At 54.9% G+C, this 55,186-nt stretch carries 69 protein-coding genes and 5 tRNA genes (1 of these 74 running past the window's edge); 8 read left to right on the top strand and 66 right to left on the bottom strand.

The window, feature by feature from the left end; all coding sequences use genetic code 11:
• Window positions 1–99 precede the first annotated feature (99 nt).
• Genes ED236_RS05660 through mgtE form a run of 3 tightly spaced genes read right to left on the bottom strand, consistent with a single transcriptional unit; the run spans window position 100 to window position 4,089 of the window.
• Window positions 100–1,284, bottom strand: a complete 1,185-nt coding sequence (locus ED236_RS05660; RefSeq protein ID WP_123236963.1) for a DesA family fatty acid desaturase — start codon at window positions 1,282–1,284, stop codon at window positions 100–102.
• 9 nt (window positions 1,285–1,293) lie between these two features.
• Window positions 1,294–2,610 carry a mechanosensitive ion channel family protein gene (locus ED236_RS05655; RefSeq protein WP_123236962.1) on the bottom strand — a complete coding sequence of 439 codons (1,317 nt, stop codon included), beginning with the start codon at window positions 2,608–2,610 and terminating at the stop codon, window positions 1,294–1,296.
• Between the two features lie 42 nt (window positions 2,611–2,652).
• Window positions 2,653–4,089 carry a magnesium transporter gene (mgtE, locus tag ED236_RS05650; RefSeq protein ID WP_123236961.1) on the bottom strand — a complete coding sequence of 479 codons (1,437 nt, stop codon included), beginning with the start codon at window positions 4,087–4,089 and terminating at the stop codon, window positions 2,653–2,655.
• A 129-nt stretch (window positions 4,090–4,218) separates the two neighbouring features.
• On the opposite strand from mgtE, the gene ED236_RS05645 reads away from it, so the two are divergent.
• On the top strand, window positions 4,219–4,467 hold the full coding sequence (locus ED236_RS05645; RefSeq protein ID WP_123236960.1) for a glutaredoxin family protein: 249 nt from the start codon (window positions 4,219–4,221) through the stop codon (window positions 4,465–4,467).
• Window positions 4,468–4,520: 53 nt separating this feature from the next.
• Here the strand turns inward: ED236_RS05645 and rplQ are convergent, their stop codons facing one another.
• The 53 genes from rplQ to ED236_RS05380 form a co-directional block, all read right to left on the bottom strand.
• Window positions 4,521–4,910, bottom strand: coding sequence for a 50S ribosomal protein L17 (gene rplQ / locus ED236_RS05640; RefSeq protein ID WP_123236959.1), 390 nt, complete (start codon window positions 4,908–4,910; stop codon window positions 4,521–4,523).
• Window positions 4,911–4,946: 36 nt separating this feature from the next.
• Entirely contained in the window at window positions 4,947–5,936 is a 990-nt protein-coding gene (locus tag ED236_RS05635) for a DNA-directed RNA polymerase subunit alpha (protein WP_123236958.1), read from the bottom strand.
• 34 nt (window positions 5,937–5,970) lie between these two features.
• Window positions 5,971–6,600, bottom strand: a complete 630-nt coding sequence (gene rpsD, locus ED236_RS05630) for a 30S ribosomal protein S4 (protein WP_123236957.1) — start codon at window positions 6,598–6,600, stop codon at window positions 5,971–5,973.
• Window positions 6,601–6,630: 30 nt separating this feature from the next.
• Entirely contained in the window at window positions 6,631–7,020 is a 390-nt protein-coding gene (rpsK, locus tag ED236_RS05625) for a 30S ribosomal protein S11 (protein WP_123236956.1), read from the bottom strand.
• 25 nt (window positions 7,021–7,045) lie between these two features.
• Entirely contained in the window at window positions 7,046–7,408 is a 363-nt protein-coding gene (rpsM, locus tag ED236_RS05620; RefSeq protein WP_123236955.1) for a 30S ribosomal protein S13, read from the bottom strand.
• A 116-nt stretch (window positions 7,409–7,524) separates the two neighbouring features.
• Window positions 7,525–7,638 carry a 50S ribosomal protein L36 gene (gene rpmJ, locus ED236_RS05615; RefSeq protein ID WP_013147060.1) on the bottom strand — a complete coding sequence of 38 codons (114 nt, stop codon included), beginning with the start codon at window positions 7,636–7,638 and terminating at the stop codon, window positions 7,525–7,527.
• 19 nt (window positions 7,639–7,657) lie between these two features.
• Window positions 7,658–7,876 carry a translation initiation factor IF-1 gene (gene infA / locus ED236_RS05610; protein WP_123236954.1) on the bottom strand — a complete coding sequence of 73 codons (219 nt, stop codon included), beginning with the start codon at window positions 7,874–7,876 and terminating at the stop codon, window positions 7,658–7,660.
• Window positions 7,877–7,892: 16 nt separating this feature from the next.
• On the bottom strand, window positions 7,893–9,179 hold the full coding sequence (secY, locus tag ED236_RS05605; RefSeq protein WP_123236953.1) for a preprotein translocase subunit SecY: 1,287 nt from the start codon (window positions 9,177–9,179) through the stop codon (window positions 7,893–7,895).
• 43 nt (window positions 9,180–9,222) lie between these two features.
• A complete protein-coding gene (gene rplO, locus ED236_RS05600) occupies window positions 9,223–9,657 on the bottom strand; it encodes a 50S ribosomal protein L15 (protein ID WP_123236952.1) in 435 nt (144 codons plus the stop codon).
• Window positions 9,657–9,854 (bottom strand): 50S ribosomal protein L30, encoded by a 198-nt coding sequence (gene rpmD / locus ED236_RS05595; protein WP_123236951.1) that lies wholly within the window; start codon window positions 9,852–9,854, stop codon window positions 9,657–9,659. The genes rplO and rpmD overlap by 1 nt, the downstream gene beginning before the upstream one ends.
• A gap of 2 nt (window positions 9,855–9,856) precedes the next feature.
• Window positions 9,857–10,369, bottom strand: coding sequence for a 30S ribosomal protein S5 (rpsE, locus tag ED236_RS05590; RefSeq protein WP_123237137.1), 513 nt, complete (start codon window positions 10,367–10,369; stop codon window positions 9,857–9,859).
• 15 nt (window positions 10,370–10,384) lie between these two features.
• Window positions 10,385–10,738: a 50S ribosomal protein L18 gene (rplR, locus tag ED236_RS05585; RefSeq protein ID WP_123236950.1), complete on the bottom strand. Its 354-nt coding sequence runs from the start codon at window positions 10,736–10,738 to the stop codon at window positions 10,385–10,387.
• A gap of 21 nt (window positions 10,739–10,759) precedes the next feature.
• Entirely contained in the window at window positions 10,760–11,293 is a 534-nt protein-coding gene (rplF, locus tag ED236_RS05580) for a 50S ribosomal protein L6 (RefSeq protein ID WP_123236949.1), read from the bottom strand.
• 10 nt (window positions 11,294–11,303) lie between these two features.
• Window positions 11,304–11,699 carry a 30S ribosomal protein S8 gene (gene rpsH / locus ED236_RS05575; RefSeq protein WP_123236948.1) on the bottom strand — a complete coding sequence of 132 codons (396 nt, stop codon included), beginning with the start codon at window positions 11,697–11,699 and terminating at the stop codon, window positions 11,304–11,306.
• Between the two features lie 14 nt (window positions 11,700–11,713).
• Window positions 11,714–12,019: a 30S ribosomal protein S14 gene (gene rpsN / locus ED236_RS05570; RefSeq protein ID WP_123236947.1), complete on the bottom strand. Its 306-nt coding sequence runs from the start codon at window positions 12,017–12,019 to the stop codon at window positions 11,714–11,716.
• 5 nt (window positions 12,020–12,024) lie between these two features.
• Window positions 12,025–12,564: a 50S ribosomal protein L5 gene (gene rplE, locus ED236_RS05565; protein WP_123236946.1), complete on the bottom strand. Its 540-nt coding sequence runs from the start codon at window positions 12,562–12,564 to the stop codon at window positions 12,025–12,027.
• 9 nt (window positions 12,565–12,573) lie between these two features.
• The gene (gene rplX / locus ED236_RS05560; protein ID WP_123236945.1) at window positions 12,574–12,891 is read right to left on the bottom strand and encodes a 50S ribosomal protein L24; all 318 of its coding nucleotides are present in this window, start codon (window positions 12,889–12,891) and stop codon (window positions 12,574–12,576) included.
• A gap of 11 nt (window positions 12,892–12,902) precedes the next feature.
• Window positions 12,903–13,271, bottom strand: a complete 369-nt coding sequence (gene rplN, locus ED236_RS05555) for a 50S ribosomal protein L14 (protein ID WP_123236944.1) — start codon at window positions 13,269–13,271, stop codon at window positions 12,903–12,905.
• Between the two features lie 150 nt (window positions 13,272–13,421).
• Window positions 13,422–13,685 carry a 30S ribosomal protein S17 gene (rpsQ, locus tag ED236_RS05550; protein ID WP_123236943.1) on the bottom strand — a complete coding sequence of 88 codons (264 nt, stop codon included), beginning with the start codon at window positions 13,683–13,685 and terminating at the stop codon, window positions 13,422–13,424.
• On the bottom strand, window positions 13,685–13,879 hold the full coding sequence (gene rpmC, locus ED236_RS05545) for a 50S ribosomal protein L29 (RefSeq protein WP_123236942.1): 195 nt from the start codon (window positions 13,877–13,879) through the stop codon (window positions 13,685–13,687). Before rpmC ends, rpsQ begins: the two co-directional genes overlap by 1 nt.
• Window positions 13,880–13,881: 2 nt before the next feature.
• Complete coding sequence (rplP, locus tag ED236_RS05540) at window positions 13,882–14,298, bottom strand: 50S ribosomal protein L16 (protein ID WP_123236941.1); 417 nt, start codon at window positions 14,296–14,298, stop codon at window positions 13,882–13,884.
• The gene (rpsC, locus tag ED236_RS05535) at window positions 14,282–15,028 is read right to left on the bottom strand and encodes a 30S ribosomal protein S3 (RefSeq protein ID WP_123236940.1); all 747 of its coding nucleotides are present in this window, start codon (window positions 15,026–15,028) and stop codon (window positions 14,282–14,284) included. The genes rplP and rpsC overlap by 17 nt, the downstream gene beginning before the upstream one ends.
• A gap of 10 nt (window positions 15,029–15,038) precedes the next feature.
• On the bottom strand, window positions 15,039–15,368 hold the full coding sequence (gene rplV, locus ED236_RS05530; protein ID WP_123237136.1) for a 50S ribosomal protein L22: 330 nt from the start codon (window positions 15,366–15,368) through the stop codon (window positions 15,039–15,041).
• Between the two features lie 9 nt (window positions 15,369–15,377).
• On the bottom strand, window positions 15,378–15,653 hold the full coding sequence (rpsS, locus tag ED236_RS05525) for a 30S ribosomal protein S19 (RefSeq protein WP_123236939.1): 276 nt from the start codon (window positions 15,651–15,653) through the stop codon (window positions 15,378–15,380).
• Window positions 15,654–15,658: 5 nt separating this feature from the next.
• Complete coding sequence (rplB, locus tag ED236_RS05520) at window positions 15,659–16,492, bottom strand: 50S ribosomal protein L2 (RefSeq protein ID WP_123236938.1); 834 nt, start codon at window positions 16,490–16,492, stop codon at window positions 15,659–15,661.
• 9 nt (window positions 16,493–16,501) lie between these two features.
• A complete protein-coding gene (rplW, locus tag ED236_RS05515) occupies window positions 16,502–16,813 on the bottom strand; it encodes a 50S ribosomal protein L23 (protein WP_123236937.1) in 312 nt (103 codons plus the stop codon).
• A complete protein-coding gene (gene rplD, locus ED236_RS05510; RefSeq protein ID WP_123236936.1) occupies window positions 16,810–17,436 on the bottom strand; it encodes a 50S ribosomal protein L4 in 627 nt (208 codons plus the stop codon). Before rplD ends, rplW begins: the two co-directional genes overlap by 4 nt.
• Window positions 17,436–18,086, bottom strand: a complete 651-nt coding sequence (gene rplC, locus ED236_RS05505; protein ID WP_123236935.1) for a 50S ribosomal protein L3 — start codon at window positions 18,084–18,086, stop codon at window positions 17,436–17,438. Before rplC ends, rplD begins: the two co-directional genes overlap by 1 nt.
• 107 nt (window positions 18,087–18,193) lie before the next feature.
• Window positions 18,194–18,502: a 30S ribosomal protein S10 gene (gene rpsJ, locus ED236_RS05500; RefSeq protein ID WP_123236934.1), complete on the bottom strand. Its 309-nt coding sequence runs from the start codon at window positions 18,500–18,502 to the stop codon at window positions 18,194–18,196.
• 78 nt (window positions 18,503–18,580) lie between these two features.
• On the bottom strand, window positions 18,581–19,771 hold the full coding sequence (tuf, locus tag ED236_RS05495) for an elongation factor Tu (RefSeq protein WP_123236922.1): 1,191 nt from the start codon (window positions 19,769–19,771) through the stop codon (window positions 18,581–18,583).
• Between the two features lie 37 nt (window positions 19,772–19,808).
• A complete protein-coding gene (gene fusA, locus ED236_RS05490; RefSeq protein ID WP_123236933.1) occupies window positions 19,809–21,902 on the bottom strand; it encodes an elongation factor G in 2,094 nt (697 codons plus the stop codon).
• 33 nt (window positions 21,903–21,935) lie between these two features.
• On the bottom strand, window positions 21,936–22,406 hold the full coding sequence (rpsG, locus tag ED236_RS05485) for a 30S ribosomal protein S7 (protein ID WP_123236932.1): 471 nt from the start codon (window positions 22,404–22,406) through the stop codon (window positions 21,936–21,938).
• 31 nt (window positions 22,407–22,437) lie between these two features.
• Window positions 22,438–22,818: a 30S ribosomal protein S12 gene (rpsL, locus tag ED236_RS05480; protein ID WP_123236931.1), complete on the bottom strand. Its 381-nt coding sequence runs from the start codon at window positions 22,816–22,818 to the stop codon at window positions 22,438–22,440.
• 97 nt (window positions 22,819–22,915) lie between these two features.
• The gene (gene rpoC, locus ED236_RS05475) at window positions 22,916–27,139 is read right to left on the bottom strand and encodes a DNA-directed RNA polymerase subunit beta' (RefSeq protein ID WP_123236930.1); all 4,224 of its coding nucleotides are present in this window, start codon (window positions 27,137–27,139) and stop codon (window positions 22,916–22,918) included.
• 11 nt (window positions 27,140–27,150) lie between these two features.
• The gene (gene rpoB / locus ED236_RS05470) at window positions 27,151–31,323 is read right to left on the bottom strand and encodes a DNA-directed RNA polymerase subunit beta (RefSeq protein ID WP_123236929.1); all 4,173 of its coding nucleotides are present in this window, start codon (window positions 31,321–31,323) and stop codon (window positions 27,151–27,153) included.
• Between the two features lie 123 nt (window positions 31,324–31,446).
• Window positions 31,447–31,824 (bottom strand): 50S ribosomal protein L7/L12, encoded by a 378-nt coding sequence (rplL, locus tag ED236_RS05465; protein ID WP_123236928.1) that lies wholly within the window; start codon window positions 31,822–31,824, stop codon window positions 31,447–31,449.
• A 44-nt stretch (window positions 31,825–31,868) separates the two neighbouring features.
• Entirely contained in the window at window positions 31,869–32,393 is a 525-nt protein-coding gene (gene rplJ / locus ED236_RS05460) for a 50S ribosomal protein L10 (protein ID WP_123236927.1), read from the bottom strand.
• A gap of 328 nt (window positions 32,394–32,721) precedes the next feature.
• The gene (gene rplA / locus ED236_RS05455; RefSeq protein ID WP_123236926.1) at window positions 32,722–33,411 is read right to left on the bottom strand and encodes a 50S ribosomal protein L1; all 690 of its coding nucleotides are present in this window, start codon (window positions 33,409–33,411) and stop codon (window positions 32,722–32,724) included.
• 1 nt (window position 33,412) lies between these two features.
• Window positions 33,413–33,844 (bottom strand): 50S ribosomal protein L11, encoded by a 432-nt coding sequence (gene rplK / locus ED236_RS05450; protein ID WP_123236925.1) that lies wholly within the window; start codon window positions 33,842–33,844, stop codon window positions 33,413–33,415.
• Between the two features lie 172 nt (window positions 33,845–34,016).
• A complete protein-coding gene (nusG, locus tag ED236_RS05445; protein WP_123236924.1) occupies window positions 34,017–34,553 on the bottom strand; it encodes a transcription termination/antitermination protein NusG in 537 nt (178 codons plus the stop codon).
• 3 nt (window positions 34,554–34,556) lie between these two features.
• Window positions 34,557–34,901, bottom strand: coding sequence for a preprotein translocase subunit SecE (gene secE, locus ED236_RS05440; protein ID WP_123236923.1), 345 nt, complete (start codon window positions 34,899–34,901; stop codon window positions 34,557–34,559).
• Between the two features lie 16 nt (window positions 34,902–34,917).
• Window positions 34,918–34,993 (bottom strand) — tRNA-Trp (locus tag ED236_RS05435).
• Between the two features lie 60 nt (window positions 34,994–35,053).
• Window positions 35,054–36,244 (bottom strand): elongation factor Tu, encoded by a 1,191-nt coding sequence (tuf, locus tag ED236_RS05430; protein ID WP_123236922.1) that lies wholly within the window; start codon window positions 36,242–36,244, stop codon window positions 35,054–35,056.
• A gap of 85 nt (window positions 36,245–36,329) precedes the next feature.
• Window positions 36,330–36,404: transfer RNA gene (locus ED236_RS05425), tRNA-Thr, on the bottom strand.
• Between the two features lie 19 nt (window positions 36,405–36,423).
• Window positions 36,424–36,499, bottom strand: a tRNA-Gly gene (locus tag ED236_RS05420).
• Between the two features lie 41 nt (window positions 36,500–36,540).
• Window positions 36,541–36,625: transfer RNA gene (locus ED236_RS05415), tRNA-Tyr, on the bottom strand.
• Between the two features lie 108 nt (window positions 36,626–36,733).
• Window positions 36,734–36,809 (bottom strand) — tRNA-Thr (locus ED236_RS05410).
• A 38-nt stretch (window positions 36,810–36,847) separates the two neighbouring features.
• Window positions 36,848–37,240: a ClpXP protease specificity-enhancing factor gene (locus ED236_RS05405; protein WP_123236921.1), complete on the bottom strand. Its 393-nt coding sequence runs from the start codon at window positions 37,238–37,240 to the stop codon at window positions 36,848–36,850.
• 31 nt (window positions 37,241–37,271) lie between these two features.
• Entirely contained in the window at window positions 37,272–37,871 is a 600-nt protein-coding gene (locus ED236_RS05400; protein ID WP_123236920.1) for a glutathione S-transferase N-terminal domain-containing protein, read from the bottom strand.
• A 119-nt stretch (window positions 37,872–37,990) separates the two neighbouring features.
• On the bottom strand, window positions 37,991–38,734 hold the full coding sequence (locus ED236_RS05395; protein WP_123236919.1) for a cytochrome c1: 744 nt from the start codon (window positions 38,732–38,734) through the stop codon (window positions 37,991–37,993).
• 11 nt (window positions 38,735–38,745) lie between these two features.
• Window positions 38,746–40,029, bottom strand: a complete 1,284-nt coding sequence (locus ED236_RS05390) for a cytochrome b (RefSeq protein WP_123236918.1) — start codon at window positions 40,027–40,029, stop codon at window positions 38,746–38,748.
• 2 nt (window positions 40,030–40,031) lie between these two features.
• Window positions 40,032–40,625: a ubiquinol-cytochrome c reductase iron-sulfur subunit gene (gene petA / locus ED236_RS05385; protein WP_123236917.1), complete on the bottom strand. Its 594-nt coding sequence runs from the start codon at window positions 40,623–40,625 to the stop codon at window positions 40,032–40,034.
• A 190-nt stretch (window positions 40,626–40,815) separates the two neighbouring features.
• On the bottom strand, window positions 40,816–41,556 hold the full coding sequence (locus ED236_RS05380) for a Nif3-like dinuclear metal center hexameric protein (RefSeq protein WP_193726067.1): 741 nt from the start codon (window positions 41,554–41,556) through the stop codon (window positions 40,816–40,818).
• A 47-nt stretch (window positions 41,557–41,603) separates the two neighbouring features.
• Here ED236_RS05380 and ED236_RS05375 point away from each other — a divergent pair, with 47 nt between their 5' ends.
• The gene (locus tag ED236_RS05375; RefSeq protein ID WP_123236915.1) at window positions 41,604–42,773 is read left to right on the top strand and encodes a Do family serine endopeptidase; all 1,170 of its coding nucleotides are present in this window, start codon (window positions 41,604–41,606) and stop codon (window positions 42,771–42,773) included.
• A gap of 82 nt (window positions 42,774–42,855) precedes the next feature.
• On the opposite strand, the gene tatC is transcribed toward ED236_RS05375, so the two are convergent.
• From tatC to hisB, 10 genes are all read right to left on the bottom strand, one after another.
• On the bottom strand, window positions 42,856–43,605 hold the full coding sequence (tatC, locus tag ED236_RS05370) for a twin-arginine translocase subunit TatC (protein WP_123236914.1): 750 nt from the start codon (window positions 43,603–43,605) through the stop codon (window positions 42,856–42,858).
• Window positions 43,602–43,967 carry a Sec-independent protein translocase protein TatB gene (gene tatB, locus ED236_RS05365; protein ID WP_123236913.1) on the bottom strand — a complete coding sequence of 122 codons (366 nt, stop codon included), beginning with the start codon at window positions 43,965–43,967 and terminating at the stop codon, window positions 43,602–43,604. Before tatB ends, tatC begins: the two co-directional genes overlap by 4 nt.
• Before the next feature lie 45 nt (window positions 43,968–44,012).
• A complete protein-coding gene (gene tatA / locus ED236_RS05360) occupies window positions 44,013–44,228 on the bottom strand; it encodes a Sec-independent protein translocase subunit TatA (protein ID WP_123236912.1) in 216 nt (71 codons plus the stop codon).
• Between the two features lie 17 nt (window positions 44,229–44,245).
• Window positions 44,246–44,584, bottom strand: coding sequence for an HIT domain-containing protein (locus ED236_RS05355; RefSeq protein WP_123236911.1), 339 nt, complete (start codon window positions 44,582–44,584; stop codon window positions 44,246–44,248).
• Between the two features lie 74 nt (window positions 44,585–44,658).
• A complete protein-coding gene (locus ED236_RS05350) occupies window positions 44,659–44,979 on the bottom strand; it encodes a phosphoribosyl-ATP diphosphatase (protein WP_123236910.1) in 321 nt (106 codons plus the stop codon).
• Window positions 44,972–45,373, bottom strand: a complete 402-nt coding sequence (hisI, locus tag ED236_RS05345; protein WP_123236909.1) for a phosphoribosyl-AMP cyclohydrolase — start codon at window positions 45,371–45,373, stop codon at window positions 44,972–44,974. Before hisI ends, ED236_RS05350 begins: the two co-directional genes overlap by 8 nt.
• The gene (gene hisF, locus ED236_RS05340; RefSeq protein ID WP_123236908.1) at window positions 45,370–46,125 is read right to left on the bottom strand and encodes an imidazole glycerol phosphate synthase subunit HisF; all 756 of its coding nucleotides are present in this window, start codon (window positions 46,123–46,125) and stop codon (window positions 45,370–45,372) included. The genes hisI and hisF overlap by 4 nt, the downstream gene beginning before the upstream one ends.
• A 71-nt stretch (window positions 46,126–46,196) precedes the next feature.
• On the bottom strand, window positions 46,197–46,937 hold the full coding sequence (hisA, locus tag ED236_RS05335; RefSeq protein ID WP_123236907.1) for a 1-(5-phosphoribosyl)-5-[(5-phosphoribosylamino)methylideneamino]imidazole-4-carboxamide isomerase: 741 nt from the start codon (window positions 46,935–46,937) through the stop codon (window positions 46,197–46,199).
• Window positions 46,938–46,957: 20 nt separating this feature from the next.
• Entirely contained in the window at window positions 46,958–47,605 is a 648-nt protein-coding gene (hisH, locus tag ED236_RS05330) for an imidazole glycerol phosphate synthase subunit HisH (RefSeq protein ID WP_123236906.1), read from the bottom strand.
• Between the two features lie 42 nt (window positions 47,606–47,647).
• Complete coding sequence (gene hisB / locus ED236_RS05325; RefSeq protein WP_123236905.1) at window positions 47,648–48,235, bottom strand: imidazoleglycerol-phosphate dehydratase HisB; 588 nt, start codon at window positions 48,233–48,235, stop codon at window positions 47,648–47,650.
• Between the two features lie 263 nt (window positions 48,236–48,498).
• On the opposite strand from hisB, the gene ED236_RS05320 reads away from it, so the two are divergent.
• From ED236_RS05320 to ED236_RS05295, 6 genes are all read left to right on the top strand, one after another.
• The gene (locus tag ED236_RS05320; protein WP_123236904.1) at window positions 48,499–49,308 is read left to right on the top strand and encodes an ABC transporter permease; all 810 of its coding nucleotides are present in this window, start codon (window positions 48,499–48,501) and stop codon (window positions 49,306–49,308) included.
• Window positions 49,309–49,971, top strand: coding sequence for an ABC transporter ATP-binding protein (locus ED236_RS05315; protein WP_123236903.1), 663 nt, complete (start codon window positions 49,309–49,311; stop codon window positions 49,969–49,971).
• A gap of 50 nt (window positions 49,972–50,021) precedes the next feature.
• The gene (locus tag ED236_RS05310; protein ID WP_123236902.1) at window positions 50,022–51,128 is read left to right on the top strand and encodes a KpsE/RkpR family capsule polysaccharide export protein; all 1,107 of its coding nucleotides are present in this window, start codon (window positions 50,022–50,024) and stop codon (window positions 51,126–51,128) included.
• 2 nt (window positions 51,129–51,130) lie between these two features.
• Entirely contained in the window at window positions 51,131–52,885 is a 1,755-nt protein-coding gene (locus tag ED236_RS05305) for a polysaccharide biosynthesis/export family protein (RefSeq protein ID WP_123236901.1), read from the top strand.
• 221 nt (window positions 52,886–53,106) lie between these two features.
• The gene (locus ED236_RS05300) at window positions 53,107–54,711 is read left to right on the top strand and encodes a hypothetical protein (RefSeq protein WP_123236900.1); all 1,605 of its coding nucleotides are present in this window, start codon (window positions 53,107–53,109) and stop codon (window positions 54,709–54,711) included.
• 3 nt (window positions 54,712–54,714) lie between these two features.
• Window positions 54,715–55,186, top strand: the start of a protein-coding gene (locus ED236_RS05295; protein WP_123236899.1) for a cytochrome P450. Its footprint extends 893 nt past the window's final position; 472 of the gene's 1,365 nt are visible here — the first part of the coding sequence; its start codon is at window positions 54,715–54,717; the stop codon falls past the right edge of the window.

Genomic DNA, 55,186 nt, shown 5'->3' with positions numbered 1-55,186 from the left:
CGCGCGTCCATCAAGGGCGCTTTAGAGGACGCAACACATCTGGCGTAGTCCTCTCATCTGGCCCGGCGAGCCATCAGCAACACCGGGGCAGATTGTGCTTCAGCTCATGCGGTAACTGCGCAGACGACGCGAGAACTCCTGCAAGGCTTCGATACCGCTAGCCTCCGCCTGGTGACACCAGTCTTCCAGGGCTTTCAACAATTGCTCCTGACTGGCCGAGGAGCGCGCCCAGATCGCCGCCAGCTCCTGCTTGAGTCGATAGAGGGTCTCCAGTTGCGCGCTATGCCGCAAGGTGGCCGCCAGAGCCTGGCGGTCATGCACCGGTAGCCGCGCCGCATCCAGATGCAGCCAGTGGCGCAGGCGCTCGATGGTGAGCGGCTCATGCCCTTCCTGTTGCGATAGCTGGCGCAATTTGGCGATCTCCTGCTTGCAGGCACGCTTGATGACCAGACCGTACTTGCCCATCACATCGAAACGATGGGTGATCACTGCTTGCAAGGTATCCAGGTCACAGCGCGTCTTGGCCCAGTCAAAACGGATCTGCGGTGCCAGCTTCTTGACGCGCGCCAGACCGGATAACTCCATCATGCGGATGTACATCCAGCCTATATCGAACTCATACCACTTGCTGGACAGCCGTGCCGAGGTGGCATAGGCATGGTGGTTGTTGTGCAGCTCTTCACCGCCAATGAGGATGCCCCAGGGCAACAGATTGGTACTGGCATCGTCGGCGGCAAAATTGCGGTAACCCCAATAGTGTCCAGCGCCGTTGATGATGCCGGCTGCAGTCACCGGGATCCATAGCATCTGCACCGCCCAGATGCTGATGCCGATAGGCCCGAACAGCACCAGATCGATCACGAACATCAGCGTGATGCCCAGGCTGCTGTGCTTCACATACACATTGCGTTCCAGCCAGTCATCCGGGGTGCCACTGCCGTACTTGTCCATGGTCTCGTTATTTTTGGATTCGGCGCGGTACAGCTCTGCACCGCGCCAAAGCACTTCTTTGATACCACGGGTCTGCGGACTGTGCGGATCTTCTTCTGTCTCGCAGCGCGCATGGTGCTTGCGGTGTATGGAGGCCCATTGCTTGGTCTGGATGCCGGTGGTCAGCCACAACCAGAAACGGAAGAAATGGCTGATGACGGGATGCAGGTCCAAAGCACGGTGCGCCTGACAGCGGTGCAGGAAAATAGTGACCGCGGCGATGGTGACATGGGTCAAGCCCAGCGCCACCAGCACCACGCCCCACCAGGGTAGATCGATCATTCCACTCAACATAGCAGGCCCTTACTTTTCCAGTATTTCTTTATGTGCGTCTTCAATTGCAGAAGCCGCTGCGCCAGCAGTATTCAACACGCGCACCTCACGCTGCGGGAACGGGATGCTGATGTTGTGTTTCTTGAAGGCATGCCACATGTCCATATAGATCGCCGACTGCAGCGCAGCTGTGCCATTCTCCGCGTCCGCCACCCAGACGTTCAACAGCAGATCGATACCGCTATCGGCAAAGCCCTTTAGCAGCACATTTGGTTCGGGATCGGCCAGGACACGCTCCTGCGTTCTGGCCGCCTCCAGCATCAACTGCATGGCCTGTTCCAGTGGCGTTTCGTAGCTGACCTGCACCGCCATCTGCACGCGTACTTTACGATCTGTCATGGAATGATTGATGACCAGATCGGTGACCATGGTCTCATTCGGGATGATCACTTCGGTGTTGTCCAGCTTGCGTAACACCATGTAGCGAGAGCGCAGCTCACTGACCACGCCATAATGGCCCTGCACAGTGACGATGTCGCCGATGTGGATGGATTCATCCAGCAGGATGATAAAGCCGCTGGCGTAGTTGCTGGCGATCTTCTGGAGACCAAAACCCAGGCCCACGCCCAGCGCCCCACCAAACACCGACAACAGGGTGATGTCCAGCCCCACCGCAGACAAGGCCATCAGGATAGCAAGCAGCGAGAACAGGATACGCACCACCTTGGTCAGCACCACCCGCATGTTCATGTTGAGGTGCTGGGAGGCCATCAGACGGTTCTCCACCATACGCGACAGCCACAGCGCTACGAACAGGGTGACCAGAATGATGAACACCGCCTGCAACACCAGCCACACGTCAAACTGGGTTTTGCCTATCTTGAAGGTGATGCTTTCCATGACTTCGATGGCGTCTTGCGTCAAACCGGTCATCTGGAAGGCGAGTATCAGCCAGATCAAACCAGCGATGGCATGTTCCATGGTGCGCAGCCAACTGCCGGGCGCGAAGATATAACGCAGCGCATAGACGACAAGACGTATCACTGCCATGGCCAGCAACAGCGTAGAAGCAAGGCGCAACATGCTGGTGTGCTGCCATTCCTGCAGCAGCAAGGCGCCCACACTGACAAACAGCTGCGAGCTGAGCGGGAATAACACGCGGTTGATACCGCCGATAGCGATCTTCCAGCTTTCACGTGCATGACGTACCACATAAGCACGCAGCAGGCCGTTGATGGACCAGGCCAGCCCCAGGCTGACCACGATCACCAGGATCTGCCACAACATGGCCGGGGTGTGCAGGTCGGCCTGCAGCTCCTGCCAGATCAATTGAATTTCACTGTTCATACACTAGATCGCCACTTAAAAATCACAATGCCAAAAACTCACTTACAACAAGAAGATGGTAGCAAGACCAAGGAAGATGAAGAATCCGCCGCTGTCGGTCATGGCGGTGATCAACACACTGGAACCGACTGCAGGATCACGGCCGAACTTGGTCATCCACAGCGGGATCATCACCCCCATCACCGCTGCCAGCAGCAGGTTCAAGGTCATGGCACCCGTCATCACCAGACCCAGCGCCATATTGCCGTACAGCAGGAACGCGACCAGGCCGAGCACGCTGCCCCAGATCAGCCCGTTCAATAGGCTGACGCCCAGTTCTTTCTTGAGCAATGATTTCATGTTGTGCCCGGCGATCTGGCCCAGCGCCAGGCCGCGCACGATCATGGTGGTGGTCTGGTTGCCGGAATTACCGCCTATGCCCGCCACGATAGGCATCAGTGCAGCTAGTGCCACGATCTTCTCGATTGAGCCCTCGAACACCCCGATGACACGCGACGCGATAAAGGCGGTGACCAGGTTGATAGCCAGCCAGGCCCAGCGGTTCTGTACCGATTTCCATACGCTGGAGAACATGTCTTCTTCTTCACGCAGACCGGCCATGGACAGCATGTCGCTCTCGGCTTCCTCGCGGATATAGTCCATCACCGTGTCCACGGTCAGACGCCCCACCAGCTTGTTGTTCTCGTCCACCACCGGTGCCGTCACCAGGTCATAGCGCTCGAAGGCCTTGGCGGCTTCGTCGGCCGTGTCTTCCGGGTGGAACACCACCGTATCTTCGGCCATGACGTCGGCCACGCCGGATTCCAGGTCCTTGACCACCAGACGCTTCAGCGGCAACACGCCGCGCAGGATGTCATGTCTGTCCACCACGAACAGCTTGTCGGTGTGGTCGGGCAGGCTGCCTATCCTTCTCAGATAGCGCAGCGCTACTTCCAGCGTAATGTCTTCGCGTATGGTGACGATATCGAAGTCCATGAGCGCGCCTACGGCGTCATCCGGATAGGACAGCGCAGACTGCAGGCGCTCGCGGTTGCGACTGTCCAGACTATCCAGCAGCTCCTGCAGCACGTCTTTGGGTAAATCGGGTGCCAGGTCGGCCAGTTCGTCCGTGTCGAGTTGCTCGGCAGCGGCCAGCAACTCTTCGCTATCCATATCGGCGATCAGCGTCTGGCGTACCGCATCGGATACTTCCAGCAGGATCTCGCCGTCACGCTCCGCCTTGACCAGCTCCCACACATCGAGACGCTGCTCCAATGGCAGCGCTTCCAGGATGTAAGCAACGTCGGCAGGGTGCAGAGCGTCCAGCTTTTTTTGCAGCTCAGCCAGATTCTGCTTGTGCACCAGCGACTCGACCAAGGCGTGTTTGGGCATGTCCTGCTTGTGGACCAGCCCCTCAACCAGCTTGTGGCGATTCAGCAGCGTAATGATCTGCTGCAGGCTCTCGGCCAGACTTTCTTTGGTTTCCTGTACATCGGTCATGGGTTCAATCCGGATGACAAGCTGAGCTTGCGCGTTGATGGAAGCAATTGCTTTATTATCGTGCTTTTTAGGTCTGACGAACACCTTAATTACGTGTGCAGGCGATGCCTGTATGCGACAGGATACCTGATGAAACTGTATTTATTCTCGACCAGCGCCTGCCATCTTTGTGTACAGGCCGAAACCATGCTGCAGACTTGCGGATTGAGCGCTGCAGTGGATTATCAGGTGATAGAGGTCAGTGAGGACGATGCCTTGTTGCAACGCTATGGCATCAGGATACCGGTACTGCATGACACCATGAGCACACAAGAGCTGGACTGGCCATTTGATAGCCTGCAACTGCATGCTTGGCTGACACGATTGCCACAAGCGTAGCGCCATAAAGCAAAAAGCCGGCACAAGCCGGCTTTTTGTCAGTGTCGCAGCACTTACTCTGCAACTACCACTTCTGCGTCAGTCTCAGGACGATCAACCAGCTCGACCAGTGCCATCGGGGCATTGTCGCCCTGACGGAAACCACACTTCAGGATACGCAGGTAACCACCGTTACGTGCCTGGTAGCGTGGGCCCAGTTCACCGAACAGCTTGCCGACGATATCACGGTCACGCGTACGGCTGAATGCCAGACGACGGTTAGCCAAGGTTGCACTCTTGCCCAGCGTGATCAGAGGCTCAGCAACACGACGCAGTTCCTTGGCCTTAGGCAGCGTAGTCTTGATGACCTCGTGCTGCAGCAAGGAGTTAGCCATGTTACGCAGCATCGCTTGGCGGTGGCTGCTGGTACGATTCAGTTTACGATTACTGTTGCGGTGACGCATAGTGATACCCTCAAAATTTTAATTGGCTGATGCCGTTCAGTTGAGTTTTTCCAGACCAACCGGCGGCCAGTTTTCCAGCTTCATGCCCAGGGTCAGACCCTTGGAAGCCAGAACATCCTTGATTTCGTTGAGCGACTTACGGCCCAGGTTAGGGGCTTTCAGCAACTCGTTTTCGCTACGCTGGATCAGGTCACCAATGTAGTAAATATTTTCTGCCTTGAGGCAGTTGGCGGAACGCACCGTCAGCTCCAGGTCATCCACCGGGCGCAACAGGATAGGATCGATCTGTGGCGTGTGCTTGACTTCAACTTCATCAGGCGCGCCTTCCAGATCAGCAAAAATCGCCAACTGACCCATCAGGATGCGTGCTGCATCACGAATCGCCTGCTCAGGCTCGATCACGCCGTTGGTTTCCACGTCCATGATCAGCTTGTCCAGATCGGTACGCTGTTCAACACGGGCGCTCTCGACTTGATAGCTGACCTTGTTGATCGGGCTGAACGACGCATCCACCATGATGAAACCAATGACATGGTCTTCATCGTCCGTCTTTTGGCGTGCTGGCACTGGCTGATAGCCACGGCCCATCTCAACCTTGACTTCCAGATTGATCTTGCCGCCCTTGGTCAGGTGAGCGATGACATGATTAGGATTGACGATCTCGGCATCGTGGCCGGTATCGAAATCACCTGCAAGCACAGCGCCCTCGCTGGACTTGTTCAGCGTCAGGATCGCTTCGGTCTTGTTATGCAGCTTAAGGGCAACACCCTTCAGATTCAGCAGAATGTCGACCACATCTTCCTGCACGCCATCCAGCGTGGAATATTCATGCACTACGCCATCGATCTTGACTTGCGTGATGGCGAAGCCAGGAATGGACGACAACAACACACGACGCAAGGCATTGCCAATGGTGTAGCCGAAGCCACGTTCCATGGGCTCGAGCGTGACACGCGCGCGCACCAGAGAAAGTGCTTCTACATCCACGACACGCGGTTTCAGATATTCAGTCGAGCTATTTTGCATATGCGGTTCCTTAATGCGTATTCTTTACGGCGAATTACTTGGAGTAAAGTTCGACAACCAGCGATTCATTGATCGTTGCTGGCAGTTCATCACGCTGTGGCTTGGCCTTGAAAGTGCCCTTCAGGCCCTTGACATCGACTTCGATCCACTCTGGGAAACCACGCTGTTCAGCCGCAGCCAGAGCGCCGGTGATGCGCAGTTGGCTCTTGGATGCTTCAGCAACTTGCACAACATCACCTGGCTTCACTTGATAGGAAGGGATGTTGACGCGCTTGCCATTGACCAGGATGCTGTTGTGGCGAACCACTTGACGTGCTTCGGTACGCGAGGCGGCCATACCCATACGGTAGGCCACGTTGTCCAGACGGCACTCCAGCAGTTGCAGCAGGTTTTCACCGGTGATGCCCTTGCGACGATCAGCTTCAGCGTAGTAACCGCGGAATTGACCTTCAAGGATGCCGTAGATACGACGCAGCTTCTGCTTTTCGCGCAGCTGTACACCGTAGTCGGACAAGCGCTGGTTACGGCGCTGACCGTGCTGACCTGGAGGGAAGTTGCGCTTCTCAATAGCGCACTTGTCTGTGAAGCACTTTTCGCCCTTCAAAAACAGCTTTTCGCCTTCACGACGGCACTGACGGCACTTAGGATCAAGATTTCTAGCCAAGGTGTTTCTCCTGTTGTCTTTCCGGCCGACTTAAATACGGCGCTTTTTCGGTGGACGGCAGCCGTTGTGCGGCACTGGAGTCACATCCGAGATACTGGTAATTTTGAAGCCGGCGGCGTTCAGCGCACGCACAGCAGATTCACGACCAGGGCCTGGGCCCTTGATACGTACTTCCAGATTCTTCACGCCGCATTCCTGAGCTGCCTTGCCGGCGGCTTCTGCTGCGACCTGAGCTGCGAAAGGCGTACTCTTGCGCGAGCCCTTGAAACCTGCACCACCCGAAGTCGCCCAGGACAAAGCATTGCCCTGACGGTCGGTGATGGTGATGATGGTGTTGTTGAAGGATGCATGCACATGGGCAATGCCCTCGGCAATGTTTTTCTTTACCTTCTTGCGTACGCGAACGTTAGCTTTAGCCATGTTGCATTATTCCTTAGCAATAATCTTACTTGGATGCCTTGATAGGCTTGACCGGGCCCTTGCGGGTGCGGGCATTGGTCTTGGTGCGTTGACCGCGAACTGGCAGACCGCGACGGTGACGCACACCGCGGTAGCAGCCAAGATCCATCAAACGCTTGATGTTCATGGTAACTTCACGGCGCAGGTCGCCCTCAACCTTGATCTTGGCGACTTCATCACGCAGCTTTTCAACTTCTGCGTCGTTCAGATCCTTGATCTTGGTGGTTACAGCAACACCTGCTGCCAGACAAATCTGCTTTGCTGTGGTGCGGCCAACGCCGTAAATGGACGTCAGTGCAATTTCAGCATGTTTATGGTTGGGGATATTGACCCCTGCAATCCGTGCCATGTAACTACTCCAAAATAATGGCCAACTTGTTTCAAGTCGCCAAAAAAGCCGAGAATTTTAACAGCTTAGTCAAGTTTTAACAATCTCGACCAAGCACTCCAGCTGATAGCGCGTTATCAGCCCTGACGCTGCTTGTGACGCGGGTCAGTACAAATAATGCGTACAACACCGCGGCGACGCACTACCTTGCAATTGCGGCATAAAGCCTTGACTGATGCACGTACTCTCATTTTGCTACCCTCACTAAAATTATTTGGCGCGGAAAATAATCCGCGCACGCGTTAAATCGTATGGCGTCATCTCAACGGTGACTTTGTCACCTGGCAGGATGCGGATGTAATTCTTGCGCATCTTGCCGGAGATGTGCCCCAGCACGACATAATCGTTTTCCAGCTTGACGCGAAAGGTGGCATTGGGAAGGTTTTCCAAGACCACGCCCTGCATCTCAATCGAATCCTCTTTGGCCAAGCTCGCGATCCCTCGATCAACGGGGGCTGATTGCCCCACCCTTAAAATTCGCCTTCTTCAACAACCCTTCATATTGGCTGGACATCAGGTGGGATTGCACCTGCGTCATGAAGTCCATGGTGACCACCACAATGATCAACAAAGACGTACCACCAAAATAAAACGGTACGTTGTATTCCAGAATCAGGAACTCTGGCAACAAGCAAACAGCGGTGATGTACAACGCGCCAGCCAGTGTCAGACGACCCATGATGCGGTCGATGTACTTGGCCGTTTGCTCACCAGGACGAATACCCGGCACAAATGCACCACTCTTCTTCAGGTTATCTGCCGTTTCCTTGGGGTTGAACACCAAGGCGGTATAGAAGAAACAGAAGAAAATAATCGCTGTTGCAAACAACAAAATGTACAAGGGCTGGCCTGGGGACAAGGTCGAACCGATGTCCTTCAGCCAAGTCATGTTCTCATTACTACCGAACCAACCCGCCATGGTGGCCGGGAACAGGATGATGCTGGAAGCGAAGATGGGAGGGATCACACCCGCCATGTTCAGCTTCAGGGGCAGATGACTGGTCTGACCACCAAATACCTTGCGACCAACCTGGCGCTTGGCGTAGTTGACCGTGATCTTGCGTTGACCACGCTCAACAAACACTACGAACGCTGTTACTAGAATCGCAGCGATAAACAGGAACAGCACCAGCGGGATAGAGAATGCACCCGTCTTCGCCAATTCCAGCGTACCGAAGATCGCACTAGGCAAGCCCGCCACGATCCCTGCAAAAATAATGATCGAAATACCGTTACCAATACCACGCTCGGTGATCTGCTCACCCAGCCACATCAGGAACATGGTCCCGCTGACCAGCGTGACGACCGCAGTGAAGCGGAACATCAAACCCGGATCCAGCACCAGACCTGCCTGGCTTTCCAATGCGATGGAGATCCCCAGCGCCTGGAATGTCGCCAGGAACAGTGTGCCATAGCGTGTGTACTTTGCGATCTGACGACGGCCGGCTTCGCCTTCCTTCTTCAGTTGCTCCATCTGCGGCGACACCACGGTCATCAACTGCATGATGATGGAGGCCGAGATGTAGGGCATGATGCCCAGCGCAAACACGGTGAAACGCGACAGTGCACCACCCGAGAACATGTTGAACATGCCCAAGATGCCACCACTTTGCGATTCAAACAGCTTGGCCAACACATCCGGATCAATGCCGGGGACCGGGATATGGGCACCCAGCCTGAACACGATCAACGCACCGAGAACAAATAACAACCGTCTTTTGAGTTCGCTCATCTCAGCCTGTCAGTTCATCACGTCGATAACGCAGCGCGCTATCTTATTCGACTACCTTGCCACCGGCTGCTTCAACGGCAGCACGTGCGCCCTTGGAGAGCACCAGGCCTTGCACGGTCAGTGCACGGGTGATGTCACCGGACAGATAAACCTTGGCACCGCGTACCGAAGCTGGAACCAGCTTGGCTTGCTTCAGTGCAAGCAGGTCAACCACGTCAGCCCCGACTTCCAGCAACTCACTGGTACGCACATGTGCAGTGTCAGCAGCGGTCAGCGAATTGAAACCACGCTTGGGCAGACGACGTTGCAGAGGCATTTGACCGCCTTCGAAACCAACTTTGTGGAAACCGCCAGTACGGGACTTTTGACCCTTATGACCACGACCTGCGGTTTTGCCGAGACCAGAACCGATGCCGCGGCCTACACGGCGCTTGGCATGCTTGGCGCCTTCAGCAGGCTTGATGGAATTCAGTTTCATTATGCTTCTACCTTCAACAGATAACTCACCGCATTGATCATGCCGCGATTTGCCGGGGTGTCCTGCACTTCAACCGTGTGGTTGAGGCGACGCAGGCCCAGACCACGTACGCTGGCGCGATGGGACTCGATGCGACCGATAGTGCTCTTGACCAAGGTGACCTTGATCATCGCAGCTGCTTGTTTAGCCTTAGCCATGATTAACCTCGGATTTCTTCAATGGATTTGCCGCGCTTGGCAGCAATTTCAGCCGGGGTGTTCATGGACTGCAGACCATTCAAGGTTGCACGCACCACGTTGTAAGGATTGGTAGAACCAATACACTTGGCCAATACGTTGGTCACACCCATCACTTCGAAAATGGCGCGCATTGCACCACCCGCGATGATGCCGGTACCTTCGGATGCTGGCTGGATGAACACCTTGGCAGCGCCGTGCACGCCGGTCACTGCGTGATGCAGCGTACCGTTGTTCAAGCTGACCTTGACCATACCGCGACGTGCTTCGTCCATCGCCTTTTGTACAGCCACTGGTACTTCACGCGCCTTGCCCTTGCCCATGCCTACCGTACCATCGCCATCACCAACCACGGTCAGTGCAGCGAAACTCATGATACGACCACCCTTAACAGTCTTACTGACGCGGTTTACGGAGATCATCTTCTCGCGCATGCCATCGGTCTGCTGCTGTTCCATTTCTCTTGCTTTTGCCATCATCAACCTCGCCGATTAGAAGGACAGACCGTGTTCACGCGCGGCATCTGCCAGCGCCTTGATACGGCCGTGGTATTTAAAACCGGAACGATCGAAGGCAACCTTGGTGATGCCAGCGGCTTTAGCCTTCTCGGCAATACGCTTGCCGATCAGTGCTGCAGCAGCCACATTGCCACCATGCTTGAGTTCGTTGCGGACTTCAGCTTCAACCGTCGAAGCGCTAGCGAGAACCTTATCGCCACCTTCGGCGATGATCTGCGCATAAATGTGCGTATTGGTACGGTGCACACTCAGACGCGTGACCTTGAGCTCAGCGATTTTGGCACGGGTTTTACGTGCACGACGCGAACGCGAGTTTGCGTTATTCAAAAGATTATTCATGGCTAAACCTTACTTCTTCTTGGTTTCTTTAATGGTGACGACTTCGTCCGAATAACGTACACCCTTGCCCTTGTAAGGCTCTGGAGCACGGTAAGAACGAATCTGCGCAGCCACCTGGCCAACCACCTGCTTGTCAGCGCCGATCAACAGCACTTCGGTCGGAGTTGGCGTCTGCACGGTCACGCCTGCTGGCATCTTGTGGTTGATGGGATGGGAATAACCCAGATCCAGGTTCAACACAGCGCCTTGCGCCTGAGCCTTGTACCCCACGCCGACCAACGTCAGCTTGCGGCTAAAGCCTTGAGAAACACCATGCACCATATTGGCAACCAGTGCGCGCAGCGTGCCCGACATGGCACGAGCGTGCTGACTGTCATTGGCAGCAGCGAACGTGATGGTGTCACCTTCACGGTTCAGACTGACCGCATTGGTCAGCGGATGCGACAGCTTGCCCAGCGGGCCGCTGACCGAAATCAGGTCAGCTGTTAAGGCCACTTCAACCTTGGCAGGGATCGCGACTGGATTCTTAGCTACACGTGACATTGCGTACTCCTTAAGCCACGACGCAGAGCACTTCACCACCGATACCGGCAGCGCGCGCTTTACGATCAGTCATCACACCCTTGGACGTGGACACGATGGTCACGCCCAGGCCGTTCATTACCACAGGGATATCCTGATTGCCACGATAAACGCGCAGGCCAGGCTTGCTGACACGCTCAATCTTCTCGATAACAGGGCGACCTGCATAGTACTTGAGGCTGATGTTCAGCTGAGGCTTGCCATCGGCAGCGTCAATCGCAAAATCATCGATGTAGCCTTCATCTTTCAACACCTTGGCAATGGCACCCTTCAGCTTGGAAGCTGGCATGGACACTGCAGGCTTGTTCACACTTTGTGCATTGCGGATACGCGTCAGCATATCGGCAATTGGATCACTCATACTCATTCTATAATCCCCCGTTACCAGCTGGCTTTGGTGACGCCTGGCACTTCGCCACGCATCATCAACTCACGCAGCTTGCTACGTGCGATACCAAATTTACTGAACACGCCGCGTGGACGTCCGGTGAGCGCACAACGGTTACGCAAGCGCACTGGGCTCGCGTTACGTGGCAGACTCTGCAACTTCATGCGCGCTTCGCGGCGATCTTCAGGCGAAGCCTTCACATCATTGGCGGCGGCGAGCAGTTCAGCACGCTTGGCAGAGAATTTATCAACAGTTGCGCGACGCTTTTGCTCGCGCTCGATCATGCAGGTTTTCGCCATAATCGTTAGTTCCTAAAAGGGAAGCTGAAAGCGGAAAGCAGTGCGCGTGCTTCTTCGTCAGTCTTGGCCGAGGTTGTAATGGTGATATTCATGCCGCGCAGCGCATCAATCTTGTCGTATTCAATTTCAGAGAAAATGATCTGCTCTTTAACGCCCATGTTGTAGTTACCACGGCCATCAAATGCCTTGCCGGAGATGCCGCGGAAGTCGCGGATACGTGGCATGGCGATCGTCACCAGACGATCCAGGAATTCGTACATGCGTTCACGGCGCAGGGTTACCTTGCAACCAACCGGGTATCCGTCACGGATCTTGAACGAAGCAACCGACTTCTTGGCAACGGTAACCACTGGCTTCTGGCCTGCAATCTTCTGCAGATCAGAAACAGCGTGTTCCATGACCTTCTTGTCAGCAACTGCTTCACCCACACCCATGTTCAGCGTGATCTTTTCAATGCGCGGGACTTCCATCACAGACTTATAACCGAACTGTTCGATCATTGCCTTGACGACGGTCTCTTTGTAATAATCTTTTAAGCGAGCCATGATTCAACCTTATGCATCAACGACTTCACCGCTCGACTTGAACACACGCACTTTGCGTCCGTCCTCGAGGGTCTTGAAGCCCACGCGATCACCCTTTTGGGTCGCCGCATTAAACAAAGCCACGTTGGAGATGTGAATCGGCATTTCTTTGCTGATAATGCCACCGGTCACACCACGCATCGGGTTCGGCTTGGTGTGTTTCTTGGCCAGGTTCACACCCTCAACCAACACATGACCGGTTTCAAGCACGTTGAGTACAACGCCTTGCTTACCCTTGTCCTTGCCGGTATTGAGAACGACCTGGTCGCCCTTACGAATCTTGCTCATCTGGCAACTCCTTACAATACTTCTGGTGCCAGCGACACGATCTTCATGAAACGCTCGCTACGCAGCTCACGTGTCACAGGCCCAAAAATACGGGTGCCGATCGGTTCCAGCTTGTTGTTTAACAATACTGCGGCGTTGCCATCGAACTTGACCAAAGAGCCGTCAGCGCGGCGCACACCCTTGGTGGTGCGCACAACGACGGCACTGTAGACTTCGCCTTTTTTGACACGGCCACGCGGAGCAGCATCTTTGATCGTGACCTTGATCACATCACCGATACTGGCGTAACGACGCTTGGAGCCACCCAACACCTTGATGCACATTACAGAACGCGCGCCAGTGTTGTCGGCAACTTCCAGCCGAGATTGCATTTGAATCATGAGAATAATCTCCAACTTAATCCGTTAAACCAACACCGGCCGTTTGAATAACACGGCCGGTAGACCACGGTCAGTATTGGGGCGGGAGCTTGCTGCCCGCCGAAAAGTCCAACATTATATATTGCGCTGCTAGCACAGCGCAATCAAAACCTACTTGCTGACGATCTTGCTGACTTTCCAGGTTTTGGTCTTGGAAAGCGGACGGCTTTCTTCGATCACAACCAGGTCACCTTCTTTGCAAGCATTGGCTTCGTCATGCGCGTGGAATTTCTTCGACAGACGCACAACCTTACCGATCAGCGGGTGCTTGACCTTGCGCTCAACCAGCACGGTCACAGTCTTGTCCATCTTATCGCTGACGACACGACCGCTCAGCGTACGAACGACTTTTTCGCTTTGGGTATCAACCATCATTACACCTGCTTCGCTTTCTCGGCCAACACGGTACGGACACGCGCGATGTCGCGACGGACCTTACCGACTTGGTCAACCTTGTTCAACTGCTGGGTGGCCAGCTGCATGCGCAGGGAGAACTGCGCGCGGCGCAGCTCAATCAGCTCATTGTTCAGCTCGTCCACGGACTTTGCTCTCAACTCAGTGGCTTTCATGTTCAGCTCCCAATATGACGGGTGATGAAAGTCGTTTCGATAGGCAGCTTGGCAGCCGCCAGACGGAACGCTTCACGTGCCAGCTCTTCGCTGACGCCGTCCATTTCATACAGCATCTTGCCTGGCTGGATCTGGGCAACGTAGTACTCGGTACTACCCTTACCATTACCCATACGCACTTCTGCTGGCTTCTTGGAGATCGGCTGATCCGGGAAAATACGGATCCATACACGACCGCCGCGCTTGATGTGACGCGTCATTACGCGACGCGCTGCTTCGATCTGACGGGCGGTCAGACGGCCACGGCCAATGGCCTTGAGGCCAAATTCACCGAAGCTCACCTTGTTACCCGTGGTCGCAATACCCTTATTGCGACCCTTCTGCATCTTGCGATATTTTTGTCTAGCTGGCTGTAGCATTTTTCGCCCCTGGCTTTCTTACTCTTTTCTCTGGTTCAGCACCCGGACGGCTGCGCTTTTCAGGTTCTGCGCTTGGCGCGGCAACAGGCTGCTCGCCCCTGCCTGCAAACACTTCGCCCTTGAACACCCAGACCTTGATACCGATGATACCGTAGGTGGTCTTGGCTTCCGCCACACCGTAGTCGATGTCAGCGCGCAGGGTATGCAATGGCACACGACCTTCGCGATACCACTCGGTACGTGCGATCTCGATACCGTTCAGACGACCGGCGCTCATGATCTTGATGCCTTGAGCGCCAAGACGCATGGCGTTTTGCATGGCACGCTTCATGGCACGACGGAACATCACACGTTTTTCCAGCTGTTGCGCGATGCTTTCAGCGATCAGCGTGGCGTCGATTTCAGGCTTGCGCACTTCTTCGATGTTCAGATGCACAGGCACGCCCATCAGACCTTGCAGGCTGGAGCGCAAGGATTCGATATCCTCACCCTTTTTGCCGATCACGATGCCTGGACGGGCGCTGTGAATGGTGATCTTGGCGTTCTTTGCCGGGCGCTCGATGATGATCTTGCTGACAGCAGCGTGTGCCAGCTTCTTCTTCAGGAACTCGCGCACTTTGACGTCGCTGTTAAGCATCGCCGGGAAGTTTTTGCTGTTGGCATACCAACGAGAAGTCCAGTTCTTCTGAACACTCAGGCGGAAACCAATTGGATGAATTTTCTGACCCATGGCGATTCCTTTAGTTACCGACCGTCACAGTGATGTGACAAGTAGGTTTGATAATGCGACCAGCACGACCCTTTGCACGCGCACGAATACGCTTCAGCACCAACCCCTTATCAACGAAGATCGAAGTCACCTTCAGCTCGTCGATATCAGCGCCGGCATTATGCTCAGCATTGGCAATCGCGGACTCAACCACCTTCTTGATGATCCCAGCACCCTTTTTCGGGGTGAAGTTCAAGATGTTGAGTGCATTGTCAACGGTCTTGCCACGGATGAGATCAGCCACCAGCCTAGCCTTCTGCGGGGACAGATGTACGCCTCTTAATACTGCGGATACTTGCATCGTCATCTCCTACTTCTTGGCTTTCTTGTCGGCAGCGTGACCCTTGAACGTACGGGTCAGCGCGAATTCGCCGAGCTTGTGGCCTACCATGTTTTCCGAGATCAGCACCGGCACGTGTTGGCGGCCATTGTGCACAGCGATCGTCAGACCAATGAAATCAGGCAGGATGGTGGAACGGCGGGACCAGGTCTTGATCGGCTTGCGATCACGACCGGCAGATGCGGTTTCCACTTTCTTTGCCAGATGGCCATCTACAAATGGCCCCTTCTTAATTGAACGTGCCATATTGATTACCTCTTATTCGCAGGACGGCGGCTGACGCGCATGTTATCAGTGCGCTTGTTGCTACGCGTACGATAACCCTTGGTTGGCAGACCCCATGGGCTGACTGGATTCATACCAGCAGCGGTCTTACCTTCACCACCACCGTGCGGGTGATCAACCGGGTTCATGACCACGCCACGTACGGTTGGACGAACACCGCGCCAGCGCATTGCACCAGCCTTACCGATGGAACGCAGGGAATGTTCGCCGTTACCGACTTCACCCAAGGTTGCCTTGCAATCTACGTGCACACGGCGAACTTCGCCGGAGCGCAGACGCAGCTGAGCATAGCTGCCTTCACGTGCCAGCAGCTGTACCGAAGTACCTGCGGAACGTGCCAGCTGAGCGCCCTTGCCTGGTTGCAGCTCGATGCAGTGAATGGTGCTGCCGACCGGGATGTTGCGCAGTGGCAGGGTATTACCCACCTTGATCGGCGCATCAGAACCGCTCACCAACTGCATGCCAGCGCTAACGTCGCGCGGGGCAATGATGTAACGACGCTCACCATCTGCGTAGCACAGCAATGCAATGTGCGCGCTGCGGTTAGGATCGTATTCGATACGTTCCACGGTCGCAGGAATGCCATCCTTGTTACGACGGAAGTCGATCAGACGGTAATGCTGCTTGTGACCGCCACCTTGGTGACGGGTGGTGATACGGCCGTTGTTGTTACGGCCAGCGTTCTTGCTTTGCTTCTCCAGCAGCGGCGCATGGGGCTTGCCCTTGTGCAGACCAGGTGTCACCACCTTGACTACGGCGCGCCGACCTGGGGAAGTTGGCTTGACTTTGATCAGTGCCATGATTTCTCCTTATTCGCCCGCTGCGAAGTTAATTTCTTGACCTGGCTTCAGGCTGACATACGCCTTCTTCCAATCCTTGCGGCGACCCATCACGCGACCAGCACGCTTGGCCTTACCGCCGACGTTGACCACGGTAACCGCGTCAACTTCCACCTTGAACACCAACTCAACCGCCGCCTTGATTTCCAGCTTGGTTGCATCGGTGCGCACCTTGAACGCGATTTGCTGATGCTTATCAGCAATGCGGGTGGCTTTTTCAGTGATTTGTGGAGCCAGAATGACTTGCAGCAAACGGTCCTGGGTATGAATCAGCGCGCTCATGCCAGCATCTCCTCAAGCTTCTTCACTGCGCCTGCAGTGGCAACAACGTTGGGGAAACGCACCAGGCTGACCGGGTCAGCGTACTGGGCTTCTACCACCAGAACATTTGGCAGGTTGCGGGAAGATAGGTACAGGTTCTCATCGAAACCATCGATCAGCACCAATACACCTTCGCCGTAACCCATGCCCTTGATCTTCTCGACCAGAGCCTTGGTTTTTGGCGTGTCGATGACGAACTCTTCGACTACGCTCAGACGTTCCTGACGCACCAGTTCAGACAAAATGGTACGCATACCAGCGCGGTAAGCCTTACGGTTTACCTTGTGGCTGAAGTTTTCGTCAGGGCTGTTAGGGAATGCACGACCGCCTCCACGCCAGATCGGGCTGGAGCTCATACCGGCACGAGCGCGGCCCGTACCCTTTTGATTCCATGGCTTGTGGGTGGTGTGGCTGACATTGCCACGACCCAGCTGTGCGCGGGTTGCAGTGCGGGCATTAGCCATATAGGCCACAACCACTTGATGCACCAGCGCTTCGTTGAATTCGCGACCAAAGGTCACTTCAGACACTTCAACACCCTTTTTGGCGGGCTGACCGTTCTTATCAATTAGCTTGAGTTCCATTATGCGCTCGCTTTCGCTTTGATCGCTGGACGGACGACGACGTCACCACCCTTGGAACCAGGGATTGCACCCTTGATCAGCAGCAGGTTACGTTCAGCATCAACACGCACCACTTGCAGATTCTGCACAGTGGTTTTGACCGCACCGAGGTGGCCAGGCATACGCTTGCCGGGGAATACACGGCCAGGATCCTGCGCCATACCGATGGAGCCAGGTACATTGTGCGAACGGGAGTTACCGTGCGATGCACGGTTGGAACTGAAGTTGTGGCGCTTGATAGCACCAGCGAAACCCTTACCGATAGAGGTACCAGTCACATCGACCAGCTGACCAGCCTGGAACAATTCAACAGTGACGTTGCCGCCAACCGCATGATTCGCCAGAACTTCTTCAGTAACAGTGAATTCTTTCATGCCAGAACCGGCAATAACGCCAGCCTTGGCAAAATGGCCTGCCAGCGCCTTGCTTACACGGCTGGCGCGACGCTCACCAAAAGCAACTTGAACGGCGGTGTAGCCGTCGCTGCCTGGCGTTTTGATCTGTGTCACACGGTTGGGCACGACTTCCAGCACAGTTACCGGGATGCTTTCGCCATCTTCGGTAAATACGCGGGTCATACCCACCTTGCGACCAATAAGCCCTAAGCTCATGATCGTTTCCTTATAATAATTAAAGGGCTGATTACAATTGACCAGCCCGTTTACGAGAGGCCGGATTATATCCGACCACCCACTGATTTACAACAAGTTACAGCAAATTAAAGCTTGATCTCGACGTCGACACCTGCTGGCAGATCCAGCTTCATCAGTGCATCAACGGTCTTGTCGGTTGGATCCACGATATCCATCAGACGCTGATGGGTACGGATCTCGAATTGGTCACGAGAAGTCTTGTTGACGTGCGGGGAGCGCAGAACATCAAAACGTTCGATGCGGGTAGGCAGAGGCACTGGACCTTTAACCACAGCGCCAGTGCGCTTGGCAGTTTCTACGATTTCCAAAGCAGACTGATCGATCAGACGATAGTCAAATGCCTTCAGACGGATACGGATTTTTTGAGCTGCCATGTTGATTCCTTTAAAGAGCGATGTTTCCAAAGAACGAAAAGGCCGCAAATCGTAATTTGCGGCCTCGCATGTAACGACTTATTCAATAATTTTAGCGACGACACCAGCACCAACGGTACGGCCACCTTCGCGGATCGCGAAACGCAGACCATCTTCCATCGCGATCGGCGCAATCAACGCTACCGTAATGGACACGTTGTCACCAGGCATCACCATTTCAGTGCCCGCTGGCAGCTCAACCGCACCCGTTACATCGGTGGTACGGAAGTAGAACTGTGGACGGTAGCCGTTGAAGAATGGCGTGTGACGACCACCTTCATCCTTACCCAGCACATAGATCTCGGCAGCGAACTTGGTGTGCGGCTTGATGGAGCCGGTCTTGGCCAATACTTGACCACGCTCAACTTCTTCACGCTTGGTACCGCGCAGCAGCACGCCGACGTTATCACCCGCTTGACCTTGGTCCAGCAGCTTGCGGAACATCTCAACACCGGTGCAGGTAGTCTTCAGCGTAGGTTTGATACCCACGATCTCGATTTCATCACCGACCTTGACGATGCCACGCTCGATACGACCCGTCACCACAGTGCCGCGGCCAGAGATCGAGAATACGTCTTCCACAGGCATCAGGAACGTGCCGTCAATGGCGCGCTCTGGCGTAGGGATGTAGGAGTCCAGCGCTTCTGCCAGCTTGAAAATCGCGGGTTCGCCGATTGCGGACTGGTCGCCTTCCAGCGCCAGCTTCGCAGAACCGTGCACGATCGGGGTGTCGTCGCCTGGGAAGTCATACTTCGACAGCAGCTCACGCACTTCCATCTCAACCAGTTCCAGCAGCTCGGCGTCATCCACCATGTCAGCCTTGTTCAGGAACACGACGATGTAAGGAACACCTACCTGACGCGCCAGCAGGATGTGCTCGCGGGTCTGTGGCATCGGGCCGTCAGCAGCGGAACATACCAGGATCGCACCGTCCATCTGCGCAGCACCCGTGATCATGTTCTTCACATAGTCAGCGTGGCCTGGACAGTCAACGTGCGCGTAGTGACGCGTCGCCGTTTCGTACTCAACGTGAGCGGTGTTGATCGTGATACCACGTGCCTTCTCTTCCGGTGCCGCGTCAATCTGATCGTAAGCCTTCGCTTCACCACCAAACTTCTTCGACAGGATCGTCGTGATCGCCGCTGTCAAGGTCGTCTTGCCATGGTCTACGTGACCAATCGTCCCTACGTTCACGTGCGGCTTCGTCCGCTCAAATTTGCCTTTTGCCATTTTGTATTCCTTAATTGATCAATCTGTTTTAACAGTGTTATTTCTTGTTGATGATGGCTTCTGCCACATTACGAGGCGCTTCGTTGTAGTGCTTGAATTCCATCGAATAGGTCGCACGACCTTGTGACAGAGAACGCACTACCGTCGAGTAACCGAACATCTCGGACAACGGGACCTCAGCGCGAATCGCCTTACCGCCACCTGGCAAATCTTCCATGCCCTGGATCACACCGCGACGGGAAGACAAGTCACCCATCACATCACCCATGTAGTCTTCAGGCGTTTCCACTTCAACCGCCATGATAGGCTCCAGCAGCACGGCGTCGCCCTTGCGCATACCTTCCTTGAACGCCATCGAAGCCGCCATCTTGAAGGCGTTTTCGTTGGAGTCAACGTCATGGTAGGAACCGTCGAACAAAGTAACTTTCACGTCCACAACCGGGAAACCAGCCAAAATACCGGATGGTATGGTTTCTTTCAGACCCTTTTCAACAGCAGGGATGAATTCACGTGGCACGGTACCGCCCTTGATGGCGTCCACGAACTCAAAGCCCTTACCAGCTTCATTCGGCTCCATGATGATCCATACGTGACCATACTGACCCTTACCACCGGACTGCTTGACGAACTTGCCTTCGACTTCGACCTTTTTCTTGATCGCTTCGCGGTAAGCCACTTGCGGCGCGCCAACGTTGGCTTCAACATTGAATTCACGGCGCATACGGTCAACCAGAATTTCCAGGTGCAATTCGCCCATACCGGAAATGATGGTCTGGCCGGACTCTTCATCGGAACGCACGCGGAAGGACGGGTCTTCCTGCGCCAGACGGCCCAGTGCGATACCCATCTTTTCCTGGTCAGCCTTGGTCTTAGGCTCAACAGCCACGTGGATCACAGGCTCAGGGAACACCATACGCTCAAGAATGATAGGCTTGGCGATGTCAGACAAGGTTTCACCAGTGGTAACGTCTTTCAGGCCGATACAGGCGGCGATGTCGCCAGCCAGAATCTCATCCACTTCCTGACGGTCATTGGCATGCATCTGCACGATACGGCCAATACGCTCTTTACGACCCTTCACGGAGTTGTAAACGGTGTCACCCTTCTTGAGCACGCCGGAGTAAACACGCACGAACGTCAGCTGACCAACGAACGGGTCGGTCATCAGCTTGAATGCCAGCGCGGAGAAGCTCTCGCCATCATCGGCATTACGCGTGGTCGGCTCGCCATCATCGGACTCGCCCTTGACCGGCGGAATGTCGACCGGCGATGGCAGGAACTGGACCACGGCATCCAGCATGCGCTGCACACCCTTGTTTTTGAATGCGGAACCACACAACATAGGCTGGATCTCGCCAGCGATGGTGCGGGTACGCAAACCAAGAACGATCTGCTCTTCAGACAACTCACCGTTTTCCAGGTAAGCGTTCATCAGATCTTCGCTGGCTTCTGCTGCGGATTCCACCATCTGCTCGCGCCACTTCTCAGCGATCGCTACCAAGTCTGCAGGAATATCACTATAAGTGAACTTCATGCCCTGGCTGGCTTCATCCCAGATGATGGCTTTCATCTTGATCAGGTCAACCACGCCGGTGAAGGTATCTTCCTTGCCGATAGGCACGACGATAGGCACCGGGGTTGCCTTCAGGCGGGTGCGCATCTGCTCGACCACCTTGAAGAAATCAGCACCGGAACGGTCCATCTTGTTCACAAAGGCCAGACGTGGCACCTTGTACTTGTTGGCCTGACGCCAAACAGTCTCGGACTGAGGCTGCACACCACCTACTGCGCAATACACCATGCAGGCACCATCCAGCACACGCATGGAGCGCTCCACCTCAATGGTGAAGTCCACGTGACCCGGGGTATCGATGATGTTGAAACGGTGCTCAGGCAAGGACAAGTCCATGCCCTTCCAGAAACAGGTCGTCGCTGCCGAAGTAATGGTAATGCCGCGCTCTTGCTCCTGCTCCATCCAGTCCATGGTGGCAGCGCCATCATGCACTTCACCAATCTTGTGGTTCACACCGGTGTAGAAAAGAATACGCTCGGTTGTCGTCGTCTTGCCGGCGTCAATGTGCGCACTAATACCGATGTTACGGTAGCGTTCAATAGGGGTTTTACGAGCCACAGCAATTACCTTTTAGTGAATCTTACGGAGTGTTTAGAAGCGGAAATGCGAGAACGCCTTGTTGGCTTCTGCCATACGGTGCACTTCTTCACGCTTCTTCATGGCAGAACCGCGACCCTCGGAAGCTTCAACCAGCTCAGCAGCCAGACGCAGACCCATGGACTTTTCACCACGCTTGCGCGCAGCGTCACGCAGCCAACGCATGGCCAGCGCGCTACGGCGGCTTGGACGCACTTCAACTGGTACCTGATAGTTAGCACCACCCACACGGCGGCTCTTCACTTCCACGACTGGACGCAGGTTGTTGATGGCAACAGTGAACACTTCCAGCGGATCTTTGCCACTCTTGTTGGACACTTGTTCGAAAGCGCCGTACAGGATGCTCTCAGCGACAGACTTCTTGCCACCGGTCATCAGCACGTTAACGAACTTGGAAACTTCCTGGCTACCGAATTTTGGATCAGGCAGGATGTGGCGTTTGGGGACTTCTCTACGTCTAGGCATGGTTGTTTATTCCTTAAACTGATGCGGCTGTTTACTTGGCCGCTTTAGGACGCTTGGCGCCGTACTTGGAGCGGGATTGCTTACGATCCTTCACGCCGGCGGTATCCAAGCTGCCACGCACCATGTGGTAACGCACACCTGGCAAGTCCTTGACACGACCGCCGCGCAGCAACACAACCGAGTGCTCCTGCAGGTTATGACCTTCACCGCCGATGTAGCTGATGACTTCGTAACCATTGGTCAGGCGCACCTTGGCAACCTTACGCAATGCGGAGTTCGGCTTCTTTGGCGTAGTGGTGTAAACACGGGTGCAAACGCCACGCTTTTGCGGGCAGCTTTCCAGTGCAGGCACCTTGCTTTTGCTGACGACTTTTACGCGCGGCTTGCGCACGAGTTGATTGATGGTTGGCATTGCTTATAGCCTTTTGTGTTAGCTCGCTAAAAATAACGGGACGGCGAGCCTCGCCATCCCGAAAAGCGTAGCATTCTATTTATGGTTCAAGATGTTGTCAAGCCGCGTCATCAGTGGTGACTTCCACTGTCGGCTCAATCAGCGGCTCGCTGCTTGCTACTACTGCATCCACGCCTGCTGCCTGTCGTCTGCGGGCCTCGTGATAAGCCAGACCGGTACCGGCTGGAATCAGACGACCCACAATGACGTTTTCCTTCAGACCACGCAATTCATCACGCTTGCCCAGGATGGCCGCTTCGGTCAGAACACGCGTGGTTTCCTGGAAGGACGCCGCGGAGATGAACGAATCGGTCGACAGCGATGCCTTGGTAATGCCCAGCAGCACATACTCAAATGTTGCTGGACGTTTGTCCTCTGCAATCACACGTTCGTTTTCGGTCAGCACATCTGCACGCTCGACCTGCTCACCCATGATGAAGTTGGTGTCACCGGCATCACTGATACGCACACGACGCAGCATCTGACGCACGATCACTTCAATGTGCTTGTCATTGATCTTCACGCCTTGCAGACGGTAAACGTCCTGCACTTCGTCGATGATGTAACGTGCCAGCGCTTCACGGCCTTGCAAACGCAGAATGTCTTGTGGATCCGCCGGACCGTCAACGATAGGCTCACCCTTGGTGACCACCTGGCCGTCATGCACGGTCACGTGCTTGTCCTTGGGGATCAGGAACTCGCTGACCATGCCGTCCAGGTCCGTAATGACCAGACGCTGCTTGCCCTTGGTGTCCTTACCGAACGAAGCGGTACCGGTAACTTCAGCCAACAGGCCGGCATCTTTCGGCGAACGTGCTTCGAACAGCTCGGCCACGCGTGGCAGACCCCCGGTAATGTCACGGGTCTTGGACGACTCTTGTGGGATACGTGCCAGCACTTCACCCACGCCTACATCCTGACCGTCCTTGACGGTGATGATGCAGCCCAACTGGAAGGTGATGTTAACGGACTGATCACCACCGGCGATCTTGACCTCGACACCATTGGCATCCAGCAGCTTGACCTGTGGACGCAAGCCCTTGGACTGACCTGCACGCTGCTTGGGATCAATGACCACCAGCGAGGACAGACCGGTCACATCGTCGATCTGCTTGGCCACGGTCACGCCTTCTTCGACGTTCTCGAATTTCACACGACCAGCGTACTCGGTGATGATAGGACGCGTATGCGGATCCCAGGTGGCCAGTGCCTGGCCAGCCTTGACTTGCTTACCGTCGCCCACCACCAGCGTGGCACCGTAAGGCACCTTGTGACGCTCGCGCTCGCGGCCGTTCTCATCCTGGATGATGGCTTCGCCATTACGCGAAATCACCACCTGGTCGCCACGCGCATTGGTGACATAACGCATGGTGGCGTTGAAACGCAGCACACCATTGGACTTGCTCTCGACCTGGCTCACCGAAGCGGTACGCGATACCGCGCCGCCGATGTGGAAGGTACGCATGGTCAGCTGGGTACCAGGCTCACCGATGGATTGTGCCGCGATCACGCCGACGGCTTCACCCATGTTGATCAACTTGCCACGACCCAGGTCACGACCGTAACACTTGGCGCAGATGCCGTAACGGGTATCGCAAGTCAGTGCAGTACGCACTTTGACTTCGTCGATACCCAGGGCATCGATATGTTCGACTTCATCTTCGGTCAGCAGCGTACCGGCCGGGTAGACCACCGCCTGGGTTTCCGGATGCAGCACATCCAGTGCCGTGGTACGGCCCAGAATACGATCATGCAGCGGCTCGACCACTTCACCGCCCTTGACCAGCGCCTTGGTGACCAGGCCTTCGACGGTGCCGCAATCGTGCTCGGTAACCACCAGATCCTGAGTCACATCGACCAGGCGACGTGTCAGGTAACCGGAGTTCGCGGTCTTCAGCGCCGTATCGGCCAGACCCTTACGCGCACCGTGAGTAGAAATAAAGTACTGCAACACGTTCAGACCATCGCGGAAGTTCGCAATGATAGGCGTTTCAATGATGGAGCCATCCGGCTTGGCCATCAGGCCACGCATACCGGCCAGCTGACGTACCTGAGCAGCAGAACCCCGCGCACCGGAGTCGGCCATCATGTAAATGGCGTTGAACGACTCCTGACGCATGACCTTGCCTTCCTTGGTCATGATCTGCTTGCCATCCACGTCCAGCACGTCTTCTTCGCGCAGTTGCTTCATCATGGCGTCGGCAACCTTGTCACCGGCACGACCCCAGATATCCACCACCTTGTTATAGCGCTCGCCCTGCGTCACCAGACCGGATACATACTGGTCTTCGATTTCCTTGACTTCCGCTTCAGCAGCAGCAACCAGCTGCTCCTTCTCTGGAGGGACCAGCATGTCATTGATGCTGATCGAAATACCAGCACGCGTTGCGTAGCTGTAACCGGTGTACATCAACTTATCGGCAAAGATCACGGTTTCGCGGATGCCGACCTTACGGAAGCTGGCATTGATCAGGCGCGAGATCTCTTTCTTCTTGAGTGCCTTGTCGATCACGCTGAACGGCAGACCAGCTGGCAGGATTTCGGACAGCAGGGCACGACCGACCGTGGTTTCGTAACGGTTGATCTTCTCGTGCTTGGTGCCGTCGAGATCCAGCTCATATTCCTTAATACGCACGGTGATGCGCGCATGCAGGTCGATGTGGCCGCCGTCATAGACGCGCTGTACTTCATTGACGTTGGCAAAGCGCATGCCTTGACCACGTGCATTGATCTTTTCGCGGGTCATATAGTACAGACCCAATACGATATCCTGCGACGGCACGATGATAGGTTCGCCGTTGGCTGGGGACAGCACGTTGTTGGAGGCCAGCATCAGCGTACGGGCTTCCATCTGCGCTTCCAGCGACAGCGGCACGTGGACTGCCATCTGGTCACCGTCAAAGTCGGCGTTGAATGCCGCACAGACCAGCGGATGCAGCTGGATCGCCTTACCTTCGATCAGCACCGGCTCGAACGCCTGGATGCCAAGACGGTGCAGCGTAGGTGCGCGGTTCAGCAACACCGGATGCTCGCGGATCACGTCTTCGAGGATATCCCAGACTTCTGGTCCTTCCTCTTCAACCTTCTTCTTGGCTGCCTTGATGGTGGTCGCCAGGCCCAGCACTTCCAGCTTGTGGAAAATGAAGGGCTTGAACAGTTCCAGCGCCATCTTCTTGGGCAGGCCGCACTGATGCAGTTTGAGCTGCGGGCCGACCACGATCACGGAACGACCGGAGTAGTCTACGCGCTTGCCCAGCAGGTTCTGACGGAAACGACCGCCCTTGCCCTTGATCATGTCAGCCAGGGATTTCAGTGGACGCTTGTTGGCGCCAGTCATGACCTTACCGCGACGGCCGTTATCCAGCAGCGAATCCACGGCTTCCTGCAGCATGCGCTTTTCGTTGCGCACGATGATCTCAGGCGCTTTCAGCTCCAACAATCGCTTGAGACGGTTGTTACGGTTGATCACGCGGCGGTACAGATCGTTCAGGTCGGACGTGGCAAAACGGCCGCCATCCAGCGGGACCAATGGGCGCAGTTCTGGTGGCAGCACAGGCAGCACTTCCAGAATCATCCATTCCGGCTTGATGCCGGACTTCTGGAACGCTTCCAGCACCTTCAGGCGCTTGGCGATCTTCTTGATCTTGGCTTCGGAACCGGTTTCACCCAGGTCACGGCGCAGCTTCTCGATCTCGGTATGCACGTCCATGGTACGCAGCAGTTCACGTACCGCTTCCGCACCCATGACCGCATTGAACTCATCGCCGTACTCTTCCAGCTTGGCCAGATAGTCGTCTTCGGTGAGCAGCTGACCACGCGTCAGCGGGGTCATGCCTGGATCGATCACGATGAATGCTTCGAAATACAGCACACGTTCAATATCACGCAATGCGATATCCAGCACCATGCCCAGACGGCTAGGCAGGGACTTCAGGAACCAGATGTGCGCGACTGGCGATGCCAGCTCGATGTGCGCCATACGCTCGCGACGCACCTTGGACAGCGTGACTTCAACGCCGCACTTCTCGCAGATCACACCACGGTGCTTGAGGCGCTTGTACTTGCCGCACAGGCATTCGTAATCCTTGATCGGGCCAAAGATCTTGGCGCAGAACAGGCCATCACGCTCAGGCTTGAAGGTACGGTAGTTAATGGTCTCTGGCTTCTTCACTTCGCCATAGGACCAGGAACGGATCTTCTCTGGAGAAGCCAGCGCGATCTTGATCGCGTCAAACTCTTCTTCCTGAGTTACCTGCTTAAATAAGTCTAATAGAGCTTTCACGCGGGTTCTCCTTAATTACGATCCAGGTCAATGTCGATAGCGAGCGAACGGATTTCCTTCACCAGCACGTTGAACGATTCCGGCATGCCGGCATCGATCTTGTGCTCGCCCTTGACGATGTTCTCGTACACTTTGGTACGGCCAGACACATCATCCGACTTGACCGTGAGCATTTCCTGCAGCGTGTATGACGCGCCGTATGCCTCCAGTGCCCATACTTCCATCTCACCGAAGCGCTGACCACCGAACTGGGCTTTACCACCCAGCGGCTGTTGCGTCACCAGCGAGTAAGGACCGGTGGAACGGGCGTGCATCTTGTCATCGACCAGGTGATGCAGCTTCAGCACGTGCATGTAACCCACGGTCACTGGACGCTCGAAATATTCACCGGTACGGCCATCGATCAGACGCACTTGCGTCTTGCCGGCAGCGAATTGCAACTGCTTGGTGCGTGCGTCATCATCCGGGAACGCCAGATCCAGCATGGCACGGATATCCAGCTCGGTCGCACCGTCGAACACCGGGGTCGCGAACGGCACGCCCTTTTGCAGGTTCTTGGCCAGATCGAACACTTCAACGTCGGTCAGCGACTGGATGTCTTCCTTCTTGCCGCTGCTGCTGTTATAGATCTTGTCGAGGAAGTCACGCATCTCGGCGGCCTTGGCTTCTGCCTGCAGCATGGAACCGATGCGCATGCCCAGGCCCTTGGCAGCCCAACCCAGGTGGACTTCGAGGATCTGACCGATGTTCATACGCGAAGGTACACCCAGCGGGTTCAGCACGATGTCCATCGGGGTACCGTCGGCCATGTGTGGCATGTCTTCCACAGGCACGATCTTGGAGACCACACCCTTGTTACCGTGACGACCAGCCATCTTGTCACCAGGCTGGATGCGACGCTTGACGGCCAGGTAGACCTTGACCATCTTCTGCACGCCAGGCGACAGTTCATCGCCTTGGGTCAGCTTACGCTTCTTCTCTTCGAACTTGTTGTCGAATTCCTTGCGTGCCTGCTCCAGGCTGTCCTTCAGCTGCTCCAGCTGGCGAGCGGCATCTTCATCCGACAGGCGGATGTCGAACCAGTCATAGCGGCCGATATCGTCCAGATATTCAGCGCTGAGCACTTCACCCTTCTTGAGCTTCTTGGGACCACCGGTCGCCGTCTTGCCTTCCAGCAGGCGGCGGATACGGCCAAACGCGTCGTCTTCCACGATACGCATCTGGTCGGCCAGGTCTTTCTTGTAGTGATCCAGCTGATCGTCGATGATCTGCTGGGCACGTGCATCACGGTCTATGCCTTCACGCGTGAACACTTGCACGTCGATGATGGTGCCGGACATACCGGAAGGTACGCGCAGCGAGGTGTCCTTCACATCGGACGCCTTTTCACCGAAGATCGCACGCAGCAGCTTTTCTTCAGGCGTGAGCTGGGTTTCGCCCTTGGGCGTCACTTTGCCGACCAGCACATCGCCGGCTTCGACTTCAGCACCGATGTAGATGATGCCGGAATCATCCAGACGGCCCAGCATACGCTCGGACAGATTGGAAATGTCGCGGGTGATTTCTTCAGGACCCAGCTTGGTGTCACGTGCTACCACCGACAGTTCTTCGATGTGGATCGAAGTGTAACGGTCATCAGCGACGACGCGCTCGGAGATCAGGATCGAGTCTTCGAAGTTGTAGCCGTTCCATGGCATGAACGCTACCAGCATGTTCTGACCCAGAGCCAGCTCGCCCATATCGGTCGAAGCGCCATCGGCGATCACATCGCCACGCGACAACTGGTCACCAATATTGACCAGCGGACGCTGGTTGATGTTGGTGTTCTGGTTGGAGCGGGTGTACTTGGTCAGGTTGTAGATATCCACACCGACTTCACCGGCACCGGCTTCCTCATCGTTCACACGCACCACGATACGACCGGAGTCGACGTAGTCTACGGTACCGCCACGGCGGGCGATCACGACCGTACCGGAGTCAACCGCAACGGTACGCTCGATACCGGTACCTACCACGGCCTTTTCGGCACGCAGACATGGCACCGCTTGACGCTGCATGTTGGCGCCCATCAATGCGCGGTTCGCGTCATCGTGTTCCAGGAACGGGATCAGCGAGGCTGCAACGGACACGATCTGGCCTGGCGCCACGTCCATGTACTGCACACGATCCGGCTGCGACATGGTGAATTCGTTGTGGTGACGCGCGGAGATCAGGTCTTCCTTGAAATGACCGTTCGCATCCAACTCGGAGTTGGCCTGCGCGATCATGTACTTGCTTTCCTCGATGGCCGACAGGTAATCGATGGTGTCGCTGACCTTGTTAGCCTCGACCTTGCGGTACGGGGTTTCCAGGAAGCCGTACTGGTTGGTACGCGCATACAGCGCCAGAGAGTTGATCAGACCGATGTTCGGGCCTTCCGGCGTTTCGATCGGGCAGACACGACCATAGTGGGTGGTGTGTACGTCACGCACCTCAAAACCAGCGCGCTCGCGCGTCAGACCGCCAGGGCCAAGTGCCGATACACGGCGCTTGTGGGTGATCTCGGACAGCGGATTGGTTTGGTCCATGAACTGCGACAGTTGTGAGGAACCGAAGAATTCACGGATCGCGCTCGATACTGGCTTGGCGTTGATCAGGTCGTGCGGCATCAGGTTCTCGGATTCCGCTTGCGACAAACGCTCCTTCACGGCACGTTCGACACGTACCAGACCGGCACGGAACTGATTCTCTGCCAGCTCGCCTACGGAACGGATACGACGGTTACCCAGGTGATCGATGTCATCGATCTCGCCACGGCCATTGCGCAGCTCCAGCAACACGGCCACTACGGCCAGGATGTCGTCATTGCACAGCACGCCAGCACCTTCGGCGCCTTGTGGACCGACGCGTTCCAGGAAGCGGCGCTGCCAGGCTGGCGAACGCTCTTCGTTCTTGTCGGGATAGACACGGCGGTTGAACTTCATGCGGCCGACCACCGACAGGTCGTAACGGTCTGCATTGAAGAACAGGCCATCAAACAACGCTTCCACGGCATCTTCGGTTGGCGGTTCGCCAGGACGCATCATGCGGTAGATGGCAACACGTGCACTGTACTGGTCAGGGATCTCGTCGATGCGCAGGGTTTGCGAGATGTAATCGCCATGATCCAGATCGTTGGAGTACAGGGTGTTGATCTGGGCGATGCTGGCAGCACGCAGCTTTTCCAGCAGCGTCTCGGTGATTTCGTCGTTGGCGCTGGCCACGACTTCACCGCTGTCGGTATCGACGATGTTCTTGCTCAGCGCACGACCCAGCAGGAATTCTTCCGGCACCGGGATCCTGCTGATGCCAGCCTTTTCCATGTCGCGGATATGCTTCACAGTAATGCGCTTGTCCTTGGCGACCAGCACGCTGCCGTCCTTGGCCAGGATGTCGAACTTGGCGACTTCGCCACGCAGGCGTTCAGGCACCAGTTCGAACAGCACGCTGTCCTTGGTCAGGTGGAAAGTGTCCAGATCGTAGAAGGTGTCCAGGATTTGCTCCGGGTTGTAACCCAGCGCTTTCAGCAGAATGGTGACTGGCATCTTGCGTCTACGGTCGACGCGGAAATACAGGTAATCCTTGGGATCGAATTCGAAGTCCAGCCAGGAGCCGCGGTAAGGGATCACGCGGGCAGAGAACAGCAACTTGCCGGAACTATGGGTTTTGCCACGGTCATGCTCAAAGAACACGCCAGGGCTACGGTGCAACTGCGACACGATGACGCGCTCGGTACCGTTGATCACAAAGGAACCATTTTCGGTCATGAGCGGCAGTTCGCCCATGTACACTTCCTGCTCCTTGACTTCCTTGACGGTAGGCTTGGAGGCTTCCTTGTCCATGATGGTCAGACGCACTTTGACGCGCAATGGCGCGGCATAGGTCAAACCACGTTGCTGACATTCTTTGACATCGAACGGCTCTGCGCCCAGCGTATAGCTGACATAGTCGAGACGCGCATTGCCGGAATGGCTGACGATAGGGAATACCGAGCTGAACGTCGCTTGCAGACCTTCACTCAGCCGCTTGTCGGCGGGAACATCGGTCTGCAGAAAAGCTTTGTACGATTCCAGCTGCATTGCCAGCAGGTATGGAACCTCCTGCACGCTCTCGCGTTTGGCAAAGCTTTTACGAATGCGTTTCTTCTCGGTAAAGGAATAGCTCATAGCATCTCCTGGAGGGGTAAAGGGCAGGAAATAGCACACTGAAACAATGCGCTATGTTCTACCATTTCAAAAATGCACAAGGCTGGCGGTCTCCCGCCAGCCTCTACTACGGTCTAACAGCGATTACTTGATTTCGCCGGTAGCGCCAGCTTCGATCAGCTTCTTCAGTGCAGCGTCAGCATCCGCCTTGGATACGCCTTCCTTAACAGCCTTAGGTGCGCCGTCAACCAGGTCCTTGGCTTCCTTCAGGCCCAGAGCGGTCAGCTCACGAACAGCCTTAATTACACCAACCTTGTTCTCACCAGCGCCGGTCAGGATCACGTCGAACTCGGTCTTTTCTTCAACTGCAGCTGCAGCAGCAGCTGGAGCGGCAGCAACAGCAACAGCGGCAGCTGCTGCGGATACGCCAAACTTTTCTTCCATTTCCTTGATCAGTTCGGACAGGTCCAGAACCGACATGGAAGCGATTGCGTCAAGAATTTCTGCTTTGGAAATTGCCATTTGTAACTACTCCTAAATTAATATTGATTGATGCTGTTAACAGCTTAAGCAGCTTGCTTTTGATCACGCACCGCAGCCAGACCACGCACAAAGCTGGTAGGTACCTCGTTGAGGGTACGTACGAACTTGGCGATCGGAGCTTGCATGGTGCCGAGCAACATAGACAGCAACTCTTCACGGCTAGGCATGGAGGCCAGCGCTTTCACGCCGTTCACATCCATCACCTGGTTAGGCATCGCGCCAGCCTTGATCACGAACTTGTCATTGGTCTTGGCAAAGTCACTGAGGACCTTTGCTGCAGATACCGGGTCGGTAGAAATACCGAACACCAGTGGACCGACCATTTGATCAGCGAGGCCAGCAAACGGAGTACCGTCAACAGCACGGCGTACCAGGGTGTTCTTCAACACGCGCAGGTAAACTCCGGATTTTCTGGCTTCGGCGCGCAACTTGGTCATCGCACCAACTTCCAATCCGCGATACTCGGCGACGATGATTGCCTGTGCCTGAGCGACTTGCGCGCTGACTTCAGCAACAACTGCCTTTTTCTCTTCAAGATTAAGACTCAAGGTCTTCTCCTTCCGTTAATTAAGCTTGCACCAGCTCCCGCCAGCACAAACCCTACACGGCGACCTGTCATCAGGAATACTTATTCAGCATTTAACCTGTTTCGGGAACACCATCTGCGCAGGGTTCAGGGTGTTGTCGCCAGAGGTCAAGAACACGATCTGTTCCGACACCCAACCACGTCACCACTTCCATTAAGCGCTTATTCAGAACGTTGCCGTTCCGCCAGCACCCCTACGGTCTTTGATAACCCCACCAGCTTCGATGCACTGAAACTGGGGGCCCAAAGTTCTTGCTACCAGCCGAAATGGCTGGCTTGTTCAAAGCCGATCAGGCCAGATTGGACTGATCGACGCGCACGCCCACACCCATGGTGCTGGATACGCTTAATTTCTTCAGGTAGATACCCTTGCTGGAAGCTGGCTTGGCCTTGTTCAGTGCATCGACCAGAGCGACTAGGTTGCCCTGCAGTGCTTCAACCGGGAAAGAGGCACGACCGATGGTGCAATGGATGATGCCGCCCTTGTCGGTACGGTATTGCACTTGACCAGCCTTGGCGTTCTTGACAGCTTCAGCGACGTTCGGGGTCACGGTGCCAACCTTGGGGTTAGGCATCAGGCCACGTGGACCCAGAACCTGGCCCAATTGACCAACGATACGCATGGCATCCGGCGTCGCGATCGCGATATCGAAATCCAGCATGCCACCCTTTACTTGTTCAGCCAGGTCATCAAAACCGACGATGTCAGCACCTGCCGCCTTGGCAGCTTCAGCCTGCGCACCCTGTGCGAACACGGCTACACGCTTGGTCTTGCCGGTACCGTTAGGCAACACCAGCGCACCACGCACCAGCTGGTCGGATTTACGCGCATCGATACCCAGGTTGATCACTGCATCGACGGATTCGTCGAACTTGGCAGTAGCCGTCTCTTTGATCAGCGCCAGCGCTTCAGCAACAGGGTACAGCTTGGTACGGTCCACTTTGGCGCGCAGCGCTTCAGCTCGTTTGGAAATTGCCATGTTATACACCCTCCACTTCAATACCCATGCTGCGTGCACTGCCAGCGATCGTACGAACCGCAGCATCCATATCGGAAGCGGTCAGGTCCGGCATCTTGGTCTTGGCGATCTCTTCCGCTTGTGCGCGGCTGATCTTGCCTACCTTGTCGGTATGAGGACGTGGGGAACCCTTGTCGATCTTGGCAGCCTTCTTGATCAGGATGGTCGCCGGTGGCGTCTTCATGATGAAGGTGAAGCTCTTGTCAGCGAAAGCGGTGATCACGACCGGGATCGGCAGACCTGGCTCTACGCCCTGGGTCGCGGCGTTGAACGCCTTACAGAACTCCATGATGTTCAGACCACGCTGACCCAGTGCTGGACCAACAGGTGGGCTTGGGTTGGCTTTACCTGCAGGGATCTGCAGTTTGATGTAGCCGATGACTTTCTTTGCCATGCTTGACTCCTTGGGTACAAACGCTCGGACGAGCTCCCCATATGGTTGAATTCAGCGCCTAGGCGCTACTTGGTACTGCCAATGACACAACTGCTTTACTACTTGCTTGCTTCGTGACCCAAATGCGCATCTGCGATGCTTTGGTCAACATATTTGATAAAACCTTTGCCGCTTAAACTTCGCGCTCGACTTGGGTGAAATCCAGCTCCACCGGAGTAGCACGACCAAAAATGGTCACATTCACGCGCAGCTTGCTCTTTTCGTAATTTACGTCTTCCACATTGCCGGAGAAATCCTTGAACGGGCCGTCGATGACACGCACGGACTCACCCTTTTCGAAGGTAAGCTTTTGCGCTGGATTGTTCTTGCTGTCGTCCATGCGCTGCAGAATGATGTCGACTTCTTTATCCTTGATAGGCGTAGGCTTCTGCGCGCTACCGCCAATGAACGAGGTGACGCGCGGCGTGCTCTTGACCAGATGCCAGCTTTCGTCGTTCATCTCCATCTGCACCAGCACATAGCCCGGATACAGCTTGCGCTCAGTGATGGACTTCTGGCCGCCCTTCATCTCCACGACCTCTTCAACGGGAACGAGGATCTGACCGAACATGTCCTGCATGTTGTGGCGAGCGATACGCTCTTCCAAACCGCGTAGAACGGACTTCTCATAACCGGAAAATGCCTGTACGGCGTACCATCGCATTGCCATGAATTAACCTCTTCCCATCAACTTCTGCACGGCCCAGAGGAAACCGACATCGACTATCCACAAGAAAATCGCCATCACCAGAACCAGAACGAACACGATCAGCGTGGTCTGCGTGGTCTCTTTGCGGCTAGGCCAGACCACCTTGCGCGTTTCGGCCACAGATTCACGCGAAAACGCGAACGCCTGCTGACCCAACACCGTCGTCCATAACACAGCCAGCGCAGCCGCGATACCCGCCATCACAGCAAGAATGCGCAACACCAGAGCCTGTTCTGCCAGCACATAAAAGCCGGCCAAGCCTGCCGCCAATAGCAGCAGAGCAAGCACCAGCTTGATTTTTTCGGTCATAGTTTTTACTTAAAAGTGGCAGGCCAGGAGGGTCTCGAACCCCCAACCCTCGGTTTTGGAGACCGATACTCTGCCAATTGAGCTACTGGCCTGTAATCGTTGCAAATGCAGAAGGGCCACACACCGTGCAGCCCATCGCATTAAGTGACTACTTATTCAATAATTTTAGCGACGACACCAGCACCAACGGTACGGCCACCTTCGCGGATCGCGAAACGCAGACCATCTTCCATCGCGATCGGCGCAATCAGCGCTACCGTAATGGACACGTTGTCTCCAGGCATCACCATTTCAGTGCCCGCTGGCAGCTCAACCGCACCCGTTACATCGGTGGTACGGAAGTAGAACTGTGGACGGTAACCGTTGAAGAATGGCGTATGACGACCACCTTCATCCTTACCCAGCACATAGATCTCGGCAGCGAACTTGGTGTGCGGCTTGATGGAGCCGGTCTTGGCCAATACTTGACCACGCTCAACTTCTTCACGCTTGGTACCGCGCAGCAGCACGCCGACGTTATCACCCGCTTGACCTTGGTCCAACAGCTTGCGGAACATCTCAACACCGGTGCAGGTAGTCTTCAGCGTAGGCTTGATACCGACGATCTCGATTTCATCACCGACCTTGACGATGCCACGCTCGATACGACCCGTCACCACAGTGCCGCGGCCAGAGATCGAGAATACGTCTTCCACAGGCATCAGGAACGTGCCGTCAATGGCGCGCTCTGGCGTAGGGATGTAGGAGTCCAGCGCTTCTGCCAACTTGAAAATCGCGGGTTCGCCGATTGCGGACTGGTCGCCTTCCAGCGCCAGCTTCGCAGAACCGTGCACGATCGGGGTGTCGTCGCCTGGGAAGTCATACTTCGACAGCAGCTCACGCACTTCCATCTCAACCAGTTCCAGCAGCTCGGCGTCATCCACCATGTCAGCCTTGTTCAGGAACACGACGATGTAAGGAACACCTACCTGACGCGCCAGCAGAATGTGCTCACGGGTCTGTGGCATCGGGCCGTCAGCAGCAGAACATACCAGGATCGCACCGTCCATCTGCGCAGCACCCGTGATCATGTTCTTCACATAGTCAGCGTGGCCTGGACAGTCAACGTGCGCGTAGTGACGCGTCGCCGTTTCGTACTCAACGTGAGCGGTGTTGATCGTGATACCACGTGCCTTCTCTTCCGGTGCCGCGTCAATCTGATCGTAAGCCTTCGCTTCACCACCAAACTTCTTCGACAGGATCGTCGTGATCGCCGCCGTCAAGGTCGTCTTGCCATGGTCTACGTGACCAATCGTCCCTACGTTCACGTGCGGCTTCGTCCGCTCAAATTTGCCTTTTGCCATAACCGTATCCTTTAACCGACTGCTATCAAGTTAATGAAGTAGTGCGACTTACGCATCTACACTGTGCGCATCAACACCAAGTAAATGGTGCCCATGGCGGGAATCGGACCCGCGACCTCTCCCTTACCAAGGGAGTGCTCTACCACTGAGCCACATGGGCGTTTAATCTTCAAAACCACTGGAGCGGGCGACGAGGTTCGAACTCGCGACATCTTGCTTGGAAGGCAAGTGCTCTACCAACTGAGCTACACCCGCATGCCCGCATTTCCAACGCCTACTGGCTCACAACGAATATTTGGTGGAGAGGGCTGGATTCGAACCAGCGTACTCTGAGAGAACGGATTTACAGTCCGTCGCCTTTAACCACTCGGCCACCTCTCCCAAACGAGCCCGAGATTATGCTGATTTTAGTTTTGCCTGTCAAACGCTATCACGCATCAATCTGCACAAAAGCACTAACAGGCAAAACAGTATCTAGCACACCAGAAATGGTGCCGGATGTCGGAATCGAACCAACGACCTTCTGATTACAAATCAGCTGCTCTACCAACTGAGCTAATCCGGCTTACGACAACGGGCGTCTCGAGCGGCGCCCATTATAGATTATTTGACGATGGTCAATGTTGGCTTTTTCGGAGATTCCGGCGGCGCTGCTTCAGGCGTTGAATCCTCCGCCACTTCAGGCTCCGGCTCAAAGAACATGCCATGGCCATTTTCACGGGCATAGATACCGCGCACAGCCGAAATGGGCACATACAGCGAGGTGGACACGCCCGAGAAACGGGCAGAAAAGCTGATGGCATCGTTGCTCATCTGCAGATCCTTGGTGGCCGCCGGCCCCAGATTAAGCACGATCTCGCCATCCTTCACATACGCCATCGGCACCCGCGTCTGACCATTCACGGTCACCAGCAGATGTGGGGTGTAGCCATTATCCACGCACCACTCGAACAGGGCGCGAATCAGATAAGGCTTGGTGGAGGTCGGCTCGCTCAATCCGGCGGCGCTCAATTCTGAACAGCCTGCATCAACGACGCATGGCCTTTTCAGACGGGGTCATCGCTTCGATGTATGCAGGGCGCGAGAAGATACGCTCGGCATACTTCAACAGTGGCGCTGCCTGCTTTGGCAGTTCGATACCATAGTGCCCAAGACGCCACAGCAACGGCGTGATGGCCACATCCAGCATGGAGAACTCGTCACCCAGGATGTATTGCTGGCGGCTGAACAAGGGCACGATCTGGGTCAGGTTGTCACGAATCGCAGCACGGCCTTCGTCAGCCAGCTTGGCATCTCCGGACTCGATGGACTTGATGTGACTGAACAACTGGTCTTCAAAGTTGTGCAGGAACAGGCGGGCCCGGGCACGCATGACCGGGTCAGCCGGCATCAGCTGAGGATGTGGAAAACGCTCATCGATATATTCGTTGATGATGTTGGCCTGCTCCAGTACCAGATCACGCTCGACCAGCACAGGTACGGTATTGTGCGGATTGATGACTGCCAGATCCTCAGGCTTGTTGGCCAGATCCACATCGATCACCTGGAAGTCCATGCCCTTCTCGAACAACACAAAGCGGCAGCGGTGGCTGTATGGGTCTGTAGTCCCTGAATATAAGGTCATCATAATGGTGTAATCCTGCTTTCTTTCAAATCTCGACGCTCAAACGCCTTGGTGGTCGGACGCCCCGATAGCACGAGGCCTGGGTGCATGCACCCTGAGTGCACAGACCCTGGTGCATGGAGTTAATGCACGTCTTTCCAGAATTCTTTCTTTAGGTAGTAGCTGACAATGAACATGAGGCCTAGGAACAGCAGCACGATCACGCCCAACTGCAGGCGCTTGCCCTTGCTCGGCTCGGACATGAACACCATGTAATTCACCAGATCAGCGATGGTGGCATCGTATTCCGCAGGCGATATCTTGCCCGGCTTATCCAGCACCAGCTGCTTCACTTCGGTTTCATGACCATGCGCATCACGCTTGAGCTCGGTCTTCAGCACCTGCTGACCCTGCAGCTCCCATAACACATGCGGCATGGCCACCTTGTCGTAGACGGTGTTGTTCCAACCGGTAGGCCGGCTGCTGTCACGGTAGAAACCGCGCAGATAGGTATACAGCCAGTCCGCACCGCGTGCACGCGCTTCCACCGTCAGATCCGGCGGCTGCGCACCGAACCAGGCTTTGGCATCCTTGGCAGGCATCACCACTTTCATGGTATCGCCGACCTTGGCACCAGTCAGCACCAGGTTGTCCTTGATCTGTGCTTCGGTCAGCCCGATGTCGACCAGTCGGTTGTAGCGCATATAGGCAGCGCTATGGCAATTGAGGCAGTAGTTGACGAATACGCGCGCACCACGCTGCAGGGATGCCTGATTACTGGTATCGATAGGCGCTCTATCCAGATGCACCTCAGCCTCACTCGCCACCCCAGCCAGAGGCTGCCACAAGGCCATCAGCAAACCGCACAACAACCCCATCTGTTTCATTTCTGCGAACTTCATGCGGTCACCCTTTCCGGCACAGCCTTGGTCTTGTCGCGGCTGCTATACCAAGGCATCAGAACAAAGAACAGGAAGTAGACAAGGGTGAAGATACGCGCGACCACCGTTGCCACATCCGCACCACCCAAGATGGCCACATCCGCACCAAAGGTGCCCCACACATTGGAGGGCTTGGTGCCCAGATAACCGAGGACGATGAAACTCACCACAAAAGCGGCCAGCCAGGATTTGTAGAGGTTGCCACGATAGCGTATGGACTTCACCGGACTACGGTCCAGCCAGGGCAGCAGTGCAAAGATCACTACCGATAAGCCCATGGCGGCGACGCCCGGGAACTGCGAATTCATGATGGGCGGTACCGCACGCAGAATCGAATAATACGGCGTGAAATACCACACCGGCGCAATGTGGGCGGGCGTCTTCAGCGGATCGGCCGGGATGAAATTATTGGCTTCCAGGAAGTAGCCCCCCATCTCCGGAGCAAAGAACAGCACCGCGGAAAACACGATCAGAAACACCGTCACACCGACGATATCCTTCACTGTGTAATACGGGTGGAACGGGATGCCATCCAAAGGAATATGCGTGACCGGATCCTTGTTCTTCTTGATCTCCACGCCATCCGGATTGTTGGAACCGACTTCGTGCAAGGCGATGATGTGGGCAACCACCAGGCCCAGCAGCACCAAAGGCAATGCGATCACGTGGAAAGCGAAGAAACGGTTCAGCGTCGCGTCCGACACGGTGTAATCACCGCGCAGCCAAAGCGCCACATCCGGACCGATGAACGGGATGGAAGCAAACAGATTGATGATCACCTGAGCCCCCCAGTAGGACATCTGCCCCCAAGGCAGCAGATAGCCGAAGAAGGCCTCACCCATCAGCACCAGGAAGATGCCCACACCAAACAGCCAGATCAGCTCGCGCGGATTACGGTAGGAACCGTAGATCAGGCCACGGAACATGTGCAGGTAGACCACCACGAAGAACATGGATGCACCCGTGGAATGCATGTAGCGGATCAGCCAGCCCCAGGACACATCGCGCATGATGTATTCCACCGAAGCAAATGCCAGGTCAGCATCCGGCTTGTAGTTCATGGTCAGAAAGATGCCGGTCAGGATCTGCAGCACCAGCACCAGCAACGCCAGCGAGCCGAAGAAATACCAGAAGTTGAAATTCTTGGGCGCGTAATACTCGGTCAGATGCGCCTTCAGGTTGGAAGTCAACGGGAAACGCTGATCGACCCAACCCAGTACGGAGGTCATGTACTTACCCATGATTATGCTTCCCCTTGCGCATCAACGCCGACGACCAGCAGGCCATCCGATATATATTTGTGTGGCGGCACCACCAGATTCACAGGCGCAGGCGAACCCTTGAACACGCGCCCAGCAAGATCGAACTTGGAGCCATGGCATGGGCAGAAGAAGCCACCCGTCCAATCCGCACCCATGTCGTTACCAGGCTGCAACTTGGGCGAAGGCGAACACCCCAGGTGGGTACAGATGCCCACCAGCACCAGCATATTGGACTTGATGGAGCGATCCGGGTTGTTGCAGTAATCCGGCTGCTGACTGGTCACTTGCAGCATGGGGTCGGACAGATTGTCATTGTTCTTGGCCAGCGCATCCAGCATCTCTTGAGTGCGGTTGACGATCCATACCGGCTTGCCACGCCATTCTTCGGTGATCATGGCACCGGGCTCGATCTTGCTGACATCCACCTCGACAGGCGCACCCGCCGCTTTGGCGCGCTCGCTTGGCAGCATGCTGCCAACGAAGGGCAAGGCCACTGCTGTTGCCGCCACGCCACCTGCAGCACCTGTGGCTGCAATCAAAAAACGTCGCCTGTTTGTATCCACCTGATTAGCCATTGCGTTCTCTCACTCAAGCATTTTACGAATTCGTCATCGCGCCATGGGCGCTACTTGCATCGCGCGACAAGCACACCTTGCAGATGCAGCCAGGCACGGATTGCGCATTACCGATTGACAGCGCTGTTAGTTACGCGCTTTTAATTAACCCTTCATTTTACAACGCCAGCTCAAAAACTTAAACATTGATTCATACCGGATTATCAATATCAATGAACTGATGCTCAAGCTCGTATCGTCTGGCCAGTTCAGCACCCAGCGCCTGCACGCCATAACGCTCGGTGGCGTGATGCCCGGCCGCAATATAGGCCACGCCGGATTCACGTGCCAGATGCACGGTAGGCTCGGAAATCTCACCGCTAATATAGGCATCCACGCCCAGCGCGATGGCTTGTTCAAAAAACCCCTGTGCTGCCCCCGTACACCAGGCCACACGGCGAATCTCGCGGCCCACATCGCCGATCACTTGCGGCGCTCTTCCCAAGCGCCGTCCTATCTCCAGGCAAAAATCCGCCAAGGTCTGCGGCAACAGCAAATCGCCTGTTGCCAGCATAGACTGACCCGAGCCCAACGAGATTCCCTGCAAACCCAAATGTTGCCCCAGCTGCATGTTGTTGCCGAATTCGGCATGCGCATCCAGTGGCAAGTGGTAAGCCAGCAAGTTGATGTCATGTGCGAGCAGGAATTTTAGACGTGCTTTTTTGATGCCGCGTATGCACGCATCCTCGCCACGCCAGAAATAGCCATGATGCACAAGAATGGCATCCGCCCCAGCCGCTTGCGCCGCCTCCAGCAGGGCCATGCTGGCAGTGACGCCAGTGACGACCTTGCTCACCATCGGCTTACCCGCCACTTGCAAACCGTTGGGACAATAATCCTGGAACTGCGTTGGCTGCAGAAGTTGTCCGGTATAATCAAGTAGTTCTTTGATGTTGACTGTCCCCAACTCACACCCTCAATCTTGTTGCGTACTTACCCATGAAAAGACTTTGGCTCGTTTTCGCTCAAACCGTCACCATCAGCCTTGCCGCTTTATTCGTATTACAGACATTCTATCCGGAAGTCGTACATCGCTTCAGCCAGAGCACACCCTATGCTCAGCCCCCATCACTGCAACTGAAGCAGGCTGAACAGGCCAATGTCACCACCGCCGCCAGTTCTTACCGCGATGCCGCCAACAAAGCCATGCCCTCGGTGGTCAACATCTTCACCAGCAAAAAAGCCAGCAGCAAGCCGCACCCGCTCATGAACGACCCGCTGTTCCGTCACTTCTTCGGCGAGCAGCAGGAAGAAAACCAGAAACCGGAAAACAGCTTGGGCTCCGGCGTCATCGTGGACAGCCAGGGTCTGGTACTCACCAACCATCACGTCATCGAAGCGGCTGACCAGATCGAAGTTGCGCTGGCAGATGGCCGCAGCGTACCCGCCCGTGTCGTGGGCACCGACCCGGAAACCGACCTGGCCGTGCTACGCATAGAAGCAAGCGACTTGCCTTCCATCACACTGGCGGTGGACGAAAAAGCTGCCATCGGCGACGTGGTGCTGGCAATAGGCAACCCGTTCGGTGTTGGCCAGACCGTGACCCAAGGCATCATCAGCGCGCTGGGCCGCAGCCATCTTGGTATCAACACCTTCGAAAATTTCATCCAGACCGATGCGCCCATCAACCCTGGCAACTCGGGCGGCGCACTCATCGACACCGAGGGCCATCTGGTTGGTATCAATAGTGCCATCTATTCACGCAGCGGCGGCTCCATGGGCATAGGCTTCGCTATCCCGGTGAGCCTGGCTAAACAGGTGATGGAACAGATCGTACGCCAAGGGCGCGTCACGCGCGGCTGGATAGGCATCGAAGCCCAAGACATCTCGGCTGAGCTGGCTGAATCGTTCAAACTGAATCAGCATTACGGCGCGCTGATCGCCGGCGTGTTGCGCAACAGCCCGGCAGAACGCGCTGGCCTGCGTGCTGGCGATATCCTGCTGGAGATCGAAGGGCGCCAGGTCAGCGACAGCTCCACCATGCTGAACCTGATCGCCGGATTACAGCCGGAGCAAAAAGCCAACGTGAAGATCTCGCGCAACGGGCGCTTGATGGACGTGGTCATCAGCATTGGTACGCGACCGGCGATCCAGCGCGTGCAACGCTAGGGACATCGCCTTGACTAGGTGCACCGCCTTGAGTGGTGCAGTTAACGCCTGAGTCGGCAGTTGATTTGCGCTTTAGTCTGGGTCAGCCCTGTTCATCTGGCAGTCTGGGGCTTGCATCGCGCTGGCGCTTGAGTACGCCGGCGATGATGATACCCAGCTCGTACAGCAGCCATAGCGGGATGGCCAGCATGATCTGTGACAGCACATCCGGTGGCGTGAAGATCGCCCCCAGCACAAAAGCCCCCACCACCACATAACCACGTGCCTCTTTCAGGCTGGCGATCTCAACCCAGCCGAACAGCACGATCATGACCACGGCCACCGGGACTTCAAACGCCAGCCCAAAGGCCATGAACAAGCCCAGAATAAAATCCAGATAATTGCCGATATCGGTCATCACTGCCACGCCCTGTGGTGCAATGCCGGTGATGAAGCCGAACACCACAGGCAGCACCAAAAAATAGGCGAATGCCATGCCCAGTAAGAACAACAAGGTACTGGCGAACACCAGTGGCGCCATCAATTTGCGCTCATGTGCATACAAGCCAGGGGAAACGAAGGACCAGATCTGATACAAGCTATGTGGCAGGGTGAGCAGGAACGCCGCCATCATCGCCACCTTCATCGGCACGAAGAACGGCGTCGTGACTGCCGTCGCGATCATCTGCCCGCCAGCTGGCAGCTTGGCCAGCATGGGTTGCGCCAGCAGGGTGTAGATGTCATTGGCAAACGGGAACAGGCAGATGAACACCGCCACGAACACCAGCAGCGTACGTAGCAGGCGGTCACGTAATTCAAGCAGATGGGAAATAAACGTATTGGTAACACTCATGGCTTGCTATCGGGCGGTGCGTCCAAGGCGGGCGGATAGCCGGGGCTCTGCGGGGCGTTGATGGCTGCAGTGCCGAGTATGCTGTTTTCGGCCTCTCGCGCCGCTTGATGCAGGTCGGTTTGCACTTCCTGCACGCCAGACTTCACTTCGCGCACGCTTTGCTGGATCTCATCCTGCAATTTGTGCAGATCCTGCAGCTGCAGCTCACGATCGATATCCGCCTTGACCGTGTTGACATAGCGCTGCATGCGCCCGAGCACCGAGCCCAGCGTACGCGCCACCTTGGGTAGACGCTCAGGGCCGATGACGATCAGCGCGACCAGCGCGATGACGATCAACTCGGAAAAAGCGATATCAAACAAGACGGAGAGAGCTTGTTATATGCAAGCAGTCGGCCAAGTGGAAGATCACTGCTTTTGCTTGTGGCTGACTTCGTTCTCTACCGTCTCGCCGGTGGACGCATCATCCAGCTTGGGCGTGGACTTTTCGTCACGCACCGCGTCCTTGAAGCTCTTGACCGCACCACCCACGTCACTGCCGATATTACGCAGTTTTTTGGTGCCAAAAATCAACACGACAACCAGCAAAACGATCAGCCAATGCCAGATACTGAAGCTTCCCATGCCAAATACTCCTGAAATTAAGTTCTGGGCAGCGTATCGCCGCCGCCAAAGACGTGCACATGCAGATGGAACACTTCCTGGCCACCTTCGCGCCCCGTGTTGATCATGGTACGAAAGCCTTTCAGCCCCTGTGCAGCGGCCAGCTTGGGCGCCAACAGCAATAGATGGCCGAGTAAATCTCGTTCCGTTTCAGCGCATTCCGCCAGACTGGCGACGTGCAGCCTGGGCACGATCAACAGATGCACTGGCGCGATGGGATGGATATCCTTGAACACGACAACCTGGTCATCCTGATGCACCATGGTACTGGGGATCTCCCCACGGATGATCTTGCAAAAAATACAGTCAGCACTCATGGCCATTCCTTACGATTTCGTCACCAAGCTGCTGCACCACGGAAGGCTGCGCAGGGCAGCAAGCCATTAGCAGCTTACTCTTTGCTGCGCGCCGCTTTTTCTTCCAGGCCAGACAACCCTTCACGACGCGCCAGCTCGTCCAGCACCTGCTGCGGGTTCAGACCAGCATGCGCCAGCATCACCAGCGTATGGAACCAGAGATCCGCCGTCTCATAGATCAGATGTTGCGCGTCGCCATCTTTAGCAGCGAGGATGGTCTCTGTCGCTTCCTCACCCACCTTCTTGAGGATGCTGTCCATGCCTTTGGCATACAGCTTGGCCACATAGGACGACTGTGGGTCAGCCTGCTTGCGCTGCTCCAGCAGTTCCGCCAGACGCTGCAACACATCATTCATGATAGATCGCTTTCGGGTCTTTGAGCACGGGCTGATCGATGACCCAGTTACCCTGGTCCAGTTTCTGGAAGAAACAGTTGTGACGACCGGTATGACAGGCGATACCGCCCACCTGCTCCACGGTCAGCAATACCACGTCTTCATCGCAATCCAGCCGGATCTCGTGCACATGCTGCACATGACCGGACTCTTCGCCCTTGTGCCACAGCCTGCCACGCGAACGCGACCAGTACACCGCATGACCGGTCTCGGAGGTGAGTTGCAAAGCTTCGCGATTCATCCAGGCGAACATCAGCACACGCCCGCTGCCTGCCTCTTGTGCAATGACGGGCACCAGACCATCGGTGGTCCAGTTCACCTTATCCAGCCAGGCAAGCTTGTCTGGAGCGCTCACAAACGTACCTCGATGCCGTGCTCGCGCATGTATTCCTTGGCCTGGCGCACCGTGAATTCACCATAGTGGAAGATACTGGCGGCCAATACAGCATCTGCACCGCCCTCCTTAACCCCTTCAACCAGGTGCATCAGGTTACCTACACCACCAGAGGCAATGATGGGCACATCCACCGCATCGCTGATGGCACGATTCAGCGGCAGATTGAAACCGACCCGCGTGCCGTCCCTGTCCATGCTGGTCACCAGCAACTCACCAGCACCCAGTGCCACCATGTTGCGCGCCCAGTCCACCGCATTGATACCGGTAGCCTTGCGCCCACCATGCGTGAACACTTCCCAGTGATCACCGACCTGTTTGGCATCGATCGCCACCACGATGCACTGTGAACCGAAGCGGCCAGCGGCATCCGCCACCAATTGAGGGTTGAGCACGGCTGAGGTGTTGATGCTGACCTTGTCTGCGCCGGCATTGAGCAGGCGACGCACATCTTCCACCTCGCGCACCCCGCCACCCACCGTGAGCGGAATGAATACCTGCGAAGCGACTTGTTCGATGATGCCAAGGATCAGGCCGCGGTTATCCGAGCTGGCAGTGATGTCGAGAAAAGTCAGCTCATCGGCACCCTGATCATCGTAACGCTTGGCGATCTCGACTGGATCGCCTGCATCGCGCAGCTCCAGGAAATTGACGCCTTTGACCACACGACCATCGGTCACGTCCAGACAGGGAATGATACGTTTAGCAAGCATGGGCAACTCTAGGGAGAACCGCTGCACGCTTCAAGGTGCGCGGTAGAAGAGAAAAACAGCTGGTGGAACCCTTACCCATTCAGTTCATCAGCCAGTTTTTGCGCTGCGGCAAAATCCAGCGTGCCTTCGTAGATGGCACGTCCGGTGATGGCGCCGATCACGCCTTCACTTTCCACCGCACACAAATGGTGCACGTCGTCCAGATTGGTGACACCGCCACTGGCAATCACCGGGATGCGCAACGCCTGCGCCAGCGCAACGGTAGCCTCGATGTTGACACCACTCAGCATGCCGTCACGACCGATATCGGTATACACCACGGCTTCAACACCATAATCTTCGAATTTCTTTGCCAGATCGATCACGTCGTGACCGGTCAGCTTGGACCAGCCATCCACCGCGACTTTGCCATCCTTGGCATCCAGGCCCACGATGATCTGGCCTGGGAAGGCATAACAGGCTTCGTGCAGAAAGCCAGGATTCTTCACCGCAGCCGTCCCGATGATGACATAGCTGATGCCGCTATCGAGGTAGCGCTCGATGGTGTCCAGATCGCGGATACCGCCACCGAGCTGGATGGGGATATCCCCGCCAACCGCTTCCACGATGGACTTGATGGCACCTTCATTGACCGGCTTGCCGGCGAACGCGCCATTCAGGTCGACCAGATGCAGACGTCGGCCGCCACGGTCCACCCAATGGCGCGCCATCGCACCCGGGTCTTCAGAGAACACCGTAGCATCCTCCATCAAGCCTTGTTTGAGGCGAACACAGTGACCGTCCTTGAGGTCAATGGCAGGAATCAGCAACATAATGTGATAGTTTCAAAAAGTCAGTTGGATACGCCATTCCAGCGCACGAAATTGGCCAACAGCTGCAAACCGTCATGCTGGCTTTTTTCCGGGTGGAATTGCACGGCAAAAATGTTGTTACGGGCGACACAGCTAGTGAAGCGGGTTGGGTATTCACTATACCCGGCCTCGATGGCCGCATCCTGAGGCTGCACGTAGTAGCTGTGCACATAGTAAAAGCGTGCACCCTGTTCGATACCAGCCCATAGCGGGTGCTTATCCGACTGATATACCTGGTTCCAGCCCATGTGCGGCACCTTGAGTTTGCCGCCCAGAGCATCATGCATGTCCGCGGCAGCAAAGCGCTTTACCTGACCGGGAACAATGCCCAGCCCAGCCACATCACCTTCTTCGCTATGGTCGAACAGTAACTGCAGGCCAATGCAAATACCCAGAAACGGCTTATCCGCCGCTGCAGCGATCACCGCCTCACGCAACCCACGTGCATCCAGCTCACGCACACAGTCCGGCATGGCGCCCTGGCCAGGGAACACCACACGACCTGCTGCCGCGATCTTGGCTGGGTCACTGGTCACCACCACACGATGATCCGGCGCTACATGTTCCAGCGCTTTGGCCACCGAGCGCAGGTTACCCATGCCGTAATCCACTACCGCAATATCAATCATGATGGTTGTATCTGAAACAGCAATCGTTTAAACAGCAATGAGTTAGAGCGTACCCTTGGTCGATGGCATGATGCCCGCCATGCGATCATCGAACTCGACCGCCATGCGCAACGCGCGACCGAATGCCTTGAAGATGGTCTCTGCCTGATGGTGCGCATTGTCACCACGCAGGTTATCGATGTGCAAGGTGACCAGTGCGTGATTGACGAAGCCCTGGAAGAATTCATGGATCAGATCCACATCGAAATCCCCGATACGGGCGCGCGTGAATTCGACGCCGAATTCCAGACCGGGACGACCGGACAGATCCAGCACCACACGCGACAAGGCCTCGTCCAACGGCACATAAGCGTGGCCGTAGCGACGCACGCCGCGCTTATCGCCAACCGCCTTGGCAAAAGCCTGCCCCAGCGTGATACCGACATCTTCTACGGTGTGATGCGCATCGATGTGCAGATCACCTTTGGCAGCGATGGCAATATCCATCATGCCATGGCGGGCGATCTGATCCAGCATATGGTCAAAAAAACCTTGCCCGGTAGCAAGTTGCGAAACACCAGTACCGTCCAGATTGATGGAGGCTGTAATTTGGGTTTCAAGGGTGTTGCGGTTGACTTCGGCGATACGCATTCGATTATCAGGCATGAAATTAGCTTGTACTGATTTTAACTCAGATTATTCTTTTGCGCCGTATCTTTGCCTGAGTGATAATCCGTGCAATTGCAGACAAGTCACTCATGATTCGTATAATTGTGTAATCATTGATGTGATTTAATCTTAAGAATCGTTTGTGCATGCAGTGCATACAGCCAATTAAAATTACCGCCTGTGTCATGATAGTCGCGCTTACTTCGATCAAGCCGACACATCACCAACCATAATTCGGCCTTACATTGACAACCATTACCAACCCTATCGACCCCACCAAACGATCTGCACTAAACGTGACCTGGTCTGTTTGGCGCGCACTTTTTTTGCGCGAATCATCTGCCAATCTCTCAGAAGGGCGTGTGCCCTGGTTCTGGATCATTTTTGAGCCATTGTCCCATGTGCTGGTCTGGTTACTGATACACACCTACCTGAATATCCGGTTCGTACCTGGAGTGGATGTTGTCACCTTCTTTATCAGCGGTCTGTTAGGCATCATCATGTTCCGCGAAGTTGTGATGAATGGCATGAACGCAGTATCTGCTTATGCCGGCCTGCTTTCATACCGACAGATCAAGCCAGTCGACTGTGTCATCATCCGAGCTGTATTCAGGGGCTTTGTGATCATGATGGCCAGCATCATTTTCTTCACGGTTGCCGCCAGCATAGGCCGCCAGGCCGTGCCCAACGAACCACTGACCGTTCTAATCGCCTACTTTTTGATTTGGGTGCTAGGCTTAGGGCTTGGAATGATCCTATCTGTGATAGTGCGGTTCATGCCAAAAATCCAAAGCATTGTGACCGTCACCCTGCGCGTCATGTACTTCACTAGTGGTGCCATCATTCCAATCACCTACATACCCAACCCCATCAAAGAGTACATGATGATGAATCCTCTGGCTCATGGCTTTGAATCGATACATGGGGGGTTTTTCAGCGCCTACCCTCCCGCACAAGGCACTTCGCTTATGTATCTTGCATCTGGCGCTGTAGTAACACTCTTTATTGGTCTGTTCCTGCAATACCACATGTCGCATCGACTACTATCCAAATAAATGATTACGATAGAAAACCTCAGTAAACGCTATGAAACAGATACAGGTTATAGCGACTGGATATTACGCAACATCAATCTGCAGATTCCTTCCAATGTCAATGTAGGTTTGATTGGCAAGAATGGGGCCGGAAAATCGACACTGATACGGCTGATTGGTGGACTGGATACGCCTAGCACTGGCAAGATCACTGTCGACTCCAGAATTTCATGGCCGATGAACTTTCAGGGGGGGATGAAAGGGAACCTAACCGGTAAACAAAATGCAAAATTCATATTACGCATTCATGGCATACCAGAGCATGAGCTTCCAGAAAAGTTGGAATTCGCTCAACAATACTCCGAATTGGGCAAGGCATTTGATGACAAAATCAACACTTACTCCAGCGGCATGAAATCACGTTTGAATTTCAGCCTTTCGCTCGCGTTTGATTTTAATGTCTACCTTGCCGACGAAATCCTGTCCGTAGGTGACGCGGCATTCAGAAAGAAGATCACCAATTCTTTTCTTGGAGAAAACCGCTCAAAGAATCTTATACTTGTTTCGCACAATGAAGCCACCCTGTTGCAAATGTGCGAGGCTGGCATCTATGTAAAAGACGGTGGAGCCATATGGTTTGATAACATCCGGGATGCACTTAAAGCTTATGGGGGCGCTCGCTGAAGCTGCTTATGAAAGTTAAGATCCAATCAATCTCGATGCGAAGCATATAAATGAAAAATCTACGGAAAAAGCCATCTCTGTGGTTGGCAACTTTTGTTGCCATGGCCAGCATAGCCTACTGGGGGGTGATCGCAAGCCCCCGGTATGTCTCTGAATCCCATGTCATGATGCAGAGCACCAGCATCACAGGGCAGCAACAAAGCCAGGTCGATCTATCCGGGATTCTTGGTAACGGAGGCCCCTCAGGCGGCATCGCAAGGCCAGACCAACTGCTGCTAAAGGCCTATCTGACTTCGGTCGACATGATGCAAAAGTTGAACAGCGAACTTAATCTTCGCAAGCACTACAGCAATACCGACATTGACATCATCAGCCGCATGTGGTCCGAAGATCTGTCCAACGAGTGGTTCTATCGCTATTACTTAAGGCGAGTGGAGGTAACGTTTGATGACGCTTCCGGCATCTTGATAGTAAAAACGCAAGGCTTTACTCCAGAAATCGCTCAGGCCATCAACTCGTTCATGTTGCTGGAAGGGGAGCGCTACATGAATGCCGTTGCGCAGAAGATCGCGCTCGATCAAGTCGGCTTTCTTCAAGGCCAGGCCGACAGAGCCGCCAAGAGGAATCTGGAAGCAAGGCAATCCTTGGTAAGCTATCAGAACGCCAAAGGTTTGGCTTCACCCGAAACCACTGCCGAGAACATCGCCTCCATCATCAGCAGCCTGGAATCCAAGCTGGCTGAGCTACGTGCCAAGAAAAAAGTGATGTCCAGCTACATCAATCCTAATTCACCCAGCATCATTGAAGTTGACTTCAACATCAGTGCGCTTGAAAGCCAGATTGAACAGGAACAGCGCCGTTTAACCTCAAAATCCGGCAAAACACTCAATAAATCGGTGGAAGAATATCAACGCCTGCAACTAGCGGCCGAATTCGCACAAGAGATGTACAAGAACACGCTTGCCACGTTAGAACGAGGCAAGCTCCAGGCTGCGAGCCAACTTAAAAAACTCACTGTGATCCAGACACCAACATTTCCTCAGTATCCACTGGAACCACGTCGCATTTTCAACAGCTTTGTATACCTCGTCTTCATTTTGCTGATCACTGGTATTTTCCATTTGATTGCAGCCATCATCCGGGATCATAAGGATTAACTATGAAACACTTCTTACTGTTACTTGCCCTGCTTGTGAGCGCCAACGCATTTGCCGTAGGCGAAGATCTCGGCGTGGGCAATGCCGGAGTCAGTTCTCCCCTACTACCCGGAATTGGGCAAAATAACGCCCAAACCGCAGTACAGCAGAATGGTCAAAGCGCCAATGCACGTGCGGCAACCCCGACTGCCGGGAATTTGGGGCAATCAGTAACCAATAGTCTGGTCATCCCTACAGCACCCCAGCTTGCTGACTATGAGAAGAATACTTTGTCTGACGTGTTCGGCGCCCAGTTGTTTACTGGGGCATTCGCAAAGCCAGGAGCATCCCAGTTCAACCCAAGCTATACCATCTCGGTAGGCGATAGCATTCAAGTCAAGCTGTGGGGTGGTTACAGCTTCGAGAATATTCTGGTTGTGGACCCAAAAGGCAACATCTTCATCCCTGAAGTAGGTCCGGTAAAGGTATTAGGGGTAAAGAATCAGGACCTGCAATCGGCACTTCAAGCCGCAATCGGTCAGATCTTCACCTCCAATGTCCAAAGCTATGCCAGCTTAGCTGCTGCACAACCAGTACGTATCTATGTAGGCGGCTTCGTACATCATCCCGGCCTGTATCACGGCACCTCGCTTGACAGCCTACTGCATTACCTTGACCAGGCTGGCGGCGTAGATCCTGAACGTGGTAGCTTTCTGAATATTCAAGTCAAACGTGATGGCGTGATCCGCAGTGAAGTCAATCTCTACGACTTTCTGCTTAAGGGCGTCATGCCCCTGGTTCAATTCTCCGATGGCGATGTGATCTTCGTGGGTCAACGTCAAAATTCGGTATTGGTCACAGGCATGGTACAGAATCCGAAACGCTTTGAATTCCAGGATGGCAGCATCGACGTAAAAGAATTGATTAAATTTGCAAAACCAACCGCCGTGGTGACTCACCTGCGCATCAAGCGCAATACAGGCACAGTCATGAACACCGAGTACTTCCCCATCAACCAGACAAAAGCATTGAGTATCCTCAGTGGCGATGAGATCGAGTTCACCTCAGACAAGCGCCCAGGCACGATTGCAGTACGAGTACAAGGTGAACATCTTTCACAGCAAGAATACATCCTTCCCTATGGCACAAGGCTTGGGGAGTTGATCAAAGCGATCCAATTCACAGAACGCTCTGATAAAACCAGCCTGCAATTGTTTCGGCAGAGTGTCAAAGCCCGTCAAAAAGCCAACCTTGAACTAACGCTTAAGAATCTGGAAGCAAGCCTGTTAACGGCGCGCTCTGGTACGGCTGAAGAGGCTGGGCTGCGCTCACAAGAGGCCGCGCTAGTGTTGCAATGGGTGGATCGTGCTAAAGAGATCGAACCCAACGGTCAAGTCTTGATCGCCAAGGCAGAGACACGCGATGAACTATTACTTGAGAGCGGTGACATCATCAACGTACCAGTCAATGACAACCTGGTATTGGTCAGTGGCGAAGTCCTGTTCCCGAACACCATCGTCTTCGACAGAAAATATAGCGTGAATGATTATATCCAGCTCGCTGGAGGCTATACCCAGAATGCTGACAATTCCAGAATCATCGTCGCACACCGTGATGGCAGCTATGATGATGGAAGCAAGATCAAATCGATTGCCGCAGGCGACCAGGTGATGATACTGCCCAAGGTAGATGTAAAATCACGCCAGCTTTTCAAAGACATAACACAGATGATCTTCCAGCTTGCTATCGGAGCACGTGTTGTGCTTGGTGGCAGGTAAGCTATCAACTTAGCCAGAACACCCGTCAAGAGACTGCGGCAAGTTGAGGTGTCACTAGGTAAACCGATGTATTCGTCATGCATCGGTTTGCCTCATTAAAGTGAGCCACACGCACATGCCTGATCAAAGGATTTTGCTAGAACTATTCTGAAGAATAGAGACCGTTTGGTCATGTGAATAACACACTGATTAACTCAAGGCCTGGAAACCCAGGAACAAGATTGAAATTCAAGCTGTTCAATTATCTTAAAAGCCGCTTTTTAAGTTTCAAACCTGATTCCAGTCATGTCGATATGGCGCTGGAGGGTTGGCGTGCGTACTGTAACAACCAACTCTCCTCCATAACTGATGCACAAGCACTGGCATTGCGACGCCTAGACTACGAAGCAACAAAAAGGCATGTGCTCGGCTCCACCCGGGCTTACAGAAAGGTATTTGAGCTAAAAAAGCCTGATGAATTTTTGTCCTCAAAATTCTCAAAAGCAGAACTATCTCAAACCATCGCCCTCGCTGCACAGCTTCTTGATGAGGGGTTCTGCAACAAGCTAGTCAATGAAGCCTTAGACCAGGACCAAGTGTCTATTCAAGACCCCTTTGGACCGGGTCTTGCATACTGCAAAGAAAGCTTTCATATCAGCAGCGGGGTAACCTGCCTTCGCTTCATATCACCGAATCAGGAAGTATTCTTCTTATTCCAGTATGTGACGTCTGGCGATGCCATTTACTTCCCGACTAGAGATATCATCTTTATCCATCAGCACGTTAACGTCGACCTTATACAATCTAGCATTCACCAGCTATGCAGAAACTTTGCTCAGCACCTTGAATATTCCAGAAACAGCAAACAGCACCGATTCCTCGGCCTGGTTGCGACTCAAGGACGGCCATACCACCTTTACTACGATGTCTTGCTGGGCATGCATCAGCTTCATCTGGCAGGTCTCATAAAGAGGTTACCTGCGCTTTACGCACTGAGAGGCGGTGTTTATATCTCCATGAAGTCACTTTATGACTTTCATGGTGTTGAGCATATTTTCCATGGGGCTGACATGGAATTATATGCAAATGAGCACCAAGGCTTTTTATTGCAGGCGGGATTGTGTTACACCAAGCAGAAGACGCTGCAGACCAAAGTTAAGGAAATGGACACCTATCTGGTCGATCATGTACTCAATCAGATGTCCGTCAATACTGCGTCCGAGATCAGCACGGCTTTGCAAGCCTTCCCTCTGGTATGGTTTGGAATCTCCATACAAAAACGCGCTTGGGTTGAACAGGTAGAAGGCACAGCAAGCCTCATCCGTGCACTGAAAAGGAGATTCCCGAATATGGGTATCGTTATCGATGGCTGGACACAGAATCTATACCCTTCTGTTTATGATGAGGCCGAATGTCGACGGGAGTTTCAGATTTTCAAGGAAATAAAATCGCTCATCCCGGACGATATTCCGGTGACTAACCTTATAGGTGCCCAATCAGCCAGGAAGATTGCGTTTGCATGCGCAATTGATCTATTCATCACCAATTACGGCACCGCATCGATCAACGTAGCCCGCATGGCAGCAAAACCAGGGGTAGCCCATGCCAGCACGACCATGCCAAAACGCGGCCATCTTCATTACAACACCATAGAAGTCGATAACAGCTGGATTCATGACATTCCTCACCCAGAAGTCGAGCGCCATGACTTTGTCAGCTACAGTCTTGATTGGGAACGTATCCTGGCAACAGCAGAGCCCTTGCTGCAAGTAGAGGCACTAGCGCTTGTGAGATCCTCCACCTACAGTCGGTTTGCCACCACTGGCAGACCTATCCAGTCAGCCTGACGTATGTTCCGTCCTTCTTATCCTATTCCCCACAAGAACAAGACCTCCTTCCTATTACGGTTTTTCCGTGGCTGGCATTCCTGGCTGGATGTCCTGTTCGAGCGTAGTTATTTCATGAAAATGGGCAAGATACGCCAGCCTGGCCTGGACATTTTCATGATCAACGACCCAAACTGGGTCAAGCGCATACTGGTGGACGAGCCAAAGAAGTACCCCAAACATGCGCTGATGCACAAGATGCTGGAACCCTTGCTGGGCAATAGCATCTTCACGACCAATGGTGCGGTGTGGGAACGGCAGCGGCGACTGGTGGATGCGGGCTTTGGCCAGGCCAGGCTCAAGCTGGTGTTCCCGCTGATGACTAGCGCCATCAGCGAGATGCTGGCCCGGCTGGATCAGTATGCCGACGGCAGCCCGTATGAAGTCGATGGCGAAATGACCCACATCACGGCGGACATCATCTTCCGCACCATTC

The sequence above is a fragment of the Pseudomethylobacillus aquaticus genome (assembly GCF_003730115.1).
Taxonomy (GTDB): Bacteria; Pseudomonadota; Gammaproteobacteria; order Burkholderiales; family Methylophilaceae; genus Pseudomethylobacillus; species Pseudomethylobacillus aquaticus.
The sequence above is the reverse complement of the archived record's forward strand: the minus strand, read 5'-3'. Positions and strand labels throughout refer to the sequence as shown.

Excerpts from the sequence above, each read along its gene's own strand:
- rpsM (WP_123236955.1), bottom strand. The coding sequence starts at position 7,408 with ATGGCACGGATTGCAGGGGTCAATATCCCCAACCATAAACATGCTGAA.
- rpsL (WP_123236931.1), bottom strand. The coding sequence starts at position 22,818 with ATGCCAACCATCAATCAACTCGTGCGCAAGCCGCGCGTAAAAGTCGTC.
- hisB (WP_123236905.1), bottom strand. The coding sequence starts at position 48,235 with ATGCGTATCGCCGAAGTCAACCGCAACACCCTTGAAACCCAAATTACA.
- ED236_RS05660 (WP_123236963.1), bottom strand. The coding sequence starts at position 1,284 with ATGTTGAGTGGAATGATCGATCTACCCTGGTGGGGCGTGGTGCTGGTG.
- rplF (WP_123236949.1), bottom strand. The coding sequence starts at position 11,293 with ATGTCACGTGTAGCTAAGAATCCAGTCGCGATCCCTGCCAAGGTTGAA.
- hisA (WP_123236907.1), bottom strand. The coding sequence starts at position 46,937 with ATGTTGCTGATTCCTGCCATTGACCTCAAGGACGGTCACTGTGTTCGC.
- rpmJ (WP_013147060.1), bottom strand. The coding sequence starts at position 7,638 with ATGAGAGTACGTGCATCAGTCAAGGCTTTATGCCGCAATTGCAAGGTA.
- tuf (WP_123236922.1), bottom strand. The coding sequence starts at position 36,244 with ATGGCAAAAGGCAAATTTGAGCGGACGAAGCCGCACGTGAACGTAGGG.
- ED236_RS05645 (WP_123236960.1), top strand. The coding sequence starts at position 4,219 with ATGAAACTGTATTTATTCTCGACCAGCGCCTGCCATCTTTGTGTACAG.
- rpsH (WP_123236948.1), bottom strand. The coding sequence starts at position 11,699 with ATGAGTATGAGTGATCCAATTGCCGATATGCTGACGCGTATCCGCAAT.
- ED236_RS05305 (WP_123236901.1), top strand. The coding sequence starts at position 51,131 with ATGAAACACTTCTTACTGTTACTTGCCCTGCTTGTGAGCGCCAACGCA.
- ED236_RS05355 (WP_123236911.1), bottom strand. The coding sequence starts at position 44,584 with ATGAGTGCTGACTGTATTTTTTGCAAGATCATCCGTGGGGAGATCCCC.
- rplK (WP_123236925.1), bottom strand. The coding sequence starts at position 33,844 with ATGGCAAAGAAAGTCATCGGCTACATCAAACTGCAGATCCCTGCAGGT.
- ED236_RS05375 (WP_123236915.1), top strand. The coding sequence starts at position 41,604 with ATGAAAAGACTTTGGCTCGTTTTCGCTCAAACCGTCACCATCAGCCTT.
- rplE (WP_123236946.1), bottom strand. The coding sequence starts at position 12,564 with ATGGCTCGCTTAAAAGATTATTACAAAGAGACCGTCGTCAAGGCAATG.
- rplB (WP_123236938.1), bottom strand. The coding sequence starts at position 16,492 with ATGGCACTGATCAAAGTCAAGCCAACTTCCCCAGGTCGGCGCGCCGTA.
- ED236_RS05395 (WP_123236919.1), bottom strand. The coding sequence starts at position 38,734 with ATGAAACAGATGGGGTTGTTGTGCGGTTTGCTGATGGCCTTGTGGCAG.
- secE (WP_123236923.1), bottom strand. The coding sequence starts at position 34,901 with ATGACCGAAAAAATCAAGCTGGTGCTTGCTCTGCTGCTATTGGCGGCA.
- rpsC (WP_123236940.1), bottom strand. The coding sequence starts at position 15,028 with ATGGGTCAGAAAATTCATCCAATTGGTTTCCGCCTGAGTGTTCAGAAG.
- rpoB (WP_123236929.1), bottom strand. The coding sequence starts at position 31,323 with ATGAGCTATTCCTTTACCGAGAAGAAACGCATTCGTAAAAGCTTTGCC.
- nusG (WP_123236924.1), bottom strand. The coding sequence starts at position 34,553 with ATGGCAATGCGATGGTACGCCGTACAGGCATTTTCCGGTTATGAGAAG.
- rpsQ (WP_123236943.1), bottom strand. The coding sequence starts at position 13,685 with ATGATGGTTGATACCCAAAGCGAAAAAGTCGTTCGTACGCTGAGCGGT.
- rpmD (WP_123236951.1), bottom strand. The coding sequence starts at position 9,854 with ATGGCTAAGGCTAAACAAGCAGCTGCGATGATCAAGGTCACCTTGGTC.
- ED236_RS05390 (WP_123236918.1), bottom strand. The coding sequence starts at position 40,029 with ATGGGTAAGTACATGACCTCCGTACTGGGTTGGGTCGATCAGCGTTTC.
- rplX (WP_123236945.1), bottom strand. The coding sequence starts at position 12,891 with ATGAGCAAGATTCGTAAGGGCGACCAGGTCGTTCTCAATACCGGCAAG.
- secY (WP_123236953.1), bottom strand. The coding sequence starts at position 9,179 with ATGAGCGAACTCAAAAGACGGTTGTTATTTGTTCTCGGTGCGTTGATC.
- ED236_RS05400 (WP_123236920.1), bottom strand. The coding sequence starts at position 37,871 with ATGATGACCTTATATTCAGGGACTACAGACCCATACAGCCACCGCTGC.
- rplQ (WP_123236959.1), bottom strand. The coding sequence starts at position 4,910 with ATGCGTCACCGCAACAGTAATCGTAAACTGAATCGTACCAGCAGCCAC.
- rpsE (WP_123237137.1), bottom strand. The coding sequence starts at position 10,369 with ATGGCAAAAGCAAGAGAAATGGAACAGCAGCAGACCGATGGCATGCGC.
- rplL (WP_123236928.1), bottom strand. The coding sequence starts at position 31,824 with ATGGCAATTTCCAAAGCAGAAATTCTTGACGCAATCGCTTCCATGTCG.
- tatA (WP_123236912.1), bottom strand. The coding sequence starts at position 44,228 with ATGGGAAGCTTCAGTATCTGGCATTGGCTGATCGTTTTGCTGGTTGTC.
- tuf (WP_123236922.1), bottom strand. The coding sequence starts at position 19,771 with ATGGCAAAAGGCAAATTTGAGCGGACGAAGCCGCACGTGAACGTAGGG.
- rpsJ (WP_123236934.1), bottom strand. The coding sequence starts at position 18,502 with ATGGCAGCTCAAAAAATCCGTATCCGTCTGAAGGCATTTGACTATCGT.
- rplO (WP_123236952.1), bottom strand. The coding sequence starts at position 9,657 with ATGAAACTGAATTCCATCAAGCCTGCTGAAGGCGCCAAGCATGCCAAG.
- petA (WP_123236917.1), bottom strand. The coding sequence starts at position 40,625 with ATGGCTAATCAGGTGGATACAAACAGGCGACGTTTTTTGATTGCAGCC.
- ED236_RS05635 (WP_123236958.1), bottom strand. The coding sequence starts at position 5,936 with ATGCAAAATAGCTCGACTGAATATCTGAAACCGCGTGTCGTGGATGTA.
- rpsN (WP_123236947.1), bottom strand. The coding sequence starts at position 12,019 with ATGGCGAAAACCTGCATGATCGAGCGCGAGCAAAAGCGTCGCGCAACT.
- rpsG (WP_123236932.1), bottom strand. The coding sequence starts at position 22,406 with ATGCCTAGACGTAGAGAAGTCCCCAAACGCCACATCCTGCCTGATCCA.
- ED236_RS05315 (WP_123236903.1), top strand. The coding sequence starts at position 49,309 with ATGATTACGATAGAAAACCTCAGTAAACGCTATGAAACAGATACAGGT.
- mgtE (WP_123236961.1), bottom strand. The coding sequence starts at position 4,089 with ATGACCGATGTACAGGAAACCAAAGAAAGTCTGGCCGAGAGCCTGCAG.
- ED236_RS05310 (WP_123236902.1), top strand. The coding sequence starts at position 50,022 with ATGAAAAATCTACGGAAAAAGCCATCTCTGTGGTTGGCAACTTTTGTT.
- tatC (WP_123236914.1), bottom strand. The coding sequence starts at position 43,605 with ATGAGTGTTACCAATACGTTTATTTCCCATCTGCTTGAATTACGTGAC.
- rplN (WP_123236944.1), bottom strand. The coding sequence starts at position 13,271 with ATGATTCAAATGCAATCTCGGCTGGAAGTTGCCGACAACACTGGCGCG.
- hisH (WP_123236906.1), bottom strand. The coding sequence starts at position 47,605 with ATGATTGATATTGCGGTAGTGGATTACGGCATGGGTAACCTGCGCTCG.
- ED236_RS05350 (WP_123236910.1), bottom strand. The coding sequence starts at position 44,979 with ATGAATGATGTGTTGCAGCGTCTGGCGGAACTGCTGGAGCAGCGCAAG.
- rplC (WP_123236935.1), bottom strand. The coding sequence starts at position 18,086 with ATGAGCTTAGGGCTTATTGGTCGCAAGGTGGGTATGACCCGCGTATTT.
- ED236_RS05655 (WP_123236962.1), bottom strand. The coding sequence starts at position 2,610 with ATGAACAGTGAAATTCAATTGATCTGGCAGGAGCTGCAGGCCGACCTG.
- rplA (WP_123236926.1), bottom strand. The coding sequence starts at position 33,411 with ATGGCAATTTCCAAACGAGCTGAAGCGCTGCGCGCCAAAGTGGACCGT.
- rpsK (WP_123236956.1), bottom strand. The coding sequence starts at position 7,020 with ATGGCTAAAGCTAACGTTCGCGTACGCAAGAAGGTAAAGAAAAACATT.
- rplP (WP_123236941.1), bottom strand. The coding sequence starts at position 14,298 with ATGCTACAGCCAGCTAGACAAAAATATCGCAAGATGCAGAAGGGTCGC.
- hisF (WP_123236908.1), bottom strand. The coding sequence starts at position 46,125 with ATGCTTGCTAAACGTATCATTCCCTGTCTGGACGTGACCGATGGTCGT.
- rpsS (WP_123236939.1), bottom strand. The coding sequence starts at position 15,653 with ATGGCACGTTCAATTAAGAAGGGGCCATTTGTAGATGGCCATCTGGCA.
- rplD (WP_123236936.1), bottom strand. The coding sequence starts at position 17,436 with ATGGAACTCAAGCTAATTGATAAGAACGGTCAGCCCGCCAAAAAGGGT.
- rpmC (WP_123236942.1), bottom strand. The coding sequence starts at position 13,879 with ATGAAAGCCACTGAGTTGAGAGCAAAGTCCGTGGACGAGCTGAACAAT.
- rplW (WP_123236937.1), bottom strand. The coding sequence starts at position 16,813 with ATGAGCGCGCTGATTCATACCCAGGACCGTTTGCTGCAAGTCATTCTG.
- rplV (WP_123237136.1), bottom strand. The coding sequence starts at position 15,368 with ATGCAAGTATCCGCAGTATTAAGAGGCGTACATCTGTCCCCGCAGAAG.